Below are 57,671 nucleotides of genomic sequence, written 5' to 3'. Positions count from 1 at the left end.
TCGCGATGGTCTGCATATCTTCGGGCACTCGCCCCAAGGCGTGCAGCGGCGCGACACCTTGCAGGCGCTGGCGCGTTTTCCGGTGGGCAACGGGCGGGAGGCGAACGCGGGGCTGATCGATGCGCTTGCACGGGATCTCGACATTGCCCGCCTGTTCGATCCGCTGGCGCCCGACTGGTCGGCGCCATGGGACGGCCCTCGCCCGGCACTGTTGCAGCAGGTGAGCGATGCGCCCTGGCGGCATAAGGGCGATACACGCGAGCGGCTCGAACTGCTCGCAGCGGAATTGCTTGCTGACCTGTGCGGTTTGTCCGGCGCCAATGCTGAATCTGGGCCTGCACACGGCCTGCCGGCGCCGGGCAGTCTGCCGCATGCCGAGCAGGTTCTCGAGCGTTTGCGCAATGACGTGCTGCCGCGCCTCGACGCATGCGGTGGCGAAGAATTGCGGCAGTTGCGGCGAGGCCTGGCCGGCTGTTTCGTGCCGCCGGGGCCGAGCGGCTCGCCCTCACGGGGGCGCCCCGATGTGCTGCCGACGGGGCGCAACTTCTATTCGGTCGACACGCGCGCACTGCCCACCCAGGCCGCCTGGGCGCTCGGACTCAAATCGGCACAGCAACTGATCGAGCGGCATTTGCAGGAGCAGGGCGATTACCCGCGCGCGGTCGGACTGTCGGTGTGGGGCACGGCGACCATGCGCACGGGCGGCGATGATATCGCGCAGGCACTTGCGCTGCTCGGCGTACGGCCAAAATGGGCAGCCGGCAGTCATCGCGTGACCGATTTCGAGATTCTGCCGATCGCAACGTTCGACCGGCCGCGCATCGACGTCACGCTGCGCGTATCGGGATTTTTCCGCGATGCGTTTCCGAACCTCATGCACCTGTTCGACGCGGCGGTGCAGGCGGTGGCCGAGCTCGACGACGAGCCTGTCGAGCTGAATCCGATCCGCGCGCGCGTGCTGCGCGAGCGCGATCAGTTGATCGCCGGCGGTCTGGAGGCTGGCGAGGCTCGCCGCCGCGCGGGCTGGCGTATCTTCGGCGCACGCCCTGGTTCCTATGGCACAGGCTTGCAGGAACTGATCGACACCAGCCAGTGGCAAAGCGACGCCGATCTTGCGCACGCGTATCAGCAGTGGGGCGGTTACGCCTACACCCAGCAACGTTCGGGCGAAGCCGCCCACGATGCTTTCGGCATGCGCCTCGCTGCGATCGACGTGGTGCTGCAGAACCAGGACAGCCGCGAACACGATCTGCTCGATTCGAACGACTACTACCAGTTCCAGGGCGGCATGGCCGCAGCCGTGCGGCACCTGAGCGGCGCGCAACCGCAGCTTTACCATGCCGACCACAGCAACCCGGAGACGCCGCGCATCCGGCCGTTACGCGAGGAGATCGCACGGGTGATCCGCTCGCGCGTGGTGAATCCGAAATGGCTCGAAGGCATCAAGCGGCACGGCTATAAAGGCGCTGCCGAAATCGCTGCGACGGTCGATTATCTCTATGGCTACGACGCCACCGCACGCGTGGTTGCCGATCATCAATACGCGCTGGTCACGGACGCGTACCTGAACGACGCGGATACGCGGGCGTTTTTGCAGCGCTATAACCCGCATGCGTTGCACGGCATCTGCGAGCGGCTGCTAGAGGCCATGCAGCGCGGCTTGTGGCAGCATCCCGGCACGTACCGAAGCCAGGTCGAACAGCAACTGCTGGCGGTGGAACAGCATCTCGAAGGACGTTCATGACAAACATCGACTCGCCCAGGACGCTCATCTCCGGTACACCCGTCGCCACGCGTACGGTTTTCCCGTTTGCGGCGCTGCTTGGGCAGGCGCCCTTGCAACAGGCGCTGCTGCTCGCTGCGATCGATCCGGGCATTGGCGGCGTACTCATCAGTGGCCCGCGCGGCACAGCCAAATCGACGGCTGCGCGCGCGCTTGCCGACCTGCTGCCAGATGGTCAACTGGTGACGTTGCCGCTCGGCGCAAGCGAAGAGCACCTCGTCGGCACGCTCGATCTCGAAACGGTGTTGCGCGACAACTCCGTGCGCTTTTCTCCCGGACTGCTGGCAAAGGCGCACGGCGGCGTACTGTATGTGGATGAGATCAACCTGCTGCCCGATTCACTGGTCGATCTGCTGCTCGACGTGGCAGCGAGCAGCGTCAATACGGTCGAGCGCGATGGTATTTCGCACAGCCATGAGGCGCGTTTCGTCCTGCTGGGCACGATGAATCCCGAAGAAGGGGAGTTGCGGCCGCAATTGCTCGACCGGTTTGGTTTGATGGTTGAGCTAGAAAACTGCTTTGAGCCGGCGCTGCGCGAACGGATCGTAAAGGCCCGCCTCGCATTCGAACTCGATCCACAGGGTTTCCGGCGTGGTTTCGACGTGCAGCAGGACGACTACGCACGGCGGATTCGCGCTGCGCGCATGCGTCTGCCGTCGCTCGAATTCGGCGAAGCGGTGCATGCGCGTGTGAGCGAGCTCTGTATCGCCGCGGCCGTCGACGGGATGCGCGCCGATCTGGTGATGCTGCGCGCGGCTCGCGCACTCGCGGCGCTCGAGCAGGCTGAAGCGATTGCGGTCGAGCACGTCGATCGTGTGGCCGAAGCGACGCTACGTCATCGGCGGCACGCAGAAGCTGGGACGCAACCGGATGGCGCAGACCCGGCACAAGCTGCACCGCCGCCAGCCGAATCCGATACGCGGCAGACCGATACGTCAAACGCTGCATCGCCTCCTGCCTCGGCCACCGCAACACCCGCAGGTCGGACCACCGATACAGACTGGGGTTACCTGCCGCCGGTGGCTGCGGGAATCGAACCGGTCAAGGCGGTCCGGCCGCTAGACGCAAAAAAACACTGAGCCATCGGGAGCGCGCCCCCGCGGGTTTGCCCGCCGGGTTTCGATGGCTGGAAGGCGCGGGCACTGCAAGCCGCAGCGGGATGCGGGGCGTGCGGCGCATCGCGTGGCCGGCGACATTCGCCAGCAAGGGGGCGGCGCGCCTGCAAACGCAACATCTGCGTTTCCGGCCGGAGAGGAGCGGTCAGAAGGCGTTGCATTGCTTCCTGCTCGACTGCTCGGGTTCAATGCTGGGCGGACGGCGTCTCGCGCTTGCGAAGGGCGTGCTCGCCAGCCTGTTCGATCGTATCGGACAGGCACGCGATGAAGCAGCGCTGATCTGTTTTTCCGGCTCACGCGCTGAGCGTCGCTTCGGGCCGGCGGTGCCGCGCTGGTGGAACGAGCGCTGGCTGCGCCCGCTTGGCGGGGGTGGCGGCACGCCCTTGAGTAGCGGAGTACGCAGCGCGCGCCAGTTGCTGGCGAGCGCTGCAACCGGTCAGGTAACGCGACAGCGTTACCTATGGATTCTGACGGATGGCCGTAGCTTGGATCAGCCGCCTTTTCCGGCCGAGGCCGACCGGATCGTGCTGGTCGACTTCGAAACCGGCCCGCTCAGGCTTGCACGTTGCAAAGCGCTGGCGGAGAGTTGGGGCGCCCTGCATCTCAGACCCGAGGATCTGCTAGGCCAGGATTGATCTGAGTTTAATGCACGACGGGAAACAGTTTCAGGCGTCTTTAACAGCTTCAATCCCGGTCTGGGACACTGCGTCCTTCGCATCCGGATACCAGCGCGGCGTATAGATCCACTCACCATGCGGGCCACCCGGAATACGGCGCGTCGTCGACGAGCCGACGATCACCATCGTGCGCATATCGACCTGTTCCGAGCGCAGCATACCGAGCGTGGTTGAATTGAGGGTCGCGCCTGGCCGGCCGATATCGCGGCCCAGCACCACCACGGTATCGGGTGTGCGCAAGGCGCGCAGAATCTCCAGGGCGCGGTCGAGCTGCCAGGGCCGTGCACGCGAGATGGGGTTATAAAAGGCCATCACGAGATCAGCCTCGGCCGCATGTCGCAGCCGCGTTTCGATCACACTCCACGGCTTCAGGTTATCGGACAGCGAGAGCAGGCAGAAATCGTGGCCGAGCGGCGCACCCGCCTGAGCTGCGGTAGCAAACGCGGCCGAGACGCCGGGCACGATATTCAGTTCGACGCCGGCCCAGGCGGCATCGTCGGAATTATCGAGCGCTTCCAGTACGGCCGCGGCCATCGCGAACACGCCCGGGTCGCCAGAGGAGACGATGGCGACCGAGCGCCCCAGGCTTGCGAGCTCGAACGCATGACGCGCGCGCTGCAACTCCTCGCGGTTATCGCTGGTATGCAGTTGCTGGCCGACGCGGAACGGGCCGGCCATGTTCACATAGGTGGCGTAGCCGAGGATATCGGTGGCCGCGTCGAGTGCGCGGCGCGCGGCTGGAACCATCAGGTCCGCGCTGCCGGGGCCGAGGCCGACCACGCTAAGCGAGCCGCGGCCATGGCCGATCTGCGCGGGATCGACAGGCGCCGCGCAGGACGCCAAAGCGAGCCCGGGTTCGCTGCCGTCGAGCCTCCGCCAGGGTAATCGAAGCGCTGCGTTCAGGAGAGCATGCGAGTCGCTCGCCTCGACGCCTGTTTCGACAAATCGCAACGGGACGCCGAGCGTGTCCGCTGCCAGTCTGAGTGCCGCATCGTTCATGGTCCGATGCGGTGCGACCAGGGCCGCGAGCGAGAGCGGCGCGATGCGCGCGTCCTGCAAGGCCTGTTGGACCCGTGCGGCTGTCTGTTCGTCGCCTTCTAGCACCGCCGCTATCACACAGCGCGGATGGATCAGAAGTTCATCCGCCGCCCCGGTGCCCAGCTGTTCGCTGATGCGTATCGACAGCCTCGCTCCGGGTGCCTGCGGCAGGTTCGCCTGCTCGAGCCAGGGGGCATGGCCTTCGACGCGAGTGCTCTCGCCGGCGAGCAGGTCCGAGACAAAGTGTTTGCCGTGCTCCAGGCTGGCGAGCACATAACCGTCAGGCGGATCGAGCAGGCAGGTGCCGAAACGCAATTCGCCACTGGTGGTAATTGCGGCGGATACTTCGAGTGCTGCGGCGATCTCGCGTGCCATGTCGTTGACACCAGCCAGGCCGCCAAGCAGCGGCACGACCGCGCTGCCGTCCTCGGCGACGGCGAGCACGGGCGGCTCGGCCCCCTTGCTGGCGAGTGCCGGGGCGAGGCAGCGGATCACGATGCCCGCGGCGCACAGCACAATCAGCGGTGTGCCTTGCGCATAGAGTGCGCGTAAATGTTCGCCGAGCGAGGCATAAGCTTCGTCGGCGGCGACTCGCGCCTGCAGACCGTGCACCCGTGAGCCGGCGTAACAGGCCTGGATCCTGCGCGCCGTTGCCAGCGCGGACGGCCCCAGAATTACGATGGCGGGTGGGATCAGGCTTGCCAATTTTTACCCGGCACGATCAGTAGTGAAAAATATGGCGAGGCCATGGGATCGACCTCGTCGAGCGCCACGATGCGTTGATTGGCCATGGTCGCGCGTTCGACATAGAGCGCGCGCTGCGCCAGCCCAAGCTCGGTCAGCACGCGCCTGACCTTTTCGAAGTTGCGCCCGAGTTTCATGATGACGGCTGCGTCCGCCGTGGCGAGCCGCTCGCGTAGTTCTGTTTCGGGCAACACGCCGGACAGTACCGACAGGCTCTGATTCCGGTACACGAGTGGCGACCCGAGCACGGCCGCACCGCCGAGCATCGAGCAGACACCAGGCACGACCTCGGTCTCGAAGCGCGCGGCGAGCCGGTCGTGCAGATACATGTACGAGCCGTAGAAGAACGGATCGCCTTCGCAGATGACGGCGACGTCGCGTCCGGCATTGAGATGCTCTGCGACCGTTTCGGCCGCTTCGTCGTAGAACCCGGCGATGATCGTTTCGTAACACAGCGGCGGTTCAAGTGCTTCGGTCGTGACCGGATAGACGAGTGGCAACTGCGTCTGGGCTGGTTGCAGATGTGCCTCGATGATGCTGTAGGCGTTGCCTTTCTTGCCCTTGGCCACGAAATAGGCCACCACGTCGGCGCTTGTGAGGCGGCGCAGTGCTTTCAGCGTCAGCAGTTCGGGGTCGCCGGGGCCGACGCCAAGACCGTATAAACGTCCAGCTGGTTTCACTTATTCGATCTCCGAGGCGAGCGCATTGACCGCTGCTGCGGCCATCGCGCTGCCGCCGCGGCGGCCCGCGACGCAGACATAGGGGAGGCTGAGCGTATTGGCGGCCAGCAGGGCTTTCGATTCGGCCGCGCCGATAAATCCCACCGGAAAACCGAGGATGAGCGCGGGTCTGGGCGCGCCGGCCGCGATCATGTCCAGCAAATGGAACAGTGCGGTGGGTGCGTTGCCGATGACCACCACGCTGCCGGCCAGATTCGGCCGCCACAATTCCACGGCGGCAGCCGAGCGGGTGTTGCCAAGCGATTCGGCCAGTGCGGGTACACGAGGCTCGCCGAGCGTGCAGATGACCTGGTTTGCCGCGGGCAGGCGCGCGCGCGTAATGCCTTCGGCAACCATGCGCGCATCGCAGAGAATCGGCGCACCGCCCATCAGTGCTTCACGGCCAGAGTGCCCGGCGTCTGCGGAGAATTCCAGCGCTTCGACGATTTCGACCATGCCGCAGGCGTGAATCACGCGAACGGCGAGTTTTTCCAGATCGGGCGGGATGCGTGACAGATCCGCTTCGGCGCGAATCGTGGCGAAGGACTGGCGATAGATTTCCTGTCCGTCACGGATGTACTCAGACATCGATAGGGCTCCGGGCGGTTGTTGTAAGTGCAGTCTTGATCTGTTCAAGGCTCAGATCGTGCGCAACGAGGCGGCCGAAGCCGGGGCCGCCATCGCGTTCGTAAAGGTCGTAGTGTCCGGGGGCCACGGCGAGCAGCGTGTGAGCCGCGCAATGAGCCGCCGCGCATGAGCGCTCGCAGCCGCTCAGGTGCAACTCGAGCGCTGCGGGGCGAAGTTGGGGCAGATGTTCTGCGAGGTATTGCGCGTCGGCCTTGGTATCGGCTCGCGCTTTCGCACAGCCGCGTGAACCCGCGCAGGCAATCAGGCCGGCATACGCTGCCTGGGGATCGCAGATAAAACCGAGCCGCTCCATGGCGGCGACGGTTGGTGCCACTGCCGTTTTGGCGAGATCCGGAATCAGGATGCTTTGCCAGGGCGTTACTATCACCGTGGCCTGTGTGTTTGCCGCGTGCGCGAGTTCGGCCAGTGCATGCAGGGTGCGCGTGTCGAGCCGGCCTAGCGGCGGCTGGCCGCCGACCCACCACAAACCGGCTGTAGCTTGCGGGTGGGGTCCAAAGCGCAGGGCCGGATCGGCGATATGGCGAGTCCATGCGCGTGCTGTCCGAGGCTGGAAGTCGAGATACGTTTGCGCACGCTGCAGGATTGAACTGGCCGCGTGTGTCCGTAACAGATCGCGCATGCGCGGCTGCTGCGGCGTGGCGAGATCGAGGAACGCCTGCAGCAGGGCATTGAGCAACGCTGGGACCTGTTCCGGACCGACGATGCCGAGCGCCGGTATATCGGCGCTCGCCTCCGGCGCTGGGTTCAGCATGTTGCCGCCGGCCTTGTAGACGCCGGACGATGGGCAGCCTGCGAGGCCAAATGCGAAACCCACATCGGTCCCGTCCGGTTGTGCCGCAAACCAGATATCGTGCGGATGTTCGAGCATGGCGAGCCGCTCGCCGCCATCAAGCTGCACGGAGAATTTGGGCGAGAGCGCAGCGAAGCGCGGTTCGTTCTGCAAAGTGTCGAGCAGGCTTGCGGCGAGCGCTCGCGTATCGATTAGCGCGTCAGGATCGCGACCGGCTACGGGGCTGAGCATCAGGTTGCGACGGGCGTCAGCCGCTCGTGCATCGGCACGGCTAGTTTCGCGGTGCCCACCGGGGCCGAACCCTGCCTCAAGCAGCGCCTGGCTCAGCGCCGTTTCGTGACCGGCGCGAATGCCCCGCAATTGCAGATTCGCGCGGTTCGTCAGTTCGACAGGGCCGCCCGCATGGCGTTCTGCCGCGCTAGCCAGGGCGTGCAGTTGAGCGGCCTCGATCGCGCCGCCAGGCAGGCGGATACGGCACAGCCCGCCATCTCGCGCAGCGACGATATGCAGCAACCCGGGACAGGCCGATGAGTACGGAGCAACGTTGCTGCTGGCGGGGAGTGGAGGGCGGTTCACGTAGGGCCGGAAATGCATGGATCACTTCACGCGTGCGCGAGCGGCGCTGCCCGCGTGTTGTGCGGGCGGGCCTCAGCGTTCGCTCAGTGTCAGGGCAAAGAAGGCCGCAAGGAAGGCTGCCTAAGCGCTGTATTATGCCTGTTTTCGATATCTGAAACGACGCTGCGGCCGTGCGGCTCAGGCGTTCACAGAACCTCTCGATGCATGCAAAAGAATTTGGGCCAAGGCCAGCCTGGTTGACCGTGGTCGGGATTGGCGAAGACGGTTTCGCCGGACTCGGCCGGCCGGCACGCCGTGCGCTGCTCGACGCACACATTGTCTACGGCGGTGCGCGTCATCTGGCGATGCTGCCGCCACGTCTGCGGGCGCAGCGCGAAGCGTGGCCTCAACCGTTCGATCTTTCGGCGGTGCTCGCGCGGCGTGGCACGCCGGTTTGCGTGCTGGCGAGCGGAGACCCGATGCTGTTTGGTGTCGGCGCGGTGCTGGCGCGCCAGTTACCAGCGGAGGAATTGCATGTTCTGCCGGCGCCTTCATCTGTGTCTCTGGCCGCAGCGCGTATGGGCTGGGCCTTGCAACAGGTCAAGACGGTTTCGCTGGTCGGCCGTCCGCTGGCCGCGCTGAGCACGGTGATGTATGACGGCGCATGTCTGCTCGTGCTGAGCGCAGATGGCAACACCCCGGCAGCCTTGACCACTCTGTTGATGGCGCGCGGTTACGGCGCGAGCAGGATGACCGTCTTCGAACATCTGGGCGGCGGCGTGCACGAGCGGCGTATCGACGGACGTGCCGATGCCTGGTCCGCCGGTACGGTCGCTGCACTTAACCTGATCGCCGTCGAATGCCGTGCGGATGGGCAGGTCCTGCGTTTGCCGCTGACCCCCGGCTTGCCCGACGAGGCATATCGCAACGATGGCCAGTTGACGAAGCGCGACATACGCGCGATCACGCTCGCACGTCTGGCGCCGGCGCCCGGCGAACTACTCTGGGATGTCGGCGCGGGCAGCGGTTCGATCGGTATCGAATGGATGCGTACGCATCCGGATTGCCGCGCGATCGCGATCGAAAGCCACCCTGAGCGGCAGGCTTTTATCGAGTACAACCGTGAAGCGCTCGGTGTGCCGACGCTGCAACTGGTTGCCGGGCGGGCGCCCGCAGCACTCGAGGGTCTGGATACTCCCGACGCGGTTTTTATCGGCGGTGGTGTGACCGGGCCGGGTGTGCTGGATACCTGCTGGGCGCGTTTGCGCGAGGGCGGACGTCTGGTCGCGAATGCGGTCACGGTGCAAGGCGAGGCGGCGCTGTCGGCCTGGCACGCGCAACATGGGGGCACGCTAACGCGCATTGCCCTGTCGGAAATCGAGCCTCTTGGGCGCTTCGATACCTGGCGTCCGGCTCTGCCGGTCACGCTGCTTGAGGTATGCAAGCGGGAAGACCGGCATGCGTGACGAAACCCCCGAGCAGTCTGCGCCCCTGCGCTCTGGATATACCACTGGCAGCTGCGCGACCGCGACTTCGCTGGCGGCGGCGCGGCTGCTGTTGACAGGGGAAACGAGTGACGCGGCGGAAATCGTGCTGCCCAAAGGGCAGCGCGTCTCCTTGCGGCTGACCTTTTGCCGGCTCGCTGGGGTCGAGTCGGGCACGCAAGCTGAAGCTGGCACGATCAAGGACGCGGGCGACGATCCCGACGTGACGCACGGCGCGCTGGTGTTCGCCCGCGTGCGTCTGAGGGCCGAACCTGGGGTGGGTTTTCATGCCGGCCCTGGTGTGGGCACGGTCACGCGAGCGGGGTTGACGCTGCCGGTCGGTGAGCCGGCAATCAACCCGGTGCCGCGCCGCATGATGACCGAACATCTGACGGAACTTGCTGTTGCCAGCGGCTATAGCGGTGGCTTCGAAGTGACGATCGGCGTGGAAGGGGGCGAGGCGCTCGCGCTCAAGACGATGAATCCGCGGCTCGGCATCGTGGGCGGCCTGTCGATTCTCGGCACCACGGGAATCGTGCGGCCGTTTTCCTGCTCGGCCTATATCGCCTCGATTCATCAAGGTATCGACGTAGCTCGTGCGAACGGGTATCGGCATCTGGCGGCCTGCACGGGTAACGCAAGCGAGGAGGCGATGCGGCAGCGTTACGGCCTGCCCGAGATCGCGTTGATCGAGATGGGGGACTTTGTCGGAGCAGTGCTCAAGCATCTGCGGCGCGCTCCGGTCGAGCGCCTGAGCGTGTGCGGCGGTTTCGGCAAGATCAGCAAGCTCGCTGCCGGCCATCTGGATCTGCACAGCCGCGTATCCACTATCGATCTCGCGCAGCTGGCCGAATGGGCCGGCGAGTGGGGCGCCGATTCGAGTCTGCAGGCGTCGATGCGGGCCGCCAATACGAGTCAGGAGGCGCTAGCGCTGGCGCACGCTCGGGCGGTGCCGCTCGGCGATGCGGTATGCCGGCGTGCGCGCGATGTGGCAGTTGGGATTGCGCCGGCCGGCGTGGCGCTCGAAATGTTCGCGATCGATCGGGTCGGGAATCTGGTCGGGTCTGCCTTATGATGCGCATCCTTGTCCTCGGCGGTACAGGCGACGCGTTGCAATTGGCGCGCCGGCTCGCGGGCGAGCATATCTACAGTCTGGCAGGCCTCGGCCGGGTGCCGGAGGATTTGCACTGCCGGGTCCGCGTTGGAGGTTTCGGAGGCAGTGAAGGGCTGGCGCGCTATCTGGTTGACGAGCATGTTTCGCTTTTGATCGACGCCACCCATCCATACGCTGCGCGAATCAGCGCGAACGCCGCGGCGGCAAGCCGGGAGGCCGGCGTACCGTGCTGGGCGCTGCGTCGCCCAGGCTGGATTGCGCAGCCCGGCGACGATTGGCGCGAGGCCGACGACTGGGCGGGGTTGGTCAAGTTACTCGCTGCCTTTCGCCGTCCTCTTTTCACGCTCGGGCGTGAGCCGCTCGCGCATCTCGACGAGATTCCGCCGCAACAATTCTGGACGGTGCGCTGTCTCGATGCGCATGCGGGCAACGCGCGTGCGCGCGTGATCGATGCACGCGGCCCCTTCACGCATGAAGGCGAACGCGCGCTGTTTGCAGAGGCGGCGATTGACGTGGTGATCAGCAAGAATAGCGGCGGACGCGCGACCGAGGCCAAACTCGACGTAGCTCGCGAGCGTGGCTTGCCGGTTCTGATGCTAAGGCGCCCGGAGCTGCCCGCGGCGGCACGCGTATTCGATAGTGGCGCCGCATTGCTCGGTGCTTTGGAAGATTGGCCTGACGCCCTGGCGCCCTGACCGACGGTGCGAGCGGGCAAGGAAATTTTTGGAGCGGTTTATGACGGTGTTTTTTATCGGTGCGGGTCCCGGCGACCCTGAACTCATCACGGTCAAGGGGCAGCGTCTGGTGCGCACTTGCCCGGTGATTCTCTATGCGGGATCACTGGTGCCCGAGGCGGTTATCGCAGGCCATCGCGCCGGGCAGGTCGTGAATACCGCCGAGCTCGACCTTGATGCCATCGTGGCTTTGCTCGAGCGGGCACATCGCCGCGGGCTCGACGTTGCACGTGTGCATTCCGGCGATCCGTCCTTGTACGGTGCGATTGGCGAGCAGATCCGCCGGCTCCGCGCACTCGATATTCCCTATGAAATCGTCCCCGGTGTCACGGCGACGGCAGCCTGCAGCGCAGCGCTCGGTTGTGAACTGACGCTGCCCGGCGTTTCGCAGACGCTGATCCTGACGCGCTACGCCAGCAGGACCGCAATGCCCGATGGCGAACAGCTTGCCGATCTGGCACGGCACCGCGCGACGCTCGCGATTCATCTTGGAGTTCGGCATCTCGCGCGTATCGTTGAGGAACTGCTGCCGTTCTACGGTCCGGCCGGTGCGATCGCCGTGGTGTACAGGGCGAGCTGGCCAGATCAGGAAATCATTCGCGGAACGTTGGGCGACATAGTGGGCAAGGTGCAACCTACCGATGCGTCGCGCACGGCCCTGATTCTCGTGGGTCAGGTGCTCGAATCGCAGGATTTTCTGGACTCGACGCTGTATGGCGCGGCCTCCGGCCAACCGTTTTCGTAGACGCACTCGGCGAGAGGTTTCCGTTGGGCCCAGCGTTCAGTTTCCAGCATGGGTTCGGCATAGAACTGCCGCACGTGGCCCAGGCAAAGTATCGCGACCGGCTTCGCGCCCGCCGGAATGCCGAGTACGCGGCGCACTTCGTCCGTGTCGAACAGCGAGACCCATCCCATGCCCAATCCTTCGGCGCGTGCGGCCAGCCACATGTTCTGAATCGCACAGGCCACCGAGGCGAGGTCCATTTCGGGCAGCGTGCGACGCCCGAACACATGCTTTTCCCGGCCATCCATCAGGGCGACGACCAGCAGTTCGCCGCATTCGCGCATGCCCTCCACCTTGAGTTGCATGAATTCGTCGCGGCGCTGGTCGAGCGCGTCGGCGGTGCGCAGGCGCTCATGTTCGACAATTGCGTGCAGTTCGGATCGTAGCCCGGTATCGCTAATGCGGATGATGCGCCAAGGCTGCATATAGCCGACGCTCGGCGCGTGGTGGGCCGCTTCGATCAGGCGTTGCAGCACCTCCGGGTCGACAGGCGTGGACACGAAGTGGCGCATGTCACGTCGCTCGTAGATTGCCCGATAGACGGCGGCACGCTCGGCGTCGCTGAATGCGTGGCCATCACGCTGCACGTTTTCCGAGGGGGGTGGAGGAGGGGACTGATGCATAACCTGGGCGCCTGGAGCAATACGCCATTTTAGCGCCCGGTTGGGCATGGTGACCCTCCAGGCATCGTCGAAACCACAAACTTCCGGGGTATCAAACACCTGGCGTGGTAATCTTTCCGCGGGAATCAACTGTCTCGTCGGCCCCGGGGGCAGCAGAACGTCCACAGTCACTGAAGCGATGAATTTCTGTCTCAGTGCGTCCGCTAGAAGAAAGAAAAAGAAATAACGAACAGAACCTTATCTATTACGAACGTCTATGATGTCGTCACTCGCCTTACCTGTGGTCGAACCGCTCGACCAGACGCTGCTCGGCACGCTGCAACACCTGATCGACACGAAGACCAAGCCGCCCGGCAGCCTGGGGCGGCTCGAAACGCTGGCTCGGCAGATGGGCCTGATCCAGAAAACGACGCATCCCACGGTACAGCGCCCGGCCATGATCGTGTTTGCCGGCGACCATGGCATCGCACAGGAAGGGGTGAGCCCTTATCCGCAAGCCGTGACCGCGCAGATGGTGGCGAACTTCCTGGCAGGCGGCGCTGCGATTAACGCGCTCAGCCGCGTGGCCGGCATTGCGCTCGAAGTGGTCAATGCAGGTGTCGCGACGCCGTTGCCGACTACCGAGGGTCTTGTCGATATTCCGGTTGGCGCGGGCACGCGCAACTTCGCCCATGAACCTGCGATGACGCGCGATCAGGCGCTCGCAGCGATGCGTGCCGGAGCAGAACGCGTCCGTCACCACGCGTCGCTCGGCACCAACGTGATCGGTTTCGGCGAGATGGGGATTGCCAATACCTCGGCGGCAGCCTGTCTGATGAGCCGCCTGTGCGGCGTGCCGATCGACGAGTGCGTCGGTCGCGGTACCGGGCTCGACAACGCGGGCCTCGCGAAAAAGCGCAATGTGCTGACCTCGGCGCTGGCGCATCATGCGCCGAGTGAAGATCCGCTGGTTGTGCTTGCAACCTTCGGCGGCTTCGAAATCGCGATGATGGCCGGCGCCTGTCTCGCCGCGGCCGAAGCGCGTATGACGATTCTCGTCGACGGCTTCATCGCGACCTCCGCGCTGCTGGTGGCCGACGCGTTGGAGCCCAACGTACGCGACTACTGCGTGTTTGCGCATGCTTCGAACGAAGCCGGGCATCGGCGCATGCTCGACCACTTTGGCGGCATCCCGTTGCTTGCGCTGGACATGCGGCTCGGCGAAGGCACCGGCGCGGCACTCGCCGTGCCCTTGCTGCGCGCCGCAGTGGCGTTTCTCAATGAAATGGCGAGTTTCGAGTCGGCCGGTGTCGCGGACCGCGATGCCTGAGTGGTTAGCCGGCTCCGCACGCTGATGAAGCCGCTCATGGAGTTGCGCTACTTCTTTACGGCGCTAGGCTACTTCACGCGCGTGCCGGTGCCGCGCTGGGTCGGCTATGAGCCGCACTATCTAAATGCAGCTGCGCGTTATTTCCCGCTTGTTGGCGTGCTGGTGGGCGGGCTCGGTGCGCTTGTCTATCTAGTGGCGTTGCATGTGTTTCCGCCCGGTGTGGCCGTGCTGCTGTCGATGGCATCGACCTTGCTCGTCACAGGCGCTTTCCACGAGGACGGCTTGGCGGACTGCTGCGATGCGTTCGGCGGCGGCTATACTCGAGAGGATGTGCTGCGCATCATGCATGATTCGAGGATAGGCGCGTTCGGCGCGATTGCGCTGATGATTGCACTCGCCTTGAAGTGGCAAACGCTCGCGGCGGTGCCGCCGCTGCGTGTCGCAGGTCTGATGGTTGCAGCGCACGCCGCGAGCCGTACCTGTGCGATCAGCTATCTGGCGACACTCGATTACGTGCGCGCGGAAGGCAAGGCGAAGCCGGTTGCGCAGCGCTTGAGCGGCGTAGCGCTCGCCGTAGCGGCGCTGTTTGGCTTGCCGGCGCTGTTCTGGCCGGATTGGCGCTTCGGTTGTATGGCGCTTGTGATGCTGGCGGTGCTGCGTGTGGCCATGGGTCGTTATTTCGTCAGACGCATTGGCGGCTATACCGGGGATTGCCTCGGCTTTGCGCAGCAGATTTTCGAACTGGCTATCTATCTGGCGGCAATCGCCTGGACATCGGCATGGATATCGTCCTGATTCGTCACCCGGCCGTCGCCGTCGATGCAGGCGTGTGTTACGGCCATAGCGACGTCGCGCTTGCCGACGATCCGACGGCATCTGCCGCTGCGCTGGCGGTGCATCTTGCCACCTTGCAGGTGCCCCCGCCGCGGGTACTGCTGTCCAGTCCGCTGCTACGGTGTGCGTCGGTTGCCGCAGCGTTGGCGGGGGATTTCGGTTGCGCGCACAGTGTCGACGAACGCCTGAAGGAAATGAATTTCGGTGCGTGGGAGCAACAACGCTGGGATGCAATCGACAGGGCAGCGCTCGATGACTGGGCGGCTAACTTCGAGCACGCCCGTGCTCACGGGGGCGAGAGCGTCGCGCAGTTTGTCGCGCGGGTGCAGGCGTGGCTCGATGCGTTCGGACAGACCCGCGAATGTTCGCCGGCCTATGTCGTCACGCATGCCGGCGTGATACGGGCGATCGCCTCGCTGGTGCTCGGTGTGCCGGTGGAGCGTTCCACTCAATGGTCACTCGCTACGTCCGGGGTAGTCTGGCTGCGGCGTGACGACGAGCGGCTGCTTTGGTCGCTGGTGCGGTGGAATGCTTGAGTGGTTAGCGTTGTCGCCTTGTCGGGCCGCTCCTGAGGCTATTGCGCCGCACCCATCTCACTGTTTGCCCGCTGCTGGCCTGCGTGAGCGCGCTACCTCCAGATCCTCGCAAAGCTGCTCGGCGCCTTGTGCAATGCGAGGCGCAGGACGATCGATCAGATCGCCGTCGATCGCGAACAGGTTGTTGCGCGCCACCGCTGTGAGGCTCGGCCAGGTGTGCCATGAGTCCAGTTTTGCCAACGGGGCGTCAGGCTTCGTTGCGCCTGCCGAGGCAGTCACAATCGCTTCCGGGCTGGCCGCGATCACCGCCTCGGTCGATACCGTCGGCACCAGCGGCGCGAGTTGCGCAAACACATTGCGGCCACCGCATAGCGTAATCACGTCGCTGATCATATGCGTACCGTTGAGCGTCATTAGCGGTTGATCCCAGACCTCATAGAACACGCTGACGGGCGGACGGTTCGCATAGCGGGCGCGTAGGCGTTCGATGTGCGCGCGGTACGCGCTTGCTGCTGCATCTGCAGTGCCCGATGTGCCCAGCAAGCTGCCGAGCCGGGTGAGGGTCACCGCGACGTCATCGAGTTGATGCGGTTCGCTGAAGAAGAGCGGTATATGTAGTTCGCGCAGGCGCTCGAGCTGAGCCTGCGCGTTGCCGTGCCGCCAGACGACGATCAGATCGGGTTTCAGCGCGACGATGCGTTCGAGGTCGAGCGCCTTGTTGTCGCCGACACGCGGAACCGTTTGCGCTGCGGGCGGGTAGTCGCTGTACGACACCGTGCCCACCAGTTTCGAACCGCCGCCCGCTGCGTAAATCAGTTCGGTCACATGCGGCGCGAGGCTGATCACGCGTTGGGCAGGGGCGGGGAGCGAGACGGTGGCGCCGGTGTCGTCGGTTGCGCTGACGGTTGCGTGCGCGCGTGATGCGAAAGCGCAGGCGACAAGAACTGCGCAGGCAAGCGAGGCAGAGCGTGAATTAGCCATGAAACGGCACGCTCATCAAGGCGAGTACGATCAGCAGCGCGAGCCACAGTATCACCGTGCGTTCGACCAGTCGCAGCGCAGCGCCGATATGCGCAGTGCCGGCGGCTTGCCCCGCGCCGAGCGTCGGGCGTGCTTCGATGGTGCCGTGATACACGGCGGCTCCGCCGAGCAGCACGTTGAGGCTGCCTGCCCCCGACGCCATGACCGGTCCCGCATTGGGACTGTCCCAGCGCGGCGCCTGCTCGCGCCAGCAGCGCCACGCGGTGCGCGTGTCGCCGAGCAGCGCATAGCTTGCGGCAGTCAGGCGCGCAGGAATCCAGTTCAGCACGTCGTCGATGCGCGCGGCGGCCCAGCCGAAACGCAGATAACGCGGCGTGCGGTAACCCCACATGGCGTCGAGCGTATTGGCCAGGCGAAATGCGAGCGCGCCCGGACCGCCGCCGACGGCGAACCAGAACAGTGCGCCGAAGATTGCGTCGTTGCCGTTTTCGAGGGCTGATTCGACGGCGGCACGCGCAAGTGCCGACTCGTCCGCATGCGCGGTTTCGCGTGAGACGATGCGCGCGGTCAGTCGTCGCGCTTCGACTAGGTCGTGCTGAGCGAGCGCGCGGGCGATCGGAGCAATGTGATCGTTGAGGCTTCGGGCGCCGAGCGCGAACCACAGCAGCAGGACGTGCACCGCGCAAGTCAGCATGAACGGCAGCACGGTGACCAGCCATACGGCGATCAGCACCGGAGGCAGCACTGCAAGCGTCCAGCCGAGAATGCCGAAGAGCCGCCCGTGCCGCCCGGTGTTCAGGCGCGCTTCGATACGCATGGCGAGCTTGCCAAAGCCTACCAGCGGATGCGCGGTGCCGGGTTCGCCGAGCCAGCGATCTACGCAGACGCCGGCGGTGGCCAGCGTGGCGGTCAGGGGGAGCGACAGCATCGTTAGCGGGCCGCGGTCTTGAGTGCGAGCGGCAGGCCCGCGACCATCATCGTGACCTGGGTGCTCAAGGCAGCGACGCGCTGGTTGAGACGTCCGAGTTCATCGACGTAGAGACGCGTCGCCGCGCCGAGCGGCACGACGCCCAGGCCGATCTCGTTGCTGACGACGATGATCGTGCCTTTGGCCGAGCCGAGCACGGCCTCGAACGCGGCGATACGTGCGAGGTAATCGTCGCGGGGTTCGGTGCCATCCGGCGGGCACAGCAGATTGACGAGCCACAGGGTCAGGCAGTCGATCAGGATGCAGTGGCCGGGCGCATCGGTTTGCGCGACGGCGCCGGCGAGGTCTACCGAGGCCTCGAGCAACTGCCAGTGCGCCGGACGCCGCGCGCGATGATGGGCGATGCGGGCGGCGAATTCCTCGTCGCCTACGCGCTGCGCGGTTGCGATGTACGTGACGGGCCGCAAGCTGTTGATTGCGAGTTGCTCGGCGTGCACGCTCTTGCCCGAGCGGGCGCCGCCGAGAACGAATGTTAGATCGTGAGGAATCATTGCCCGATTGTAGCGTTTCGACGGGACAAAGGTCACTTTGAACAACCGGCCTGGTCTGCTATTGCGATGACGATCGTTATCTTGGCGAGACGGGCGGGCCACCTTTCGTCGGGCCAACGGACAGAACAGACAGTGCAGTCTGCCGTAAGCCATGGACGCCTGACGAAACGCCAACGTGCTATTGCCAGTCGTTTTCCTACGAAAATTTCAGTCAATCCCTACCCATCAAATGCTTCAGTTGCATTCTGATGCGGCCGTATACGTTAGTCATGCCCCAGGAAGGTAGCGCTTCGATCGTCCCGGGAATAGCCGATGCAACCTCGAATCAGGTCGAACCCGATGATTAGGAAAGCGCCAGGCCGCGATCTTGATTTTTTGAACATCATTGAGCGGATCGACCGCAGACCGTATTTCGTCGCTCTTCGCCGTGGGCTCGCACTTCCCCTGCCGTTAGTGATGGTCGGAGCGCTAGCGCTGCTTCTGCGTTTCCCGTCAACCAGCGGCATGCGCCGATTCCTGGTGGAGGCGTTCGGCCCGCATCTGAACTCCTTCTGCGACAGCCTGCTCGCGGGTACTTTCGGGATTGGCTCCCTCGTCACGCTGTATGGTTTTACAGACGCCCTGACGAACCTTCATAACCAGCGAATCGGTCATCGCCTTGTCAATCCCACGGTCGCCGCGATCGTCGTGGTGTCCTGCTTCTTTACACTGATCGCACCATACGGCAACACGACCCTGATGGCCGCCCTCTCTCTTGACCAGGGACTCTTCGGGGCTATCCTGGTCGCTTCGCTGGGCGGCAGTTTCTTCCTGAAACTCTGCGACATCCGCTTTCTGCGCATCCCTCCGAATCATCTCAGTAGCGATCCGCTCGTCGGCGATGTGTTCTCGGTAATGCCGGCCGGTATGGTAGCGATCCTGTTGTGCGCTATTCTCAAAGCGAGCCTGATCGGGGCGGGCTGGTCGAGTTTCGTTGGACAACTAAGTGCGTTGCCTGCTGCATCGTTTTCGACATTCTCCAACAGCCTGCTGTTCGGCGTCGGCTACGAGACAGTCTCACAGGTGCTATGGCTTCTTGGCATTCATGGTCCCAACGCGTTAAACACCGTCCAGCAAAACGTGCTGACGCCGGCTTCGATTGCAAATGTGACTGCGCTTGCAAGCGGTGGTCATCCACAGTTCGTATTCACCCACGAATTCTTCTCGGTATTTGCACGGATGGGAGGCTCCGGCGGGACGCTCAGCCTTATCCTCGGGCTGCTTCTCGCGAGCCGCACGGTCCGCGGACGGAAGCTGGCGCTCTTCATGATCTTGCCGGCGCTGTTCAACGTCAACGAACCCTTGCTCTTCGGACTGCCGCTGGTTCTCAATCCCGTTTATGCGATTCCATTCGTACTGGTCCCGATCGTACAGATTCTTATCGCCTATGCGGCCATTGTCGCCCACCTGCTGCCGAAGACTGGCTACAGCATCGCGTGGACGACGCCGGCGCTTTACAGCGGCTATGCGGTCACAGGCTCGCTTTCCGGTACGTTGGTCCAATTGTTGTCGCTCGCGGCCGGGACGGCAATCTACGTCCCCTTTGTCCGTATAGCTGACCATCTCGCGGCGAGGAGAGGCCAGGACGTGCTCACGTCACTTCTTCACATCGCCGAATCACCTGAAATGAATGTGAAGGCAAAACGTTGTCTCGACCTGCCGGGCGACGAGGGCAGAATGGTGGCGGCACTTGCGAGCGATCTCGACGATGCACTCAAGAAGGACATGCAGATCTTTATCGAATTCCAGCCCCAGGTGGACTTTGAAACCGGGCGTGTGTTCGGTGCCGAAGCATTGCTGCGCTGGGAGCATCCTTTTCTGGGGCGCATCGCCCCGCCGATTGCCGTCACGGTCGCGGAGGATGTCGATCTGATCGATCGTCTCGGCCTCCGTATTTTGTCGCTCGCATGTCGCCAAAGAGGCGCATGGCGCGATGTGCTGCCGGACGACTTCGTCATCGCCGTTAATCTGTCTCCCCGGCAGTTGCTGGATCGGAACTTCCATCGGAAGGTGATCGATATCCTGAATCTGGAGCACTTGTCACCTTCCGTGCTTGAGCTCGAGATCACCGAGTCCACGATGCTGCTCCCGGACTTCACTGCGATCGAAAACCTGAAACGGCTTCGCGAAGCGGGGGTCAAGGTTGCACTGGACGACTTCGGCATGGGGCATACATCGCTGCACTATCTGCGCATGCTGCCGCTGGACACGGTGAAGATAGATCGCTCTCTGGCGGATGTGTATCCCGGCAGCGTAAACGAACACATAGTCAGAAGCATCGCCGATCTTAGCCGGACGCTCGGTCTCTCGCTGGTAGTCGAAGGTGTCGAGAACGAATCGCAACTCAGGCGTCTCTCGGCCCTGGGCTGCGGTCGATTTCAGGGTTACTTCTTCAGCCGTCCTCTTGCTGCAAATGTCTGCCGTGACTTTGTGCTCGGCGCCAACCGGGAACGTTTGTTTGCCGCGTAAGACAATCAATCCGATTCCACAGGAAAATATTCATACGCCTTCCTGATTAATTCAAAAAAACCATTGTGTAATTTTTATGAGGAAACCTGAAGTGGTCGCGCTGGTCGCCGATATCCGTTTCGATATATCGGGGCGCGAATGCGGCGCGCCCGGATCTCGCGGCGAACGACCTGCCACGGACCAGAGTTCCATTTCGAAATGGAAACGCTATTGGCCGCGGGTCCTGCGTTGCCTTCTCGTCCCTCTGGTGATGGTCGTGGCCATGCCGTCCGCCGATGCAGCTGACACCTGGTACGACGGCGCGACGCCGATCTTTCGCCATATCGAGGTACCCGGCGACATTGTGCCGACAGTCATGCTGCAGGATCGAGAAGGGTTGATCTGGGTCGGATCGCAAACCGGTCTGGCCAGTTGGGACGGCTACCGCTTTCATACCTATGTCGCGAGCCCTGGTGTGTCCGATGGCTTGCCATCATCCTGGGTCACCGCACTGTACGAGGACCGCGAAGATCGCCTCTGGGCGGCCACGGACGGCGGCGGGTTGACGCGGCTCGACAAGGCAACTGGCCGCTTCCGGACACTGGGCGCGGGCCCTGCTGGCCTGAGCAGTGCAAACGTATTCGCGCTCGCGGCGGACGGCACGCACGGCCTGTGGGTAGGCACGGCCGCGGGGCTGGACCGGCTGGACTTCGCCACCGGTAAGGTGCAGCGTCACACCGACGGCGCGAGCGCGCCTGGCCTGCCGGCTCACCGCGTCAACGCGCTCCTCGTTGACCGCCATGGCAATCTCTGGGTCGGCACGGTTGACGGAATCTACGTGCTACGCACCGGCACCCGGATTTTTCACCCGGTGACGACAGGCATTGCTCAGAGCGCCATCGAGGTGTGGGCACTGTCCGAGGATGCGGCGGGACGTATCTGGGTCGGCACGCAGGCGAGCGGCGCTTTCGTCATTGAACCCGGCAGTGCGACGGTCCAACAGGTGCGTGACAGCGAGCGCAGCGACGGAAAGGGCGTCGAGACAGACTGGGTCTCTTCGATCATCGATGCTGGCGACGCTCAGGTGTGGCTCGGCACGTGGTCTCACGGCATCGTGCTGGTCGATACCCGGACCTGGACGACGCGGCGTCTGCGCCATGACCCGGGGTTGCTCGGCAGCCTGGGCAAGGACGATGTGCCGACACTGCTGCGCGAACGCAGTGGTCTTGTCTGGGCGGGCGGACCCAATCTGTTCGATTCGATCAATCCGACGCAGCGCGCGATATCCACCTGGTACGGCAGTCATCTGCTTGGCGGCACGCGAACAGGGGTTACCGCGGTGCTTGTGCGGCCCGACGGCTGCGTCTGGCTTGGTGGCGATACCGGCGGAGTCGAGATCGTTCCGCCAGATTCCGGGCGCGGCCGCCTGCTGGCGGCCCAGGATGGCGCGCCGCGCAGCGCGCTTCCCAAGGCCGCTGTGTTCTCGTTGACAGGAGGGCCGGACGGCAGGGTCTACATCGGTACTGGAAAGGGGGTGTATCAGACGCGTGACGGCGGCCGCAGTGCCGAGCGGATGGAGGTCCCTGGCCGCCCGCTGACCGCGTTGGCCAGGGCATTGCGCGTGGTCGGCGGCCGGCTCTGGGTCGGCGGGACAAACGGACTGAGCTACGTCGACCTGTCCGCACAAGCCACCGCGGTGCAAATCATCCCAGCCGCTCTGCAAGGCGCGGACATCATGACCCTTAACGGCCTCGAAGACGGATCACTTTGGGTGGGTACATCGACCGGGCTAGTGCGATACTGGCCGACCACCGGCCGCCTCGAACGGGTGTGGCCGGATGGACCGGAGCGGGCCGGCTTGCCCGGCAGCCGGGTTACCTCTGTAGTCCAGGACAGACGTGGCCGGGTATGGGTCGCGTTCTACGGCGGTGGGGTGGGCATGGTCGAGCCGGGCGCGCAGGGAGCGGTCATGCGAGTGCACCGCATCGGGAACGAGCAGAGTCTGCAGAACAACGCCGCGAACGCCCTGCTGCTCGATGCGCAAGGTAACGCATGGGTGAGCACCGATAACGGCATCCTGCGAATCGACGCCGACACGCTGGCCACAACGCTGCTGCAGCAGGCCGACGGGGTGGGGCTATTCCCGTACTGGACCTCCTCGGCGGATGCGACACCGGAAGGCGACCTGCTGTTTGGCGGCAGTGGGTTGACGGTTGTGCATCCCGGGGAATTCAAGCCCTCGCGCTTCCGGGCTCCCATCGTACTTACGGATCAGGAAGAGCGGCCGATACCGCCGTCCGGAATTACGCTCGACCCTCCGAAACGCGCGATACAGATTACTTTTGCCCTGCTCGACTACTCGTCTCCCGACCGCACGCGCTACGCCTACCGCCTGGCCGGCCTGGAGGACGCGTGGACTGACTCACCCGCCCATCTGCGCATCGCCCACTACACGAACGTGCCGCCTGGCAACTACACGCTGCAGGTGCGGGCATCGAACCGTCCGGGCGAGTGGACCGCGTCGGCGAGCTTGCCGATCCGCGTGGTGCCGGCGTGGTATGAGACGATTTACTTCCGGATGGTCATGGCCGCGTTGCTGCTGGTGCTCTTCGGTATGCTGACCCAACTGCGCACACGGCTACTGCGTCGCCGCGCAATGTCGCTGGAGGCGCTGGTCGTACAGCGGACGCGGGAACTCCAGCAGCGATCCGACGAGCTTGTGCGCCGCACGGCGGAATTGCAGGCTAGCGAACAGCGGCTCGAGCAGTTGGCCTACTTCGATGGTTTGACAGGTCTCGCGAACCGGCGGCATTTCAACGACGATCTGCAGGTGCTGGTGGGGCAAGCGCGCCGGGGCGCCGAATTCGCACTCGTGCTGGTCGACCTCGACCGATTCAAGCCGATCAACGACCTTTATGGTCATGACACCGGCGACGTGGTACTAAAGACGGTCGGCTCGCGCCTGCGTCTGGCGACGCGCGAGGTCGATCTCGTCGCCCGTCTTGGCGGCGACGAGTTCGCGGTGCTGCTCAGACAACCTGGGGCGCGCGAAGACGTAGCCGCAGTGTGCGAACGAATCATTGCCACGTTCACCCGCCCAATTCCGTATCGCAGCCTGTCGCTAGAGGTCAGGGCAAGCGTCGGTGTAGCACGGTGCCCGCAGGACGCAGGAGATGCCGAGTCGCTGTACAAGTCTGCGGACGTCGCGCTCTACGCGGCAAAAGAGGCTGGCCGCGGTTCCTGGCGCTGGGCTGGTGCGGCCGTCGAAGTGGATCGCCCACATGATTGTTGATTTGCACGGAATCCTGAACGCCGTGGCTCCGGCTATGCGGGCGCCGACATAAGACTCACATAGCTCTTGCCCTCGAACGTCTCCCATCGGGAAAACTGAAGAACCGTAATCCCTCGGCGACGTGCCGACGTTCCTCATTGCGAGCGAACGGATCGAGAGGTGTCTCACGAATCCATGGCAGGCGAGCGAGAACCGGCATCGGCCATCGGATCCACGGACCGTACATGCGCTTGCTACGTCCTTACCGTGGCGCTCCAGGCCGGACGATCCTGTCCTCAGGGAACACTTTTTTGTCCGAAACTGACCTCGCTTCACTCCCGTCCTGTGACTAACATCAAATCGGTAGATCGAGGACGTCATCTGCGATTGGTGATCGTGGATCTGCTCGCGCGACATAGAACATCAAATCTGACGGAGACATCACCGTGCACATTCATTCTCGTAGCTCGAGCGTCGCGCGCATGATCACGCTCGTCGTCGCCTCGGCGGCCTCGACCTGCGGCATTGGCGCGACCTTGCCTGCAGCCCGCTCAGGTACGTGCGAACGCCTTCAGGGTTTTGTTGTGCCTGCCTCCGAGATCGGCTTGCCAACGTCTGGCGCGAGCGTAACTGCGGTCAAAGAGGTCGCCGCCAGTGGCAGCGGTGCAGCGGCGTTGCCCGACTACTGTGAGGTGACGGGCAAGATCTCGCCTGTCGACAGATCGGCGCCCGATATCGACTTCGAGGTTGCATTGCCTGCGCAATGGAACGACAAGGTCGTCATGTTCGGCGGTGGAGGCTTTGACGGGACCATCCCTGATGTCACAGGCAATGTGCCCAACGGCCCTGTCGACAAACTCGTGCCGCTCGGTCGTGGCTACGCGACGTTCGCGAGCGACTCCGGCCATCAGGCGAATGCGCTGGCTTCCCAGGACGGGAGTTTCGGCTTGAGCGACGAGGCAGTGAGGAATTTCGGCGGCGACGCGATCAAGAAGACGCGCGATGCGGCGCTTGCGATTATCAAGGCTCGCTACGCGCATGCTCCTCGCGAAGCCTATTTCGCAGGCGATTCGACTGGCGGAAGGGAAGCCGTGACGGCAATCCAGCGCTGGCCGTCGGACTGGGACGGCGCGATCGCATGGTACCCGGCATGGAACGACGCAGCAGCACTGCTAGCAGGTCAGCGTATGAATCGCGCGCTGGCGAAACCTGATGCCTACCTTTCCACGGGGAAAAGGGAGGCCGTGTACGACGCTGCGATGGAGGCCTGCGATGCGCTTGATGGCGTTGTCGATGGCCTGATCAGCAATCAGCAGGAATGCAACGCGCGCTTCGATCCGTCAACCGCTACCCTTCACGGTGCTCCGTTGCGCTGCCCGAAAGGGGCGGACACCGGCGACAATTGCCTGTCGGACGCGCAGATCGAGGCCTTGAAGACAATCAATACGCCAACCTACTTGCGTTTCCAGCTCGCCGATGGTGAGACAGAGTACCCCGGCTACAACGTCTGGGGCGCCGATCTTGGCATAACGACCCGTACTTCACCCATAGAGCCCGAGGTCACGTTCCTCGCATTCGGAACCTCCCAGCCGGCGAATCCGATGCCCCTGACAGCACCGTACGTCAGCGTCCTGACCGACCAGTGGTTCAAATACTCCGTTACGCGCGACCCCAGCTTCGACTCGCTGGCACTCGATCCGGAGCAGCCGGGTGTGTGGGCCAACCGTATCAATCAGCTGAGTGAAGAGCTCGATGCGAGCACCGATATTTCCGCTTTCCGGGCACTTGGCGGGAAACTTCTGCTCGTGCATGGCATAGCTGACGTCCTGGTCAGTACGCGCGCCACTGAGGAATACTATCGGCGGCTTCAGGCGCAGTACGGCATCGATCAGGTCGATTCGTTCGTGCGTTTCTATGAGATTCCTGGCCTGGGCCACGCGGTAAGCAGTACTTTCAATGCAACGTGGGATTCGTTGTCGGCACTTGAGCAATGGGTGGAAAAAGGCAGGGCGCCGGTGGACCAGGTAACGACCGATACTGCGGGCGTTCCCGGGCGCACGCGACCGCTGTGTGATTTCCCCAAATGGCCGCGGTACCAGAGCGGCGACGTCAATCTCGCTGCTTCGTTCAAGTGCGTTGAATGAAAGGGCGTGAGGGCGGCGCCGGGCGAACTGCGAATGGCAAGACATGGCGTGTATCGTGCCGTGATCCTTCACACTGCCGCATTGCGACCTATGCATGCGAAGCGGGCACTCCTGCCATGAGCAGAGCCAAACCCGTTTGGGTAGGATGATGGGTAGACCGTGTTAAGGCAACGCAGAGCGGGAGTCAAACCTTGCGGCGCTTCGCGGGCAACCGTTGAAATCGGCTGCCTTCCGCCGATCAAGGCTTCCGGGCATTCCGATATCTTTCATCGTCGCCCCGTGCGCCCCCGATCTTAAAGCGGTCTATGTGTAACGACCGCAGCCAGCCTAGAATGCCGTCCCAATCTGGAACTGGAATTTCTGGTACTGGTCGCCGGCGTGCTTGACGAGCGGGAAGCCAAGGCTGAGCTTGAGCGGCCCGATCGGCGAGATCCACGCGAGACCCGCACCGTACGCATAACGCAGACCGTTCGCGCCGGTACTGTTGCCTTCGTTGCCCCAGACGTTGCCGCCATCGAAGAATGAGAATACGCGCAGCGTGCGATCGTAGCCGGTACCTGGCAGCGGGAAGGTCAGTTCGATGTTGCCGACCAGCAGCTTCGAGCCGCCGATCGGATCGCCGGTGGTCGCATCGCGCGGACCCAGCGAGCTCGGCTCGTAGCCGCGCACCGAACCGATACCGCCAGCGTAGTAGTTCTTGAAAATCGGGAACGGCTTGCCGTCGAGACCGTTACCGTAACCACCCTGGAAGTTCAGGCCCAGCACGAAGCCTTTCGAAAACGAGTAGTAGTACTGTGCCTGCAGGTCGGCCTTATAGTAAGGTGTACTGCCCAGAGGCGAGCCGTATTCTGCGTTGGCCTGCGTGAAGTAACCGCGGCTCGGCACCAGTGCACTGTCGCGATTGTCACGCGACCACCCGATCGTCAGCGGCACGTTGTTCGACACGCGCCCGAAGGAGTTGACGTAGTCAATGTAGCTTTGCGGTGTGGTCGAGTCGACGTCGAGACGGTTCTGCTCGATGCCGAGACCGAAGTACACCATGTCGGCTTCGGAGAACGGGATGCCGAACTTCAGGTCCGCGCCGACCGTAATGATGCGAAAGCTTGTGTCGTTAACGCTGGAGAAAACGAGTGGTTCGCTGGTGCGATAGTAGACGTCGGTAATGCGCTTGATGCCGTCCACCGTGAAGTATGGGTCGACCTGTGTGACCGTCAGCGTACGGAACGTCGTCGCGGTATTCACGTTCACCGCGAGGCTCGTACCCGAACCGAACACGTTGTCCTGCGACACGCCTGCCGAAATGATCGGGCCTTCGCCGGAACCGTAGCCAAGACCTAGAGTAACGGAGCCGGTCGGCTTTTCCGTCACCTTCACGGCGATGTCGACTTCGTCGGCGGTGCCTTCGACTGGCACGGTGGTGACGTCGACATCCGTGAAGTAGCCGAGACGGTTGATCCGGTCTTTCGACAGCGCAAGGCGACTCGAATCGAACCACGAGCTTTCGAGTTGACGCATTTCGCGGCGGATCACTTCGTCGCGCGTGCGGGTGTTGCCCACGATGTTGATGTTCCGCACGTATACGCGGCGGCTCGGATCCACCTGCAGCGTCAGGTCGACTGTATGGTGTTGCTGGTCGATCTGCGGCTCCGCGTTCACGGTTGCGAACGCATAACCGTATTCACCGAGCTTGTCGACCACGGCCTTCGTGGCAGCCTTCAGCTTGGCAGCGGAAAATCGGTCGCCCGGTTTGATCTTGACGAGTTTCGTCAGCTCTGCCTGGCGATCGAGCAGGTTGCCGGACAGACGGATGCCCGAAATCGTGTACGGCTCGCCCTCATGCAGCGTGAGCGTCAGGTACATGTCTTTCCTGTCTGGCGACAGCGAGACCTGGGTCGAATCGATATTGAATTCGAGGTAGCCGCGGTCGAGGTAATACGAGCGCAGGTTCTCGAGGTCGGTGGTCAGCTTGTCTTTCGAGTACAGGTCGTTCTTGGAGTACCACGAGAACCAGTTTGGCGTGGACTGCTGCATTTCGTCGTGCAGCGTGCCGTCGCTGAACACCTTGTTGCCGATGAAGTTGACCTGGCGGATCTTCGCGCTCGGACCTTCGATCACCGAGAACAGCAGGCCGACGCGATCGCGGTCGATCGGCGTAACCGTGGTCGTGACTTCGGCGGCATAGAAGCCGCGGGTCAGGTACTGGCGTTTGAGCTCCTGCTCGGCGCGGTCGACCAGCGACTTGTCGTAATAGCGGCCCAGCGACAAGCCGACCGAGTTCAGCGCCTTGTTCAGGTTGTCCTTGTCGAATTCGTGGAGGCCCGAGAAATCGATCGTGCCGATGGCAGGGCGTTCCTCGACCTGCACGACGATGACATCGCCTTCGGCCGAAATCCTGACATCGTTGAAGAAGCCCGTTGCGTACAGCGCGCGGATCGCAGCGGACGCCTTGTCGCCAGTGAAGATGTCGCCCCGTTTGATGGGCAGATAGGAGAAGACTGTGTTTGGCTCGACGCGTTGCAAGCCTTCGAGCCGGATGTCGCGAACCACGAATGAGTCAGCGGCATTCGCCGACATTGTTGACGCGCTTAAACCAACGAGGGTCAATGCCCTCACGCAGCGGGACAACAAGATTTTTACTTTCATACAGAGTGAGCGAAAAGAAATCCACGCAGACACGAAAACCGCTGCCACGTGAAGTCCAATGGACGACTCGCGAGGTGCGGAGGGAAGAGCGACCCGTTGTTCTATTTCAATCTGAAGTCCGAGATGTCGTTGCCCTGGACGAGATCTTTGACTTGTGCAAGCACCTCCTGTCCGTTCACGAATGTCCATGTCTATCGTCCACGAAACATCACAAGAGCCGAACACGGCACGAGCATGACGATCGCAATGTGCTCGACGAAGAACGTCACCAGTCGCTTGCCCTCATCAAAAGGACGGCAAGAGCATTGATCCAATGAGTGACGCGAACCGGGGCGGCGTCATGGCTGGAGAAACGGAACCAGGATCGCGAATATTCCAGCGCGTGAAAAATAAAGTCATACCTTACAAACGCTCCACCTCTAAAGCGAACGGGTCAATGACAGGAAGCACCGGAGGTGCGAAATTTTCATGGAATATTCGAGGGTCGCCGTTCGTTATACAGAGATCGTTGTGCCGAAAAGGAATGGAGACATGATGTCCAAATCAATCGTGATGTTGACGCTTTGGGCCGGTCTGGCTGCGCCTCTCGTTTCCCCAGGTGTCGTGTTTGCCCAGAATTGCACCCCCACTCTCGCAGATGGTTCTCTTAACCAATGTCCTCCGATGGGCGGCGGCGGTCACGTAGACCACCGACCCGACCGGTTGCCTCACGGCGACAACGATTCCCACGGGAACAATGGCATTCACGGTACCCCGAGCGTCCACAGTACTGGCGGAGCCGCCACTTTCAATGGCGACGGAGCTCACAGCGCAGGCATGGGGCACGGCGGAGGCGCCGGAAGTGGCGCGGGTGGCGGCCACGGAAAATAGAGGTTGGTGCGACCAGCTGTGCCGCACGTTTTCGATGCAATGCATTGGCAGGAGAGGGGAAGGAGCGTCAATTGAAACTGGCACGTGGGGTGGATGTTGTCCGCAAGCGCATGAGCAAGCTCTTTCACCTGAATGCACTGAAACGTTCATCCGGAGCCGGAGCGCAGTCCATGCCGGAAGTGGAATGCGAGTGGGTGATTGCGTACCGGACGGCGCATGGCTTCTGTTGCATTTACCGCGGAGTGCCCATTGATTTTCGCACTATGTTCGACCTCCAGATCTGGGTCGAAGAGCACAATGTGCGGACCTACTTCATAGGTTCTTGAAGCGCGCCTTGTACAACGTCGCCGGCTACTCTTGAGAGTTTGAACACGGCAGCCGTGATCGTTGACGATCATGGCTGCCGTCACGTTGCCACATATCGCCTCATTCCCAAAGCAATTGCCACATCTCGGTCATGTTCGAAGCTCATTCTTGCGGGTGCCTTCCCCGGTTGTGAGTTAACAGTTGTCTCCCTGTAGCGCGTGCCGTGAATCCAGGAGTCCTTATCTTCTGGTTGCACTGGACGTCGTCTCCCTCAATAAACGGCAGATAAACAGCGAACATGACATCAAACAGTCGACGTGATTTCCTGCGAGCCGCCGCGCAAGCGGCCGGTGCGGCCACCGCACTGGGTGCAGTACCTATGGGTATCCGCAGTGCACTGGCGATACCTGCGCACAATGCGACCGGCACGATCGAAGACGTACAGCACATTGTTGTCTTCATGCAAGAGAATCGTTCTTTCGATAACTACTTCGGGTCACTGCGTGGCGTGCGCGGCTTCGGCGACACACGTCCGATTCCACTGACTACCGGCAAGTCTGTATTCTTCCAGCCCGCCAACAATGCGGATGGTTATGTCTTGCCTTTCCGCCCCAATCTTCCGAACCTCGGTCTGCAGTTCGTGCAGGATCTGGACCACAGCTGGCCTGGCACGCATGCGGCATGGAACAGCGGCCGCTACGACCAGTGGGTGCCGGTCAAGGGCACGACGACGATGTTCCATCTGACGCGCGAGGACATCCCGTTTCACTATCAGCTGGCTGACTCATTTACGATTTGCGACGCCTATCATTGCGCAGCCATGACGCCGACCGATCCGAACCGCTACTACATGTGGACGGGCTGGGTAGGCAACGACGGAACCGGCGGCGGCCCCGTGATCGATAACGCCGAGGCCGGTTACTCATGGAGCACGTTCCCGGAAAAGCTTGAGGCTGCCGGCATATCGTGGAAGGTCTACCAGGACATGGGTTCCGGTCTGAATCCGTCGACCGGCTGGGGCGACGACGAGAACCCCTTCATCGGCAACTTCGGAGATACCTCGCTTCTGTTCTTCAAGCAGTATCAGAACGCACAACCCGGCAGTCCGTTGTTCGAAAAGGCACGCACTGGTACGCAGGTCGAAGTGAGCGGAACCTACTTCGACATACTCAGAAAGGACGTGCAAAACAATACGTTGCCGCAGGTTTCGTACATCGTGGCCCCGGAAGCGTTTTCGGAACACGGCAACTGGCCGCCGAACTACGGCGCATGGTATGTCGACCAGGTCCTTCAGGCACTCACGTCCAATCCGGAAGTATGGAGCAAGACGGTACTGCTTTTGACCTACGACGAGAACGATGGCCTGTTCGATCACATGCCGCCGCCGTATGCGTCGTCCACGCCTGCAACAGGCCTTTCTACCGTCTCCACAGCGAACGAGTTTTTCGCGGGTTCGAGCGGCAATCAACCTGGTCCCTACGGTCTTGGGCCACGCGTACCGATGATTGCCATCTCGCCATGGTCAAAGGGTGGTTACGTGTGCTCGGAAGTCTTCGATCACACATCGATCATCCGGTTTATCCAGAAGCGTTTTGGGCACGGTAACAGCCTGGAGGAGCCGAACATCACGGCATGGCGCCGCACGGTCTGCGGAGACCTGACATCGATTTTCAACTTCAGGAACCCTAACGACGGCTTCCCGCAACTGCCACCCACCTCGTTTCCAGCGGACAAGAACCGTCATCCGGATGTGGTACCTGTCGTGCCGAGCAGTCAGTCGCTGCCGAAACAGGAATCTGGTGTACGGCCGGCACGCGCACTGCCGTACGAGTTTTTCGTTCGCGGCGGCGTGAGCGGGCAAGGCAACGCGTTCCGTTTGCACATGACGAACACGGGGCGCGCGGGTGTCAACTTCCAGGTCTATTCGGGTAATGCGACGGATCTGCCGCGCAGCTATACGGTTGAAGCAGGTAAGGATCTTTCGGACGAGTTGATGCTCGCTCCGGGAGGGGGCTACGACTTTTCCGTGTTTGGACCCAACGGCTATCTGCGCCGCTTTGTGGGCAAAGCAAACTCTACAGGGGAGCAACAAACAGCGTTTCAGATTGCCGACGGCTACGATGTCGCAAACGGCAATCTGCAACTGCGTCTGACAAACCCGGGTAAAGAGCGGTCCGTTTTCAAGGTCGAGAGTGCCTACAACTCGCCGATGAGCGGCGATCTCAGCGTGCGTGGCGGTGATGTCAGCGTTCTGATGATTGATCTGCGAAATTCATTCGGCTGGTACGACCTGACAGTGACGGTCAACGCGGATGCAAATGCCCTGTGGCGCATTGCCGGTCACGTAGAAACCGGGCGTGACAGCGTATCGGATCCAGCGCTTGGAGGGTGATGTTGAGTCGCTGACGGCAGCGGTCTATGACTCTGCCACATGAACCATGAGCGGGCCGGTACGGCCGCTCATGGTTTTATTTTTCCGCTCTACATCGGCAAGATTGCAGGGCATGTTTAATGACAATGCTTCTGGGAAGCGACTTCGAAACCGCCAGTCAATGCCTCTCGGGCATTCCGATGTCTTCTGCAGGTTATAGGGCTACGGTTCCAGTAGACCGTCTTGGCAGAAAGTGAGTTTTGGCGATTCGCTGCTGGCGAGGGCCTGGAGTGGACGTGCCGAGACCGGACGTTATATCGAGGACGTGGCGAGCGATGTCAGTGTACGGTTGCACAATGGTCGCAAGCGGAGGGGCGAGGAATCTCGCAATGCTGTCGTCGAAGCCAATGAGCGACAGCCGTTGCGGCACTGCAATGTTCAACTCCTGCGCTGCCTGAAGAATGCCGGCGGCAAGAACATCGGCGCCGACGATTAGCGCCGTGGGATAGTGTGGGCGCGACAGTAGTTCGATGCCAAGCGTGTATCCATGAAGCGGTGCGTTCGGAATCACAAGGTCATAAGGCACAGTTCTGATTGTGCAGTGCTTATGGTCTACATCATGTTGCAGCAGTGCCTTGGTAAACGAAGCAATGCGGCATTCTTCGACGCTTGAGTTTCTGTGGGGACCCGCCTCTCTCGTGCTGGTGCCGCTTACATACCCGATGGACCGGTGACCGAACCAGACCAGATGCCTGACCGCCTCTTCAATTCCAGGTGTGGGGTCAATGCCGACCCGATGCACATCGCCAAGGTTGTCGCGCTCAATCTGGATGAGTGGAATCCCTGCGTCGCGGACGATATCGTAGTTCTCCAAAATGAATGGGTGGCACACGACAATTGCTTCGACATTGTGGTCGAGCAGATGTTTGAGCCCGTCCCGTTCGAGGTCGACGTTATATTCATGATCGACAGTCAACAGCGAATAACCTGCGGCGGCGGCCTCCATGCGCATCGCGTGTGAGATGTGTGCGAAGTGCGCGTTGTTGGTCGCGGAGTCGATCACAAGGCCGAGGGTGTAACTACGCTGGTTCCGAAGGCTTCTAGCCTGAATGTTGGGTCTGTAGCCGACCTTTTCGACGGCTGCCAGCACCCGCGCCCGGTTCTCTTCGGAAACATACCCGTTGTTGTAAACGACTCGTGACGCGGTCGAAGCGGAAACGCCGGCCTCCCGGGCGACGTCCGTCATCGTTGCGCGACTGGCTCGTGCGTTCATGATTTTGCCTTTACAAACAAATTGGATCTCACTACTCGTGTTTGCGCGCGGTCGTGCTGCGCTGCTGTGCAGCATAGTCTATCGAACCCGCCGGACGGCCTTCCGGCGGACTTTGCAACCCGACCGAATTTTGCCATGAACAGAAATGGGGTGGTGACGTCACCATCGCCGTCAAAAAAGGCCTTGCAGCTTTTCTTCGATCCCGATATGGTGACGTCACCACAGCGTCCTCGCTCGGAAATGAACCCAGGTTCTAAAGTCGGGAGATAGCAATGAAAAAATCCTATCCACTGTCTTTTCAGATGTTTTCAGCGCGCGATACCGTTCCGCTAAAGACACAGCTTGCTGAGCTTGCGAAGCTGGGCTACGAGAACGTAGAGCCATTTGGCGCCCTATACGCCGACCCCATTGAGTTTCGCAAGGAACTGGACGCCAACGGCTTGTCGGCGCTCAGTGGTCACTTTGATCTGTCGATGCTCGAAGCCGATACGGAGAAAGCGATTCACATTGCCAATACTCTTGGTATCGAGATTGTGATTGCGCCATGGCTCGACCCGTCATTGCGCCCAACGGATGCGAACGGATGGAAGGCTTTGGGAGCACGGCTGGCCGTCCTTCAAAAGAAGTTCGCCAAGGCCGGTCTGACGTTTGCCTGGCACACCCATGACTTCGAGTTCATCCGGCTGCCGGATGGTTCGTTTCCGGTTGAGCACATCTTTGAAGGCAACAGCGTCGGCCTGGAGCTTGATGTGGCGTGGGTTATCCGGGCAGGTGCCGACCCGCTGGTATGGATCGAGAGATACTCGGACCGTCTGGTGGCGGTGCATGTGAAAGACATCGCGCCGCAGGGCCAGAACCTTGAACAGGATGGATGGGCTGACCTCGGAGTGGGTGTGGTGGACTGGAAGCGTATCTGGCCCGTGGTCAACCGCGCGGAGCCGCGCGTGGCTGTTCTCGAACACGACCGTCCTGGCGACTGGATCAGGTTTGCAAAGAACAGCGCGGCAGCTTTCCGGGCTCTTGTCAGCGAGTGAACGACATGAAAATCAACATTGGCGTGATTGGTTGCGGAAACATCTTTGATGCGTATATCAGGAATGCGGTGCACTTTCGCGACCTGAGTTATGTCGCATGCGCGGACCTCAATACGGAGCTTGCGCAGCGTAAGGCTGCGCTCTACGGCCTCGAGGCGATGTCGATTGACGCGATGCTGGGCCGCGACGATATCGACGTGGTCCTGAACCTCACGGTGCCCAACGCGCACGCCGAGGTCTCCCTCATGGCGATTGCCGCAGGCAAGCACATCTATACCGAGAAGCCGCTGGCGGTAACGTTGGCAGAAGGGGCTGCGATTCTGGATGCTGCGCGGCAGCGTGGTGTCAGGGTGGGCTCCGCGCCCGATACGATTCTTGGGCCGGCGGTCCAGTCGGGGCGCGCGATCGTCGACTCTCAGGAAATTGGCAAGGTTGTGTCAGGCCTCGCCACGGTGCAGAGCCACGGTATGGAGCATTGGCATCCGAATCCCAGCTTCTTCTACAAGAAGGGTGGCGGACCGGTGCTCGATGTGGGGCCGTACTATGTGAGCACGCTGGTCAACCTGTTAGGGCCGGTCACGAGCGTGAAGGCATCGGGCACGATCGGCTACCCGGAGCGAGTCGTGACGACGGAAGGGCCAACGAAGGGTGACGTGATCAAAGTGGAGACGTACACCACCCTGCATGCCTTGCTCTCCTTCGCCAGCGGCGCTCACGTCACACTGCTCGCTAGCTGGGACGTCTGGAATAGCGATCTTCGTCCGATTGAGCTTCACGGAACGGAGGGTACGCTGCGGCTGGCTGATCCGAATTCGTTCAGCGGTGAGGTCGCCGTGTCAGTGGGCGCCAAAAGCTTCCGTAGCATCCACACGAACACGATGCCCTTCGGCGCTTTCAACCGTGACTGGGTTGGCGATGGCGTGTGCCGTTCCAGCTGTTATCGGGGACTCGGGCTGGCTGACATGGCTTCGGCGATCCAGGCCGGTGTGGTTCACCGGTGCAACGGCGAATTCGCATTCCACGTCCTTGAAACGATGCTGGCCATCGAAGATGCCGCGGCTAGCAACGGCACCGTCAATCTGAGGAGCTCTTGCAGCCGCTCGCCTCGGCTCACCGGGGAGGATGCGATGCGGCTGATGGCCTGAAGAAGTCAACGGCACCAATGACAATCGGTTCGGTTTGTATCGTGAAGGGAGCGACAGAGGTTAGCGAATGGACTACTAAACTTTAGCCGCCTGCCTGTCGAACGACGCACAAAGCGATTCCGTCAATGCGTCTATAGCAGGTTTCAGGTTACCCGTCTGACGTGGATAAACCAGCCAGACGCCCAGGCTCAGCTTGAAATCGCTGACGTCCAGGATCTCCAGCTGGTCGCGATACGGACTCGTGCGCAACACGTCGAGCGGCACGAGGCCGAGCCCCAGGCCAGCACCGACCAGCCGCAACTGCGTGTTCGTTGCTTGAGTGTCGACGCTAATCTTGAGCCGCTGGCCAGCGGCTTCCATCGAGCGTTCAAGGGCCGCCCTATATCCGCAGCCGTCCGGGTTGAGAATCCAGCCTTGCCCGACTAACGACCGTATCGAACTCTTACGCTTGACCAGCGGCTTATCCGCGCTCTGGATGACTTTCACCTCGAACGTAACGATCTGGCGGCCCGTCAGTCCGTGGGGTAGCCCCGTGCCCTCGGGAAGCATCAATACCGCAGCATCCAGTTGACCCTGTTCCGTCGCCTGCTGTAAGGCGGGGCTCCATTCCGTGTGCAATCTGATCTCCAGCGCGGGGAACAGTTCGTTCATCTTTAACACCGCGTCAAATAGCGTTGCATCGGCCACCGCGTGCGGCAGGCCGAAGCGGAAGGTGCCAGACGGCGCAGCGCCCTCGTGAGCAACATCGAGCAGATGCGACCAGGCGCCAAGCAACGTCACGGCCTGTTCGTACACGCGATTTGCGAGCGCAGTGGGCCGGGGTGGCTTCGAGTCGCGGTCGAACAGTTCGACCCCAAGCAATTGTTCGAGCCGCTGGACGCGTTTCGAAATGGCCGACTGCGACACGCAGAGGATGTCTGCCGCACGCGTCAAAGACGCCTCATTGATCACCGTCACGAACGTTTTCAGGTCGTCGATCATAATTCCAATATGTCATGTTTAATATGATATTTATTCTCTTGAGGAAAGTTGTGAGCAAGCTTAACCTGATCTCACTTCGCGCGCCAGTTCAATGACTGGTGAGCACTGACCAACGACGCCATGCCGTCATTTGCAGGAGCAATCGAATGCCTCTCGTACGCATCAACCTCTCAAGAAATGCCACGCCACAAGTTGTGCAGGCAGTGAGCGAGACGGTCTATCAGGCGATGGTGGAGATCGCGAACGTGCCGCGAAACGACAAGTTTCAGATTGTCACGCGCCACGCTGAAGACGAACTGATCTATCCGGCCGAAGGCTATCTGGGAATGACTTACTCGGCTTCCATCATATTCATTCAGGTGACGTGGAATGCGGGCCGCACGACAGAGATCAAGAAGGCGTTCTACAAGGCGATCGCGGACGGTATTCACGCGAAAACGGGCGTTCGAAAGGAGGATATCGTGATAAACCTCGTAGACGTCGCCCGGGAAGACTGGTCCTTCGGCAACGGCGAAATGCAATACGCGCCGAAGGAGTGATTGGGGGATCGACACGACCTTGACCCCGACCAAAGCAATGCCCACAACACCGGATCGGTCATTTCCTGGCGGCGGGTCGACAGTATTCGCACGCCCGTTTCATACCAGAGGCTTCAAGGAGGGCAAACAAGCCGACGAACAGGCCGACGAACAGGGGCGCAAACCTGATTTCAAAGGGTACTAAATTGCCTGAACTGAATCGATAAGATTGTTCCGCAGCGCCACGATCGCCTTCTGCACTTTGGCGAATTCATCTGGCGCGAGGCCAGTCGCCCCATTGAGACTCATAGTCAGGGCTCTTTCGCGCAGCCGCCGACCGTTTTTCGTGAGCCTGACTCGCACCTGACGCTCGTCTTCAGGATCGCGCTGCCTTTCCAGATAGCCCATCACCTCGAGCTTCTTCAGCATCGGCGTGAGCGTGTTGGATTCGAGAAACAGCTTCTCGCCCAGACCGCTGACGGTTGGGTTGTCTTCCTCCCAAAGCGCAACGATCGCGATGTATTGCGTATAGGTGAGCCCAAGCTCCTCGAGCATCGGCTTGTATGCCTTGCCGAACGCCAGGTTCGCGGAGTAGATCGCAAAGCAGAGGTAGTCTGACAGCGGTGCAGCCGCAGCGAGCGCCGGATTGGTAGTTTTCATCTGCATCCTCTTTGGCTGGAGCCTGATGTTTCACAAGACATACGAACAAATATACATCGCATGCGATTATATCGCAATATGGTGAATACCCCAAAATGAAGGCACGTGCCTCAGCGAGATGCACGTGCCTCAGCGAGATGCACGTGCCTTGGCGGATTACACCGTGACGATGGTTGTGCCGACCTCGATGTTGCCGCGCACAGATTTCGAGTACGGGCAGATCTGATGGGCCAGATGCGCGATTTCCTCGACGACTTCCGGTGCCAGACCCGGCACGCGGACGGTGAACTCGGCGCCGAGGAACCACGCTGCACCGGTCTGTCCGATGTTTACCTGGATGTCCACGGAATAGTCGGACGGCAGCGTGACCTTCTTCATCGAGGCTGCAATTCCGAACACGGTCGTGTAACAGGCCGACCACGCGCCCGCAAACAGCTGCTCGGCTTGCGGGTGCGGCTCGGTGGCGATGAAATCGAGGCTTTCAACGCCGGGCGCAGACAGCTTGAGGTCGAAGACACCAAATTCGCCGCGCTGGACACTGGGGTCGCGATTGACCGTGGCGTGAGTGTTACCTGAGGCGAGGACTTTTTCGATCTTTTCCATGATGGATTCCTTGGTGAATAAGGGTGTTACGTTAATTTAAGGCGTAGGCGATTTGATCGCGTGCGATATATTAGGGGAGATACCTGGCGAGATCCGCAAGCCTTATCCGGTCACTGCGTGACGACGTTCAGGCCGACCTCGATGTTGCCATGCACAGCCTTAGAGTACGGGCAGATCTGATGAGCCAGGTGCGCGATTGACTCGACAACGTCGGCTGCCAGATCCGGCGCGCGGATGGTGAACTGGGCGCCGAGGCAATGCCCGGTACCGACCGACCCAATGCTGACCTGAATGTCCACGGAATAGTCGGACGGCAGCGTGACCTTCTTCATTTTGGCCGCAATCTCGAACGCGCTGATGTAACAGGCCGACCACGCGCCTGAAAACAGCTGCTCGGCTCTCGGGTGCAGTCCGGTAGCGATGAATTCGCGGTTTTCAGCGCCGGGAGCTGAAAGTTTGAGATCCAGCGCGCCGTGCTCACCGCGCCGGGCATTAGGGGCGCGATTGATCGTAGCGTGGCTGTTGCCGGAGTGGAGGACTTGTTCGATCTTGCTCATGACGGATTCCTTCGTGAATACGGGGGTTAGATAGTTTAGATCGCATGCGATGTAATCGCATGAGCTGCATGATGGGCGAGAGCGTTTTCTTTGTCAAGCGCATAAGATTTAATCGCATGCGATTTGTGATAGGCAGCGATGAGAACCTGCGTCCCGGAAGCAGTCAGACCTGCCGCTCGGCGTGAGCGGCAGGTCTGAGGGCTGGTCATGCAAAAACACGGCCGCGCAAGCGAGTGCTTATGCCGGCAAACGGACGTCGGACAGATCTTCACAGAGTGCAATGAGCCGCTTCTGGAGAACGGGATCATCCGCCTGCGGGTTGGGAGCGAGTGGGTGCAGGTGGTAAAAGTACTGCCCGGTCACCTTGGCTTGCGGATCGTCGCTGGCGGCGAGCCAGGCCTGGGTGCGATGTGCCTGATCCATGTCGTCGGGCGCACCGGGGCCACCCATCCGGGTAGGCACCCAGCCAGGTTCCAGCGCGGTGGAAAAAACATCGGGCCAGCGACGGGCGATCGCAAATGCCAACATGGCATCATGCAGCTTGCTCTCGGCATAGGCCGCGGATCCGTTCCAGCGACGCTTGCGCCAGAGGATGTCGTCGAGATTGGCGTCAGCGTGGTGGTGCATCCCCGAACTCAGATAGACGAGCCGCTCCGGCTTTTCGATCAGGGCCGTCAGGATATACGCGGATAGTGTGTTGATCGCGAAGACGTGCGGCAGACCATCAGTGGTGAGACGCGAGCCTTCGCGATAGCCGACCGCGGCATTGTGGATCACCGCATCGAAGCGGCCGAGTTCGTTGACGCGCGCAGCAAGCGCCTTGGCGCCGGCAATCGTTTCAAGGTCGCCTACGACTACGGCCTCGGCCTCAGGTAGCGCGCGCCGGGCAACTTCTGCGCGGGCGGCGTTTCTGGCATGCAGGACAACCTGGTGTCCTTGCGCCACAAGCAGTTGGGCCGCCATGAAGCCGAGGCCCGTGGACGAACCGGAAATGAATATGCGTGTCATGTGAATTCTCCTGTACTGGATGGCGAACCGGCGACATGGTCGTCGCCGGTTCCGGGGATGGGATGCTCAACGTGCGGAGCGGCGGCTGATCAGAACGAGGACCGCTCCAAGAATCGCGCTTGCCGCGCCGAGCAGATAGACCGCGGCATATCCGAAGTGACCGGCGACGAGACCCGCCGCTGGCCCGGCAATGCCGTAGGCAATGTCGAGGAAGGCGACGAAAGCGCCCATCGCACTGCCGCGATTCGCGGGCAACACGCGCTTGAGCGCCTCGACACCAAGGGCCGGAAACACCAGCGCGCAGCCAAGACCGGTGACAAACGCACCTGCGAGCGCGACGATCTCGTACGGCGCTGCCCACAGTACCGCCTGGCCGATGGCTTCGATGCCAAGTGACCAGAGAGCCACACGGTAGCCGCCGATGCGATCGGGCAGATGGCCGAACACCATCCGCATCAGGATAAAGCCGACGCCGAACGCAGTCATGACGAGTCCGGCATGGCCCCAGCCACGCATCGCGAAGTAGAGCGAAGCAAATGCCGTCAGCCCGGACAGCCCGACGCCTTGCAGCATCAAGCCCAAGCCTTCTCGCCAGATCTGGCTGATCACGCGATAGAATGGCAGTCGCTGGCCGGCCGGCGAAACGTACGAGGTTGCACCGAAGGCGATACCGGCAGCGAGCAGCGGTGCGGCGATGCAGGCCGCCATCGCGGCCTGAAGGCCTAATTGCTGATAGAGGCTCATGCCGACGGGCGCACCGATCGCCAGTGCTGCGAACATCGCGATGCCAGTCCAGGACATCGACATTCCCGCGCGTTGCGGACCTACCGAGGCGATCGACCAGGACACGCAGCCGGTGACGAACTGGCTTTCTCCGAGCCCGGCCACCAGACGCCCTGCAATCACGATGGCAAGACTGACCGCCGGCGAGAGCCCTTTGGTGGCCGAGACCAGATAGAGCAGGCCACCCAGGGCGCAGAAGGCAGCGCCCTGCAACGCCGACCGCTTGCCGCCGTGATGGTCGGTCACGTGACCGGCGTAGCCACGGGTCAGTACGGTGGCAAGGAACTGAATCCCGATCACGAGTCCGACGACGAGGTTGCTAAAGCCCAGCTTGTCATGGACGAAGAGCGGAATGACGGGAAGCGGCAAACCGACTGCGAGGTAACCGCAGAAAAGCATTGCGATGACAGCGAGGGAGGGACGAGCCAGATGAGCCGGCGTGGCGTCGGCCTGGCCTATCGTCTTCACGGTAAGCGATGGCATGATTAACTCCAGATTGGCAATCGTGAGAGAAGGCCGCTCCGCGAAGAGCGGCCGAACACGCTCAGGCAGTAATGTCCAGAGAGGAAGCGGAGGTCCCGAAGAGTTCGCTCCGGTAGCCGCTCGCGTCGAGCAGGTAGTCACGGGACGCGGTCACCTCGGCCGACAGTTTTGCCAGATCGACGTCGATCAGCTTGCCGCCTTGCTTGCGCAACTGGCCGGCAACCATCACGGTGTCGACGTCTGACCGCTCGACAGCCTGGACGACTGTGCCGATGGCGTTGTTCACCGGGAAGACGCCCGCGCCGTTGGTGCGCACCATGATGATGTCGGCCTGCTTGCCCGGAGTCAGCGAGCCGATCGAACGTTCCAGGCCGGCGGCGCGGGCGCCATTGATCGTCGCGGCTTGCAGCACCGCCTCTACCGAGATCGGCGCGGGAGCGTCGGCCTCGCCACGGAATCGGCGATACCGCATGGCTGCGCGCTGCTGCCCGAACAGGGCGTGCATCTCACCAAACAGATCGCTGCCGAAGGCGGTGTCGAGGTCGATGCCGAGCGCCGGCGTGAGGCCGTGATCGATCGCCTGCTGATACGCGAAGCTATCGTCGTCGAAACCGAATAGCGCATCCGAACGGGGATTGACGGTGACGTTCACGCCCGCATCCGCGAACAGCTTCCACGTTTCTTGCGGGACACGTGTGCAGTGATTGAAGATGTTGTGCGCGCCCAGCACCCCAGGCTCGGCGAATTCAGGGCCGAGTTTGGCGAGATCGCCGATGAACTCGGTCAGGATCTGCATGTCGAGCCGGCGTGCGACTTTCCACCAGTCGAGATTGAGCTGACCGAAGAGGCCAACCCGCACCCGGTCCGCCCCAGCGTTCCAGTTAAGTGCGAGTCGTTCGAGATCTTGCGGCAGATGGGCATTGGACGCTTTCTTGTCCATTGCCGCACCGACCATATGCAGCGCCCGGATGCCGGCCGAGTCGAGTGCTTCGAGCGCTGCATCGGTGTGCTCGGGGCTGCGCGAGCTGTGGCAGGCGTCGATGATGGTCGTAATGCCGGCGTCGAGCGAAGCGACCGCCGTGAGGCGCGTACTCAGATACATGTCGAGCGGACGATATTGCGAGCCCAGCGTCTCGGCGACGACATCGATGTAGGCGAATAGATCGTCGACGTCGGGCATCATCCGGCGCATGACGCCGAGCCATGCATGGTGGTGCGCATCGATCAGGCCGGGCAGGACGATGCTGCCGGCGGCATCGATGACTTCGGCGTCATCGGCCTTCAGGCTGGCGCCGACGGCCACGATGCGGTCGCCCTCGACCAGGACGTCGCCGGTTGCGAGATTGGGAACGTTGCGGTCCATCGTGACGATGGTGCCGCCCTTAAAAAGGATGGTGCGTGCAGTGCCAGACATGGTGAACTCCTCCGGGTGGGTTATCGACGACGGCGGAAGGCCGGTGCGGAGCCGCACTTCCGGGTGGCGGCGGCCACTGTGACGCGTCGTTGATGGGAAGATAGGCGTCCCGCGACTTTTGATTAAGATAGGGTTGTTCAAATGATTTATGCTAAAAGTCAAAGATGAATCAAAGGCGAGACTCAGATGAGCTTTGACGGAAGATTGCTTGCAGGGATGAGCGTGCTGGCGGCCGTCGTCGAGACCGGTAGCTTTACGCGGGCGGGCGAGGTGCTTGGGCTGTCGGCTTCAGGCGTGAGCCGGTCGATTTCGCGGCTCGAAGCGCGCATGGGGGTACGGTTGCTGGACCGTACGACGCGGGCGCTGCACCTGACCGGCGAGGGCGCCCGGCTCTACGAACTGGCGGCGCCCCATCTTTCCGGCATCGAGGACGCCGCGAATGTGGTGTCAGGCGCGGCGGTGACGGTTCGCGGGACACTGAGGGTCAGCCTGAATCCCGTGTTCGCCCGCAACGTTCTGGCGCCGAGATTGCCGGAATTCACCGAGCGCTATCCTGACCTCGCCCTGACGGTGGTGCAGCTACCGGATGCGGGCGACCTGGTGACGGAAGGCATCGACGCCGCGGTGCGGTTCGGGCCGCAGCCGGCGTCGAGCATGTCCTCCCGGCTGTTGCTCGAAACCCGTGTGCTGACGGTGGCGTCGCCGTCGTATATCAAGAAATATGGGCGCCCCGCGACGCCCGGGAAACTCGTCGGGCACGACTGTATCCAGTACATCGATCCACAGCACGGCAAACCGTTTCACTGGGAATTTCACCGTGGCAAGGAGATCCTGCCTGTCGAGACGACAGGCAGGCTGACGCTAACGGACGTCGATACGATGGTCGGAGCGTGTGTGGCCGGCGCAGGGGTGGCGCAGGTCCTGGCCCTTGGCGTTCAGCATTTGCTTGCAAGCGGCGCCTTGGTTGAACTGTTCCCGGATTGGCCGGGCGAGACCTTTCCGCTTTATGCTATCCGGCCATCGCGGCGTTTACCTCCCGCTGCGGTCGAGGCATTTCTCGAGTTTTGCTGGGAGCTCTGCCATGGGCAGCGCACGGCGCCGGTGTCCTCCCGAGTATGATCGACGGCTGCCCAGCGGAGCGCGTTGCGCGGGGGAATGTGCGAAACATAAATATTGCACTCCTAAAAGAAATGCTGAATACCAACCGAGATGGCGGTCACTGACCGGCCGGATGCCACGCCAGCTCCCGTGAGCGAAGCGATGCCGTTGGTGCCCGAGGCATGCTGATAGGTCACTTGCTGATAGACCGTCGTTCGCTTCGAGAACAGGTACGAGTTTGAAAGGGTAATGGTCTTCCAGTCACCGCCGTCGAGATTTTCCACCCATCCGCCAATCGCGATGACATCGTCGGGTACTATCGTCCAGTTCACACCAGCGTCCACGGTGTTGGCGTTACCCTGGCCCGTTGCCAAGGTGATGCGCGACTGCGTAAACGTGGTGTGCAGAAGCACATTCTTAAACTGATACGACGCGCCGAGTCCCCAATTGACAAGCGTGTTGGCAACAACGCCCTCGGCCTGAGGAAGCGAGGTGCCAAACAGCGAAGGAAGCCCAATAGCGCTGGAGAGCTCCAGAAAACGATTGTTCTCGTTCGCGTACGTGGCGGCCAGACTCAGAGGTCCGCCCTTGTACTGGACAAAGAACGAGTAGTCCCTGCTCTCGCTGAAATTGCCGGCCACATTTCCGAATGCAAATTCGGCGCCCGAGGAGAACCCGCCGATGGTCGGACTCACATACTTCACCGCATTGTTGAACTGGAAGAAGTTGGCAATCTCATCGAGGTTGCCTTGGTGAAGCGAGAGAATGTTCCCCAGGATAAAGGGCGTTTGATAACTGGACAGAACGTCATACATGAAGCTGGGTTGGTGACCGAGCGTCAACGTGCCATAGGTGTCCGACTGGAGTCCGACGTATGCCTTTCTGTTGAATAGCGTGCCGGGAACCAGCGCCTCGCCATTGTTCAGCGTGTACTCGTTCTGCAGATCGAAGACGGTGCGTAGCCCGCCGCCTAGGTCTTCAACTCCCTTGATGCCGAAAATGTCGGGGGAGTGCGTGTTTTCCTCCTGGAACAGGGCATGTCCTCCGACATTGCTGATGTACTGGACTGCGGTGTCCGCAATGCCATATAAGGTCACGCTGGATTGCGCGTTGGCGGAACTGGTCACGGAAAGTGCCACGATCGCGCCTGCCACAGTACGTCCAAAGATTGCCATGCCCTGTCTCCAATCCGGTTGTTGCTCTTCCGAACAAGTTATTGATTTAAAGGAAATCCAAAAAAATATTTGTACTACTAATGAAATGGGCGGATAAAGATTCAATCGTTTGTCCCGGCTGCTTGCTCGTGCGTAATCGCCTCAGCTCGCCGGTGTTGCATTCAACAGTAATGAATGACACAATGTATGTTGAACAATATAGGGGCCGCCCCGGAACGTGTCAACACGATGAACGTCCGTGGAAACCCGGGCGGCGTTTTCTTATGACTTCTACTACGGCTGAAAAATGACCAATGTGACTGCGAGACGCGGCATTCAGTCTGTCGAGATTGCGTTCCGGATCCTGTCGGCGTTGCAGACGAGTGTGCGAGCACTCCCTCTCAGGGAAATTGCTTCGTTGTCCGAACTGTCGCCGAGCGCGACAAGCAACTACATGATCAGTCTGGTGCGAACCGGGCTTGTATCGGCGGACGAAAAACCGGGCTGCTACAAGCTCGGGCCAGCGTCGCTCGCACTGGGTATGAGCGCGATCAACCAGCTGGACGGATTCGATATCGTGCGCCGCGAGGTGATCGCCTTGCGGGAAGCCACCCTGAGTGGTGCGGCCGTGACCGCATGGACCGAAGATGGACCAGTTAGTCTCTTCAAGCAGGAGGGGCAGACCCGCAGCATTCTTGAGCTGAGAACGGGCCTGATTCCGCTCGTCACGACTGCCGCGGGAAAGCTGTTCGTAGCCTGTCTCCAACCCGAGCGCACCGACGATCTCATCAGCCGCGAACTGTCCGCGGGACAGGAATGGAGCCCCGCTTCCTTCCGTGACGAAGCGATCACTGAATTGCGCACTTGCGGTTTCACAGCGGTTCATCGCGGGGACATGGGTTACGTGTCTGTCGCGGCCCCTATCTGGGACAGGGACGGTGATCTCCGATTCGCCATCAGTCTCATCGGATCCCCTGCAACACTGAACACGGAAATTGAAGGTAAAGAGATCAAGGCGCTGCTCGATAGCGCGGTTCGAGCTACGGTTGCGCTCGGCGGAAAGGTCCCCCGCAAGATCGGGTAGAAGCTGGGCGCTCAAAGCCGATGCGCGCCATCTGTCCCAGCGCCCGCCGCTGCCAGCACGATGGCATTGAACGCTTCTGGCGCTTCGAGTTTCGGCATGTGGCCGATCGCATCGAGCACATGGAGTGTCGAATGGCGAGCGGCCTCATGAATCGGCCGGGCATGCGCTTCAACCGGAGCGAGGCGGTCCAGGTTGCCGACCACGACGGAGATCGGCGCCTGGATCGAACGGACTACGGATGGCGTATACGTCGAGAAGAGCATATCCACGGCTTGCGCCCAACCTGTAGGGGTCACCGCGTCTCGCAGCCGGGATACGACCGCGCGAACCAGGGGGCCGGCGTTTGGAGCGAGCAGAGCGTCGACTACAGCGGCGCGCGCTTCGGGCGATTGTGCCGTTGCACTTCGCATCAGAGCTTCTCGCGCCGCGTCGCGCTCGGCACCGGACAGGTGTCCTCGTGCGACATTGGGAGCGCTCAAGACGACAGCATGCGTAGCCGCCGGGTAACGCGCCGCAAACGTCGCGGCGATGACGCTCCCCCATGAACTGCCTACGACGGTTGCACGCCTGACGCCTAGCGCGGACATCAGGCCCGCGAGCGCATCCGCATAGTCTGTTGTGGCCGGCGTGCTGATCGCGAAGGGACTGCTTTGCCCATAGCCGGGGGCATCCCAGGCAATCACCCGATAGTTCTTGCTCAGTGCCGCGAGCTGCGCGCGATATCCCGCCGAGCTCGAACCAATGCCATGCAGCAGCAGGATGGCGGGCGCGTTCGCGTCGCCGGTAGCCCGATATGTGATCACTCGTTTGTCCCCGAGTGTTGGGAGGTTCATTGTTGCTTCCTCGATGGCGGGCAGCGGGGATTCAAGAAGATGGGTGTCTGTTTCAGTCATGATTAGGAATCCAACCGATATATCAGTCGCTTTAATCAGGGCAAAAGCCGGTTCACGCCTCTTTCAACGCAGCGGAGATCTCGCGCGCGGCGGCCCTGAGGGCTTCTGCACAAGGACTGTCGGCCGCAGCATCGAACTGCTCGGCTGGGCCGATCGCCGTCAGTGCCAGCACGGCCAGTCCGCCTGGAGAAAGAATCGGCACGCTGATGGCGTTGGCGAGTGTCCGGTCGTCATAAAACGGCCCGGGGCGCCTCGTCGCGACATGTGAGGCCCTTACGGATTCCAGTTCACGTGCAAGTGACTCCGCGGTGAGGGGCGGTTCGCCAGATGCTTGTCGCGCGTTATCACGCAGTTCTGCGGTCACGAATCGATCGACCGCCTCGGGCGGAAGGAAGGCCGCGAGAGCCAACCCCGAAGCGGAGGATGTCACCGGTAGCACAAGTCCCAGCGGCAGATCGGCGGCCACGGGCGTGGTGGCGGCCTGCCACGCGATCACCGTGGGACCGTGATTGCCCCACGCTACCAGCGCAAGGGTCTTGTCGAGTGTCTGCGCGAGCCGCAACATGGCGCGGCTCGCCAGCCGGACAGCATGGGGCTGCGATTTCATCGCGCCTTTCGTGCCGACTGGCGCCACGCCAAGGTCGTGCGGGTCGGCGACCAGATACTGCCCGCCACCGAATACCAGCGGCCGTCTCGTACTCTGGCGGATGCTATCCACCGAGCCCACATAAATCACATGATCTCCGCCGGGATAGCGGGAGACCACCTTGCACTCGAGCCATGCGCTGCAATCACGCAGCAGCGGCAGCCCGTCGACGCCAAGGTCATGGTCGATGCCGGAGAATTTGTCCGGTGACCGGGTCGCAAAGTGATTGGCAAGGTCGTATTGGTGCTCAGCCAGGATGTTGATGGTGAATCTCTGGGCATCTTTGAACGCCGAATGGCTTCCCGCAGATGTCGCCTGACTCCATAAAACGAGAGGCGGATCCAGCGATACCGAGGAAAACGAATTGGCAGTGAGGCCGTGCATACGTCCCTCGGCGTCGACGGTGGTGACCACCGTGACACCGGTTACGAAAGAGCCCAGTACGTCTCTCAACTGACGTTTGTCGAATGTCCTGACTGCAGGACGTTCCTTGTCTGACGAAGTACCTCCAGTCATGACAGAACCTTTTGCGACTCGCCGAACGCCGGCATGACGGACTCGTGGAACAGGCCGATAGACGTCTTTGCTTCGGATACCGACATGTCCCCGAACATGAATGTGCCGATGAGGTAGTTGAACCCCCCGTCGTGCGCCTGCGCCAGCAGTTTTTCACGGACGGCTTCCGGCCGGCCTACGACGGCGAGGCCCGATTCCACGAGCGGCCCTATCGTCGGCGGAAGCTTCTGGTTGACCGGTTCCGTCCCGTGCTTCTTCCAGAGTTTGAAAAAGTTCGGATAGAACACCGACCATGCCCGCGAGGCAATTTCCATAGCCTCCTGATCCGTTTCCGCGACGACGATATAGCGATTCACGCCGATGAGCGGCTCAGCGACAGACGGGTGCCGTTTTGAAAATTCTTCGTGATATCGGTCGGTGATGGCTCGGACCCGCTGGATCGGACCGCCGCATACGATGTTCATCTTCTCCTGGGCCGGCCATACCGTCGATTCCGGCGATGCCAGCGCGTACCAGGTCGGAGGGGGCGTCTGCAGCGGTTTGAGTTCGACCGGCATGTCGTTGAATTGCCAGAACGTCCCTTCGTAGTTGAGGGTGTCCGAGCTGAGATAGCGCTTGATGATTTCATACGACTCGACGTATCTGGCTTGCGCTGTGGCTGGATCGATCCCGAGCGCCTCGATCTCGTGGGGCGAGGCGCCTCGGCCTACGCCATACTCCAGGCGGCCGCCGCTCAGATTGTCGAGCATGCAGATTTCTTCCGCGAGACGCACGGGGTGATGGATCGGAAGAATGTAGACCAGCGGAGACAGGCGCAGTCTTTCCGTGCGCTGCGCGGCAGCGGCGAGAAACACGCTTTGCGACGGGCAGGCACTCAGCGTGGTCGCATGGTGTTCCGACATGTGATAGCAATGGAAGCCGAGCCTGTCGTAAAGCTCGATAATCTGCATTCTATCTTCGTACTGCTTATGAATTGGCAGACCGTTGCGATCATTTTGATCAAAGATGCCGAATTTCATCGATTTTCCAGTAAGGTGAGAAATGAGTGATCTTCTGACTTAGCGGGTCGAAGACTTGCTGAATACCTGGAAGATGTTCTCTTCCGGATCCTTGTAAGTGGTAACGACGCCGTGCGTGCCCATGTCGCGCTGTGCGAGTAGCTGGCCACCCGCAGACACGATTTTCTGCCTGACTTCGTCCTGGGCCGCGCTGGCGATCTGAAAGACGGGGACGGCTCCGACGGTTCCTTCAGCCGCTTCCTCTGGCGAACTCAGGGCAAATGCACCGCGTTGCAGGCGGAATTGAGTCCATTTGTTCTCGTCGCGGAACTGGACAGGCATCCCCAGCGCCGATACGTAGAAATCTTCCAGCTGGCCCATATCCTTCGCGATGAAATAGACGGTTTGTATATCAACTTCTGCCATGGCAGCACTCCGGCAAATGGTGGTAACGGAATTGATGTGGGCTCCTGACCGGGGAGCGTCACGCGGTGCGTTGCTCTTGCAGGCCAAGCTCTTCGCTCATGATTTGCCGGATCAGGTACTTCTGAATTTTTCCCGTCACGGTGGTCGGAAACGAGTCGACAAAGCGGATGTATTTGGGAACCTTGTAGTGCGCTATCCGGCCCTTACAAAAGGCGCGGACAGCGTCGTCGTCGAGAGCCGCGCCCGGTCGGACGACGATCCACGCGCATAGTTCTTCGCCGAATTGTTTGTCCGGTACGCCGACCACCTGCACGTCGAGAACGTTTGGGCAGGTGTACAGGAACTCTTCAATTTCCCGGGGATAAAGGTTTTCGCCGCCGCGAATGACCATGTCCTTGATGCGCCCGACGATATTTACGTAGCCGTGCGCATCTATCGTGGCGAGATCGCCCGTGTGCATAAAGCCGTCCGCGTCGATGGCCTCGCGCGTGCGCTCGGGCTGGTTCCAGTAACCGAGCATGACGGAGTAACCACGTGTGCAGAGCTCACCGGGCTGACCGCGCTCCACGGTCTGGCCGGTCAGCGGATCGACAATCTTTACTTCAAGGTGAGGCAACACCTGGCCGACCGTGGACACCCGTTTCTCCACCGGGGTATCCGTCGTGCTTTGGCAACTCACCGGACTCGTTTCCGTCATGCCGTAAGCGATGGTGATCTCAGACAGATGCATGTCGCCGACAACCCGCCTCATGATTTCGATCGGGCAAGGCGAACCGGCCATGATGCCGGTACGCAAGCTGCTCATATCGAACTGCGCAAAGCGCGGATGATTGAGCGCAGCGATGAACATGGTCGGCACCCCGTACAGAGCAGTGCATTTTTCTGCCTGGACGGTCTCCAGAACGGCTTCTGCGTCGAAGCGCTCGGCGGGGTAGACGATCGTCGAGCCATGGGTCAGGCACGCGAGGTTGCCCATGACCATACCGAAGCAGTGGTACATCGGAACCGGAACGCATACGCGATCCTCGTGGCTGAGCTTCATGCACTCGCCTACGAAGAAACCGTTGTTCAGGATGTTGCGATGACTCAGCGTGGCGGCTTTGGGGAGCCCCGTCGTTCCGCTCGTGAACTGGATGTTGACGGCATCGTCCGGGCGTACTTCACGGCGTGCGTCGCGAAGCGATGCGCTGTCTGCAGGGGCGCAGCGGAGCAGCTCGGAGAAGCGTTGTGCGCCGGCTTCGTCGGGGCAGTCGGCGTCGTCTATCCACCATATCGTCTCGAGGGTCGGCAGCCGCGTTTTTCCCAGTTCCCGCAGCATGTTCAGATACTCGCTCGACCGGTAGCGGACCATCGTCACGATGGCCTTGCATCCCACCAGGTTGAGTGCATGCTCCAGCTCCGAAGTCCGATAGGCCGGGTTGATGTTGACGAGTATCAGTCCGGCCTTGGCGGTGGCTAACTGCAACAGCAGCCACGCGACATTCGTGTGAGACCAGATTCCGATCCGGTCGCCGGGCACGAGCCCTGAATCGAGAAGTGCGGCCGCAAGCCGGTCCGATCTTTCACGAAGCTCGCCGTAGGTGAGTCGGGCTCCTTCATGCCGGCTGACTACCGCAATGCGGTCGCCCAAATTGCCGGCGATCTCGTCGAATGCATCGCCAATGGTCTTGTCGATCAGTTCAGGGAAACGTGTTCCGCGCTCATGTGAAAGCGTGTTCATCGGTATCTTCCGTGCAATGGGCTTGCCTGATGGCTCATTTGCCGAGAAACACGACCGGAGCCGGTTCCTCGCCACGAGCGACGGCTTCCGCACGGGCGGTACGCCCTTTCCTGGCGTCTTCCGTTGTGTGCAGCCCCATGGTGAGGTCGAGGGTCAGCACGTCGGCACCAGGCACGCCGCCGCCCGACCATGCCTTGAGGAGGGCGCGAATGGCGCCGTACGACCGCGTGGGCCCGTTGGCAAGCCGGGTGGCGAGATCCCCGGCAACACGCTCGACCTGATCTTCGTCGACCACGAAAGCGGCAACACCGAGCTGACCGGCGGTCGTACCGGACATGGATTCGCTCAGCATCGCGTAGCGCGCTGCATACGCGCGGCCCACTCTTTCCGCCAGACGCTGTACGCCGCCCGCGACAGGGGCCGAGCCCACCGATGCCTCAATGCAGCGGAAGGTGGCGTTCCCCGCGGCGACGATGAAGTCGCAAGCAAGCGCCAGTTCGAATGCGCCACCGAATGCCGCGCCGCGCACGGCGGCAATCGTCGGAATCTGGAGGCCTTCGATGGATCGATACGTATGGTGAATCTGCGCTATGAAGGTCCGCCAGTCATCGAAACCTTTGTCGATGAAATCGAGGACGTCGCCACCCTTGCTGAAATCTGGGCCCTCTGCACGGATCAGGAGCGCACGGATATCGGCCTTGCTGGCTTCGCGCACGGAGGTTTCGAGGGAGTCTGCGAAATCAGCCGCGATGAGATTCGAGGGCGGGTTGGCCAATACGATATGGCCTACGTTCTGACGACGTTCAAAGTAGATGCTTTTCATTGAAAGGAATCCTTAATAAATGATGGCGATCGTGAAAGCCTTGATGTCTCCTGCCAGATCAGGTGCATGTATTCAACAATAGTGAACGCATGCATCATTGTTGTATAGTAGGTCGATGGCGGAGGCGTGTCAACCCATTTGCCGAGGATGGTTTACGTGGGGGTGGAGTACCGCTGAGGCGTGCAGAAGCCAGTCATGCAGCGATATTTGCTTGAGCGCTGCAAACTGGACGAAATGGAGAACAGGAGATGAGGCTGGCGGGAAAGACGTTGAGAGCTTTCGTCAGACCTCGATTGAGCACCTGGCCGTGGTACCGCTCAGGTGCGACGCGCGATGTTCAATCAGTCGGGCCTTCGACAACGAACGCATCGACGGCAATACCCGCGGCTTCCGGGGCCTGGTGTTCAAGCCCCAGCCCACCTTTCTTTCTACGCTTGGCGTCGTACATCGCGTTATCCGCCAGACGGAGTACTGCGTCGATATCGGTGTCCTCTGTCGTTACAGTCGCCATGCCAACGCTTGCCCCTACGGTAATCGCGAGACCCGGCGCGATCTCGAACGGCTGCTCGATTGCGCGTGCAACAGCTGCTGCCATTTCTTGCGATGCATGGCCGTCCACGATCCTGTCAACGATGACAAATTCGTCGCCGCCCATACGCGCAACCAGCGCATGCGGACTTCCGAGTGCGCGCAGGCGCGTCGCAACCTGAATCAGCAGCATGTCGCCAGCCTCGTGGCCGTAGGCATCGTTGACCGGCTTGAAGCCATCGAGGTCGAGATAAAGGAGCGTCATGCCGGCCGTGACGGGCGGTGTGCCACGCGGCCCGACAGCCTTGAAGAGACCTTCGCGGTTCAGTAGTCCGGTGAGTCCATCGTGACGCGCACGGTGACTGTTCTCGCGTTCGGCTTTCATCGTCGAAATGAGCATGCCGTTCAGCCGCTGCGCGGCAACACTCATCGCAAACATGTAGAAGGGGATCTGCAGCAGCGTCAGAAGAAGGACCGGTTCGCGAGCGAGTAGCGCGCCGATGCAGCACGGTCCGAGCGAACAGAAGATCATCACCGCAACGAGCCGCGGTGCGGCGAAATTACGGAAACAGATCCCGCCGACCATCGCAGCTGCGGAAAGGAATGACAGCGTCGCGGCAACCCAGTCGCCGCTGATCGCGCTGACAAACGCGCCATAGCCGACCGTGGCGCCCCACAGCGGCGCCAGCAGGATGTAGAGGTCGGTGGGCGTTTCCTTGGCCTGCGCGGCCCGCCGCCGCGAAAAGAAAAGTACACACAGGCGGGTTGCGCAGACCAGTATTTCCGCCGCGAGCCACAACTGGAAGGGCAACGTTGGGTGTCGATAGGCAAGAGCCCATGCGACCGCGATCGTGTTGGAAACGCCGCCGAAGAAGATGGGGAGTGTTCCGAACAGCGTGCCGACCAGTGCGACGCGTATCTCGTGTGGTGTGTCCTGACCGGGCGCTACGAGCCACTTTGCCAGCCGACCGCGCGGCAATGAATAGATTTGTTGAGTGTTTTTCATTGGCAGCACCTTTATGCGGGCCAATGCCCGCCCCCGTTTGCGGATGACGATCTCAAGGGGCTATAGGTGCCGGTAACCAGACGCATTGGTTAAAGACGATGTTTCCCCGAACGCGCTGGCTCATCTTTATCCGGGCGCCTGGTCATGTGCTGACAGGAAAGGCCTTGGGTCGTGTCGTTCCACAAGGCAGTCTATCAGAGCGTCCTAAGACCGCTGACGAAGCCGGCCGTAAACTTCCCTGAATCCCGCAGTTCTCCACATACCGCGAACACTTGCGGGTGCCGACCCGCTGACATCCACAGACCGATCGCACGCGGCAAGGCATATACAAGCGGGAGGAATTTTGCGTTATTGCATTTATACGAGAAAAAGTGCAAAAATGCTGTCATGGAAACCCCCCACGCCCCCACCACAGCCAGGTTGCTCACCTCGCAGTCCTCCTTTCGTTTCGTCGATCTTCACGGACTATTCGGCGATACCCTCTGGCGCCTGCCAGTCGTGCTGCGCGTACTCCTCGAAAATGTGGTGCGCAACGCCGTCGGCGAGGAGCGTCGCGCGGCGGTCGAAGGCATTCTTGCGTGGCTCGCGCGCGGCACGAGTGAGGTGGAAATCGCTTTTCAGCCGAACCGGGTACTGATGCACGACACCACCAGCACGCCGGCGCTCGTGGACATTGCCGCCATGCGCGATGCCGTGGCAGAAGCTGGAGCGGACCCGACGGCATTGAACCCGGTCCTGCCGGTCGATTCATCGGTCGACCACTCGCTCGCGGTCGAATTTTTCGCCGTTCCCGATGCGGCCGGACAGAACCTGAAGCTTGAACTTCGCCGTAACCGGGAGCGGTACGGATTCCTCCGCTGGGCCTCAAGGGCGCTGCGCGGCGTAACGATTCACCCGCCCGGCACGGGCATCATGCACACGATCAACCTGGAACAACTGGCGACAGTGGTAACGGTGCAGGAGCGCGATGGCGAGCAATGGGCGGTGCCCGACACGCTCATCGGAACCGACAGCCATACGCCGATGATCAACGGCATCGGCGTGCTTGGGTGGGGAGTGGGAGGACTCGAGGCACAGACCGTGATGTTCGGCATGCCGGTTATGCAGCGCATTCCAGATGTGATTGGCGTTCGGCTCACGGGCGCGTTAAGGCCGGGCATATTTGCGACGGATCTGGCGCTGACCGTGACGCAGCGGCTGCGGCAGATTGGCGTATCGGGCGAGTTCGTCGAGTTTTTCGGCGCGGGCGTCGCGACGCTCAGCGCGGGCGAACGCTCGCTCGTCGCCAACATGGCGCCGGAGTATGGCGCATCGACAGGCTTTTTCCCGGTCGACGCAGCGACCCTCGATTACCTGCGCACCACACATCGTTCGCCGGCAGCGGTCGAACTTGTCGAAGCATTCACGAAACGTGTGGGGCTGTGGTTCGACCCGTCGGCCGAACCAAAGTACACACGCACCATCGAAATCGATCTCGGTTCGATCGGCATGCACATTGCCGGTCCGCGTCGCCCGCAAGACCTGCTCGATTATTCGCAAATGCCCGCCGTACTCGCGAAGCTGGGCTTCGAGCCCGCTACGGCGAATCCGCCGTTGCCGAAGCATCCAGTCGCGATTGCCGCGATCACGAGTTGTACCAACACCTCTGATCCGGCGTTGCTGATCGCGGCAGGCCTCGTTGCACGCAAGGCGCGCGCGTTCGGGCTGACGGTTCCAGCCTGGGTCAAGACATCGTTGGGGCCGGGCTCGCCTGCTGCGGCTTCCTATCTGCAGCGGGCCGGCGTGCTGGACGATCTTTCCGCGCTGGGGTTCGATATCGTCGGCTATGGCTGTACCACGTGCATCGGAAACTCTGGACCGCTAACCAAGCCCATTCGCGACGGCATGGCGAGCAAGGCCATCTACCCGGTCGCGATGCTTTCGGGTAACCGCAATTTTCCGGGCCGGATTCACGCCGAACTTGACCTCGCGTTCATCATGTCGCCGCTGCTCGTGATCGGCTTCGCGCTGGCTGGCGATGCCGAGCGGGACCTGAGCCGTGAACCGTTGCACGTGACGGCGCAGGGTGCGCCGATCTTTCTCGCGGATCTATGGCCAACGCGCGAGGAAATCGCGGCGCACGTAGCCGCCGCATCTGAATCCACGGACTATCCGGAGGCGTTTTCTGCGGCAAGCGCCAATCCGCAATGGCATGCGTTGCAATCGCCGGCCTCGGCCCGTTATCCATGGGACCCGAAATCGACGGCGCTGCGCCGGCCGCCGTTCGCCTCGACCAGCGAAGGCAGCCAGCTCGGACGCTACCAGGCGTATCCGCTGCTCGTGCTCGGCGACGATGTGACGACGGACCATATCTCTCCGGCGAGTGCCATCCCGCCGGATAGCTTCGTGGCGGACTACCTGGTCGAACGTGGCGACGACCGCAACGATCTGAACGTCTTCGCGTCCCGGCGCGGCAACTGGGAAGTCATGGTGCGTGCGGCGTTTTTTAACCGGACGCTTGTCAACCTGCTGAAGCCGGGTGCCCCTGTCGCCCACACGCTGCACGTGCCGACACAAGAGGTCGTGCCGATCTTCGAAGCCGCTCAACGATATCGCGACGCTGGCGACTCAGTAGTCCTGATTGCTGGAGAGCGATACGGAACGGGGTCTTCGCGTGACTGGGCCGCCAAAGGTCAACGGCTGCTGGGAATCCGCGCGGTACTGGCGGTAAGCTTCGAGCGGATCCATCGTTCCAATCTCATTGGCATGGGCATTCTGCCGCTACGCCTGCCGGCCGGAACGAATCCGGTGACGCTGGAGATACAGCCCGGCGATAGAATCGAGGTCGACGCTGCCGCCGAACTGCTGGCTCCGCGAGGTCCCGTGACGGTCCGTATCGTTCGTTTCGACGACAGCAGCGAGACCATCTTTGCGACCGCCGCCGTCGAAACAAAGCTGGAAATTGAGTTGTTGCGTTCCGGTGGCGTGATTCCCTTAATCCTGAAGAAGGTCATTTCGTCGCAAAGCGCCTGACACATACGCGGGATGTTGGCGGCAACGGAAATCAGAACGCTCATGAACACCGACAGGTCCATTGCAAGTCAGATAGTCGAGCTGATCCAGACGGAAGGCCTCGAAACAGGCAGCCATTTGCCTGCGCAGATGCTCGCCGACCGCCTGCGTGTGTCACGTTCGCCAGTGAACGAGGCCTTGGCGCTGCTGCATGAGAAAGGGATCGTCAGACGCGAGCGCAATCGCGGGTTTTTCGTCGCGCAAGCGGTTACCGGGTCGCTCGCGGACGTTGTTGGCCAGTTGGGATTGTCCGAGTCCGATGTGGTGACGAGCACGTACTTCCGTATCGCCGATGACCGCCTCAAAGGTTTGCTACCCGATGACTTCACGGAACTGTTGATCAAGAACCGTTACGAGCTGACCAACGCACGACTCAACGCGGTGCTGGGCCGGATCGCACGGGAAGGGTGGGCCGAACGCAAACCCGGCTACGGCTGGCAATTTTCGAGCATGCTGACCACGCCGGACAGCCTGCTGCAATCTTATCGCTTGCGCATCGCACTGGAGCCTGCCGCGTTGCTCGAACCAGGCTACTGGCTGGATCCGAAAATCATCGAACGCTGCCGCGTTGCGGAACACCATTTGTTGGCTGGCGGAATCGAGACCGACACCGCCGACCAGATTCACGATCGTGGCGTGCGCTTCCACGAGTCGCTCGTGGAAGCGTCAGGCAACTCGTTCTTCATCGACACGATCAGGCGCGTCAATCGTGTGCGCCGTCTTCTCTCTTACCGCTCGACGCAGAACCGCGCCCGATATGTCGAGCATTGCAAGCAGCATCTTCACATCCTCGCGTTGCTGGAGCAGGAGCGAAACGACGAGGCGTCGGAGGCATTGCGGGAGCATCTTCGTCATACGCTCGAGGCGTTGTCCAGAATCAGCAGCGTTCTTGAGCCATAAGCGAGACGTTCGGTGTACACATCTATCAATTGATCGTGCCTTTCCTGGTCCCCACCTTGTAAAGCCGCCCCGGACATCGCGGACCGGCCTTAGCTAGACCTCACCCGCGCGCGATCAGCGGTACGCCGGCTTCGGCCGCCACCTTGTCGAGTCCCGCGACGGTATCCGCAGGCAACACGATGCCTTCCTTGCTCTGCTGTTCGTGAGCGCGTGCCTCCTTCTCGCCGGGATAGAACACCTCATCGACACCTTCGGCAAGCGGCACCGATTTCAGCATTTCAATGTAGCGCTCCATGCGCGCATTGAATTCCTCGAGCGGCTGGAACGCAG

At 61.7% G+C, this 57,671-nt stretch carries 48 protein-coding genes (2 of these 48 cut by a window edge); 22 read left to right on the top strand and 26 right to left on the bottom strand.

What is annotated here, in order from left to right; genetic code table 11:
* The 3 genes from cobN to P3T20_RS22925 form a co-directional block, all read left to right on the top strand.
* Window positions 1-1,744, top strand: partial view of a cobaltochelatase subunit CobN gene (cobN, locus tag P3T20_RS22935; protein WP_429287923.1) — the 3' end only. It extends 2,078 nt beyond the left edge of the window; the window shows 1,744 of its 3,822 coding nt (coding positions 2,079-3,822); its start codon lies beyond the left edge, outside the window; the stop codon is at window positions 1,742-1,744.
* The gene (locus P3T20_RS22930) at window positions 1,741-2,862 is read left to right on the top strand and encodes an ATP-binding protein (protein WP_429287922.1); all 1,122 of its coding nucleotides are present in this window, start codon (window positions 1,741-1,743) and stop codon (window positions 2,860-2,862) included. Before cobN ends, P3T20_RS22930 begins: the two co-directional genes overlap by 4 nt.
* 80 nt (window positions 2,863-2,942) lie before the next feature.
* Window positions 2,943-3,533 (top strand): vWA domain-containing protein, encoded by a 591-nt coding sequence (locus tag P3T20_RS22925; RefSeq protein ID WP_429287921.1) that lies wholly within the window; start codon window positions 2,943-2,945, stop codon window positions 3,531-3,533.
* A gap of 30 nt (window positions 3,534-3,563) precedes the next feature.
* Here the strand turns inward: P3T20_RS22925 and cobJ are convergent, their stop codons facing one another.
* The 4 genes from cobJ to cobG are packed head-to-tail and all read right to left on the bottom strand — an operon-like array spanning window position 3,564 to window position 8,090.
* A complete protein-coding gene (gene cobJ / locus P3T20_RS22920) occupies window positions 3,564-5,309 on the bottom strand; it encodes a precorrin-3B C(17)-methyltransferase (protein ID WP_429288123.1) in 1,746 nt (581 codons plus the stop codon).
* Entirely contained in the window at window positions 5,306-6,037 is a 732-nt protein-coding gene (locus P3T20_RS22915; protein WP_429287920.1) for a precorrin-2 C(20)-methyltransferase, read from the bottom strand. The genes cobJ and P3T20_RS22915 overlap by 4 nt, the downstream gene beginning before the upstream one ends.
* Complete coding sequence (locus P3T20_RS22910; protein WP_429287919.1) at window positions 6,038-6,664, bottom strand: precorrin-8X methylmutase; 627 nt, start codon at window positions 6,662-6,664, stop codon at window positions 6,038-6,040. It lies immediately after the preceding gene.
* Entirely contained in the window at window positions 6,657-8,090 is a 1,434-nt protein-coding gene (cobG, locus tag P3T20_RS22905; RefSeq protein ID WP_429288122.1) for a precorrin-3B synthase, read from the bottom strand. The genes P3T20_RS22910 and cobG overlap by 8 nt, the downstream gene beginning before the upstream one ends.
* Before the next feature lie 200 nt (window positions 8,091-8,290).
* Between cobG and cbiE the strand changes: the two genes are divergently transcribed.
* The 4 genes from cbiE to cobM are packed head-to-tail and all read left to right on the top strand — an operon-like array spanning window position 8,291 to window position 12,146.
* On the top strand, window positions 8,291-9,535 hold the full coding sequence (gene cbiE / locus P3T20_RS22900) for a precorrin-6y C5,15-methyltransferase (decarboxylating) subunit CbiE (RefSeq protein ID WP_429287918.1): 1,245 nt from the start codon (window positions 8,291-8,293) through the stop codon (window positions 9,533-9,535).
* Window positions 9,528-10,628 (top strand): cobalt-precorrin-5B (C(1))-methyltransferase, encoded by a 1,101-nt coding sequence (locus P3T20_RS22895; RefSeq protein ID WP_429287917.1) that lies wholly within the window; start codon window positions 9,528-9,530, stop codon window positions 10,626-10,628. Before cbiE ends, P3T20_RS22895 begins: the two co-directional genes overlap by 8 nt.
* On the top strand, window positions 10,625-11,362 hold the full coding sequence (locus P3T20_RS22890) for a cobalt-precorrin-6A reductase (protein WP_429287916.1): 738 nt from the start codon (window positions 10,625-10,627) through the stop codon (window positions 11,360-11,362). Before P3T20_RS22895 ends, P3T20_RS22890 begins: the two co-directional genes overlap by 4 nt.
* 40 nt (window positions 11,363-11,402) lie before the next feature.
* Window positions 11,403-12,146 (top strand): precorrin-4 C(11)-methyltransferase, encoded by a 744-nt coding sequence (cobM, locus tag P3T20_RS22885; RefSeq protein WP_429287915.1) that lies wholly within the window; start codon window positions 11,403-11,405, stop codon window positions 12,144-12,146.
* Here the strand turns inward: cobM and bluB are convergent.
* Window positions 12,074-12,808, bottom strand: a complete 735-nt coding sequence (gene bluB / locus P3T20_RS22880; RefSeq protein ID WP_074267812.1) for a 5,6-dimethylbenzimidazole synthase — start codon at window positions 12,806-12,808, stop codon at window positions 12,074-12,076. The two genes, cobM and bluB, sit on opposite strands and share 73 nt — an antisense overlap.
* A gap of 256 nt (window positions 12,809-13,064) precedes the next feature.
* Between bluB and cobT the strand changes: the two genes are divergently transcribed.
* From cobT to cobC, 3 genes are read left to right on the top strand one after another with little or no spacing between them, the layout of a single operon-like run.
* A complete protein-coding gene (gene cobT / locus P3T20_RS22875; RefSeq protein WP_429287914.1) occupies window positions 13,065-14,117 on the top strand; it encodes a nicotinate-nucleotide--dimethylbenzimidazole phosphoribosyltransferase in 1,053 nt (350 codons plus the stop codon).
* A 24-nt stretch (window positions 14,118-14,141) separates the two neighbouring features.
* Window positions 14,142-14,912: an adenosylcobinamide-GDP ribazoletransferase gene (locus P3T20_RS22870; protein WP_074267814.1), complete on the top strand. Its 771-nt coding sequence runs from the start codon at window positions 14,142-14,144 to the stop codon at window positions 14,910-14,912.
* Window positions 14,897-15,487 carry an alpha-ribazole phosphatase gene (cobC, locus tag P3T20_RS22865; RefSeq protein ID WP_074267815.1) on the top strand — a complete coding sequence of 197 codons (591 nt, stop codon included), beginning with the start codon at window positions 14,897-14,899 and terminating at the stop codon, window positions 15,485-15,487. The genes P3T20_RS22870 and cobC overlap by 16 nt, the downstream gene beginning before the upstream one ends.
* Before the next feature lie 57 nt (window positions 15,488-15,544).
* On the opposite strand, the gene P3T20_RS22860 is transcribed toward cobC, so the two are convergent.
* The 3 genes from P3T20_RS22860 to cobU are packed head-to-tail and all read right to left on the bottom strand — an operon-like array spanning window position 15,545 to window position 17,947.
* Window positions 15,545-16,468, bottom strand: a complete 924-nt coding sequence (locus P3T20_RS22860) for a cobalamin-binding protein (RefSeq protein WP_429287913.1) — start codon at window positions 16,466-16,468, stop codon at window positions 15,545-15,547.
* Window positions 16,461-17,396, bottom strand: a complete 936-nt coding sequence (gene cbiB, locus P3T20_RS22855) for an adenosylcobinamide-phosphate synthase CbiB (protein WP_429287912.1) — start codon at window positions 17,394-17,396, stop codon at window positions 16,461-16,463. The genes P3T20_RS22860 and cbiB overlap by 8 nt, the downstream gene beginning before the upstream one ends.
* Window positions 17,397-17,398: 2 nt before the next feature.
* Entirely contained in the window at window positions 17,399-17,947 is a 549-nt protein-coding gene (cobU, locus tag P3T20_RS22850; protein WP_429287911.1) for a bifunctional adenosylcobinamide kinase/adenosylcobinamide-phosphate guanylyltransferase, read from the bottom strand.
* A gap of 339 nt (window positions 17,948-18,286) precedes the next feature.
* On the opposite strand from cobU, the gene P3T20_RS22845 reads away from it, so the two are divergent.
* The 3 genes from P3T20_RS22845 (at window position 18,287) to P3T20_RS22835 (ending at window position 25,849) form a co-directional block, all read left to right on the top strand.
* The gene (locus P3T20_RS22845; RefSeq protein WP_429288121.1) at window positions 18,287-20,455 is read left to right on the top strand and encodes an EAL domain-containing protein; all 2,169 of its coding nucleotides are present in this window, start codon (window positions 18,287-18,289) and stop codon (window positions 20,453-20,455) included.
* Window positions 20,456-20,531: 76 nt separating this feature from the next.
* Window positions 20,532-23,726: a diguanylate cyclase domain-containing protein gene (locus P3T20_RS22840; RefSeq protein WP_429287910.1), complete on the top strand. Its 3,195-nt coding sequence runs from the start codon at window positions 20,532-20,534 to the stop codon at window positions 23,724-23,726.
* 461 nt (window positions 23,727-24,187) lie between these two features.
* Window positions 24,188-25,849 (top strand): tannase/feruloyl esterase family alpha/beta hydrolase, encoded by a 1,662-nt coding sequence (locus tag P3T20_RS22835; RefSeq protein ID WP_429288120.1) that lies wholly within the window; start codon window positions 24,188-24,190, stop codon window positions 25,847-25,849.
* A gap of 327 nt (window positions 25,850-26,176) precedes the next feature.
* Here the strand turns inward: P3T20_RS22835 and bamA are convergent, their stop codons facing one another.
* Window positions 26,177-28,492 carry an outer membrane protein assembly factor BamA gene (gene bamA, locus P3T20_RS22830; protein ID WP_429287909.1) on the bottom strand — a complete coding sequence of 772 codons (2,316 nt, stop codon included), beginning with the start codon at window positions 28,490-28,492 and terminating at the stop codon, window positions 26,177-26,179.
* 941 nt (window positions 28,493-29,433) lie between these two features.
* Here bamA and P3T20_RS22825 point away from each other — a divergent pair.
* Together P3T20_RS22825 and P3T20_RS22820 are read left to right on the top strand one after the other, a co-directional pair.
* The gene (locus P3T20_RS22825) at window positions 29,434-29,688 is read left to right on the top strand and encodes a hypothetical protein (protein WP_429287908.1); all 255 of its coding nucleotides are present in this window, start codon (window positions 29,434-29,436) and stop codon (window positions 29,686-29,688) included.
* 278 nt (window positions 29,689-29,966) lie between these two features.
* Entirely contained in the window at window positions 29,967-32,060 is a 2,094-nt protein-coding gene (locus P3T20_RS22820) for a phosphocholine-specific phospholipase C (RefSeq protein WP_429287907.1), read from the top strand.
* Between the two features lie 193 nt (window positions 32,061-32,253).
* Here the strand turns inward: P3T20_RS22820 and P3T20_RS22815 are convergent, their stop codons facing one another.
* Window positions 32,254-33,312 (bottom strand): LacI family DNA-binding transcriptional regulator, encoded by a 1,059-nt coding sequence (locus P3T20_RS22815; protein ID WP_429287906.1) that lies wholly within the window; start codon window positions 33,310-33,312, stop codon window positions 32,254-32,256.
* 272 nt (window positions 33,313-33,584) lie between these two features.
* Between P3T20_RS22815 and P3T20_RS22810 the strand changes: the two genes are divergently transcribed.
* The gene (locus P3T20_RS22810; RefSeq protein ID WP_429287905.1) at window positions 33,585-34,346 is read left to right on the top strand and encodes a sugar phosphate isomerase/epimerase family protein; all 762 of its coding nucleotides are present in this window, start codon (window positions 33,585-33,587) and stop codon (window positions 34,344-34,346) included.
* Between the two features lie 5 nt (window positions 34,347-34,351).
* The gene (locus P3T20_RS22805; RefSeq protein ID WP_429287904.1) at window positions 34,352-35,491 is read left to right on the top strand and encodes a Gfo/Idh/MocA family protein; all 1,140 of its coding nucleotides are present in this window, start codon (window positions 34,352-34,354) and stop codon (window positions 35,489-35,491) included.
* Window positions 35,492-35,566: 75 nt separating this feature from the next.
* Here the strand turns inward: P3T20_RS22805 and P3T20_RS22800 are convergent, their stop codons facing one another.
* A complete protein-coding gene (locus P3T20_RS22800; RefSeq protein WP_429287903.1) occupies window positions 35,567-36,472 on the bottom strand; it encodes a LysR family transcriptional regulator in 906 nt (301 codons plus the stop codon).
* A 146-nt stretch (window positions 36,473-36,618) separates the two neighbouring features.
* Between P3T20_RS22800 and P3T20_RS22795 the strand changes: the two genes are divergently transcribed.
* Window positions 36,619-37,011: a tautomerase family protein gene (locus P3T20_RS22795; RefSeq protein ID WP_429287902.1), complete on the top strand. Its 393-nt coding sequence runs from the start codon at window positions 36,619-36,621 to the stop codon at window positions 37,009-37,011.
* 180 nt (window positions 37,012-37,191) lie between these two features.
* Here P3T20_RS22795 and P3T20_RS22790 read toward each other — a convergent pair whose 3' ends face one another.
* The 6 genes from P3T20_RS22790 to P3T20_RS22765 form a co-directional block, all read right to left on the bottom strand.
* Entirely contained in the window at window positions 37,192-37,650 is a 459-nt protein-coding gene (locus P3T20_RS22790; protein ID WP_074267826.1) for a MarR family winged helix-turn-helix transcriptional regulator, read from the bottom strand.
* 156 nt (window positions 37,651-37,806) lie between these two features.
* Window positions 37,807-38,253 carry an OsmC family protein gene (locus P3T20_RS22785; protein ID WP_429287901.1) on the bottom strand — a complete coding sequence of 149 codons (447 nt, stop codon included), beginning with the start codon at window positions 38,251-38,253 and terminating at the stop codon, window positions 37,807-37,809.
* A gap of 110 nt (window positions 38,254-38,363) precedes the next feature.
* Window positions 38,364-38,810 (bottom strand): Ohr family peroxiredoxin, encoded by a 447-nt coding sequence (locus tag P3T20_RS22780; RefSeq protein WP_429287900.1) that lies wholly within the window; start codon window positions 38,808-38,810, stop codon window positions 38,364-38,366.
* Window positions 38,811-39,047: 237 nt separating this feature from the next.
* Window positions 39,048-39,818 carry an SDR family NAD(P)-dependent oxidoreductase gene (locus P3T20_RS22775; RefSeq protein ID WP_429287899.1) on the bottom strand — a complete coding sequence of 257 codons (771 nt, stop codon included), beginning with the start codon at window positions 39,816-39,818 and terminating at the stop codon, window positions 39,048-39,050.
* Between the two features lie 66 nt (window positions 39,819-39,884).
* Window positions 39,885-41,084 carry an arabinose transporter gene (locus P3T20_RS22770; RefSeq protein ID WP_429287898.1) on the bottom strand — a complete coding sequence of 400 codons (1,200 nt, stop codon included), beginning with the start codon at window positions 41,082-41,084 and terminating at the stop codon, window positions 39,885-39,887.
* 61 nt (window positions 41,085-41,145) lie between these two features.
* Window positions 41,146-42,498 carry an amidohydrolase family protein gene (locus P3T20_RS22765; protein ID WP_429287897.1) on the bottom strand — a complete coding sequence of 451 codons (1,353 nt, stop codon included), beginning with the start codon at window positions 42,496-42,498 and terminating at the stop codon, window positions 41,146-41,148.
* A gap of 186 nt (window positions 42,499-42,684) precedes the next feature.
* Between P3T20_RS22765 and P3T20_RS22760 the strand changes: the two genes are divergently transcribed.
* Window positions 42,685-43,617 carry a LysR family transcriptional regulator gene (locus tag P3T20_RS22760; protein WP_429287896.1) on the top strand — a complete coding sequence of 311 codons (933 nt, stop codon included), beginning with the start codon at window positions 42,685-42,687 and terminating at the stop codon, window positions 43,615-43,617.
* Between the two features lie 62 nt (window positions 43,618-43,679).
* Here P3T20_RS22760 and P3T20_RS22755 read toward each other — a convergent pair whose 3' ends face one another.
* Window positions 43,680-44,771, bottom strand: coding sequence for a porin (locus P3T20_RS22755; RefSeq protein WP_429287895.1), 1,092 nt, complete (start codon window positions 44,769-44,771; stop codon window positions 43,680-43,682).
* A gap of 286 nt (window positions 44,772-45,057) precedes the next feature.
* On the opposite strand from P3T20_RS22755, the gene P3T20_RS22750 reads away from it, so the two are divergent.
* Window positions 45,058-45,834: an IclR family transcriptional regulator gene (locus P3T20_RS22750; RefSeq protein ID WP_429287894.1), complete on the top strand. Its 777-nt coding sequence runs from the start codon at window positions 45,058-45,060 to the stop codon at window positions 45,832-45,834.
* 11 nt (window positions 45,835-45,845) lie between these two features.
* Here the strand turns inward: P3T20_RS22750 and P3T20_RS22745 are convergent, their stop codons facing one another.
* The 7 genes from P3T20_RS22745 to P3T20_RS22715 all read right to left on the bottom strand — a co-directional run bounded on the left by P3T20_RS22745 (window position 45,846) and on the right by P3T20_RS22715 (window position 53,390).
* Window positions 45,846-46,667 carry an alpha/beta fold hydrolase gene (locus tag P3T20_RS22745; protein WP_429287893.1) on the bottom strand — a complete coding sequence of 274 codons (822 nt, stop codon included), beginning with the start codon at window positions 46,665-46,667 and terminating at the stop codon, window positions 45,846-45,848.
* 112 nt (window positions 46,668-46,779) lie between these two features.
* On the bottom strand, window positions 46,780-47,889 hold the full coding sequence (locus P3T20_RS22740) for a flavin reductase (RefSeq protein ID WP_429287892.1): 1,110 nt from the start codon (window positions 47,887-47,889) through the stop codon (window positions 46,780-46,782).
* On the bottom strand, window positions 47,886-48,908 hold the full coding sequence (locus P3T20_RS22735; RefSeq protein ID WP_429287891.1) for an LLM class flavin-dependent oxidoreductase: 1,023 nt from the start codon (window positions 48,906-48,908) through the stop codon (window positions 47,886-47,888). The genes P3T20_RS22740 and P3T20_RS22735 overlap by 4 nt, the downstream gene beginning before the upstream one ends.
* Window positions 48,909-48,947: 39 nt before the next feature.
* Window positions 48,948-49,313 (bottom strand): VOC family protein, encoded by a 366-nt coding sequence (locus tag P3T20_RS22730; protein WP_429287890.1) that lies wholly within the window; start codon window positions 49,311-49,313, stop codon window positions 48,948-48,950.
* Between the two features lie 58 nt (window positions 49,314-49,371).
* Window positions 49,372-51,033, bottom strand: a complete 1,662-nt coding sequence (locus P3T20_RS22725) for an AMP-binding protein (protein WP_429287889.1) — start codon at window positions 51,031-51,033, stop codon at window positions 49,372-49,374.
* 34 nt (window positions 51,034-51,067) lie between these two features.
* Window positions 51,068-51,856 (bottom strand): enoyl-CoA hydratase/isomerase family protein, encoded by a 789-nt coding sequence (locus P3T20_RS22720; RefSeq protein ID WP_429287888.1) that lies wholly within the window; start codon window positions 51,854-51,856, stop codon window positions 51,068-51,070.
* Between the two features lie 337 nt (window positions 51,857-52,193).
* Window positions 52,194-53,390, bottom strand: coding sequence for a diguanylate cyclase domain-containing protein (locus P3T20_RS22715; RefSeq protein WP_429287887.1), 1,197 nt, complete (start codon window positions 53,388-53,390; stop codon window positions 52,194-52,196).
* A gap of 387 nt (window positions 53,391-53,777) precedes the next feature.
* Between P3T20_RS22715 and acnA the strand changes: the two genes are divergently transcribed.
* Together acnA and P3T20_RS22705 are read left to right on the top strand one after the other, a co-directional pair.
* Window positions 53,778-56,402 (top strand): aconitate hydratase AcnA, encoded by a 2,625-nt coding sequence (gene acnA / locus P3T20_RS22710; RefSeq protein WP_074267842.1) that lies wholly within the window; start codon window positions 53,778-53,780, stop codon window positions 56,400-56,402.
* Window positions 56,403-56,444: 42 nt separating this feature from the next.
* Complete coding sequence (locus P3T20_RS22705) at window positions 56,445-57,341, top strand: GntR family transcriptional regulator (protein WP_074267843.1); 897 nt, start codon at window positions 56,445-56,447, stop codon at window positions 57,339-57,341.
* 100 nt (window positions 57,342-57,441) lie between these two features.
* On the opposite strand, the gene P3T20_RS22700 is transcribed toward P3T20_RS22705, so the two are convergent.
* A protein-coding gene (locus tag P3T20_RS22700; protein ID WP_254368989.1) for an Ldh family oxidoreductase crosses the window boundary here: on the bottom strand, window positions 57,442-57,671 show its end. 841 nt of this gene lie beyond the right edge of the window; 230 of the gene's 1,071 nt are visible here — the last part of the coding sequence; its start codon lies beyond the right edge, outside the window; its stop codon occupies window positions 57,442-57,444.

This window comes from Paraburkholderia sp. GAS206C, from assembly GCF_050435645.1.
Lineage (GTDB): Bacteria > Pseudomonadota > Gammaproteobacteria > Burkholderiales > Burkholderiaceae > Paraburkholderia > Paraburkholderia phenazinium_B.
The sequence above is the reverse complement of the archived record's forward strand: the minus strand, read 5'-3'. Positions and strand labels throughout refer to the sequence as shown.

Coding starts and splice junctions, on each gene's coding strand:
- P3T20_RS22810 (WP_429287905.1), top strand. CDS start 33,585: ATGAAAAAATCCTATCCACTGTCTTTTCAGATGTTTTCAGCGCGCGAT.
- P3T20_RS22770 (WP_429287898.1), bottom strand. CDS start 41,084: ATGCCATCGCTTACCGTGAAGACGATAGGCCAGGCCGACGCCACGCCG.
- cbiB (WP_429287912.1), bottom strand. CDS start 17,396: ATGCTGTCGCTCCCCCTGACCGCCACGCTGGCCACCGCCGGCGTCTGC.
- P3T20_RS22890 (WP_429287916.1), top strand. CDS start 10,625: ATGATGCGCATCCTTGTCCTCGGCGGTACAGGCGACGCGTTGCAATTG.
- P3T20_RS22795 (WP_429287902.1), top strand. CDS start 36,619: ATGCCTCTCGTACGCATCAACCTCTCAAGAAATGCCACGCCACAAGTT.
- P3T20_RS22735 (WP_429287891.1), bottom strand. CDS start 48,908: ATGAAATTCGGCATCTTTGATCAAAATGATCGCAACGGTCTGCCAATT.
- cobT (WP_429287914.1), top strand. CDS start 13,065: ATGATGTCGTCACTCGCCTTACCTGTGGTCGAACCGCTCGACCAGACG.
- P3T20_RS22805 (WP_429287904.1), top strand. CDS start 34,352: ATGAAAATCAACATTGGCGTGATTGGTTGCGGAAACATCTTTGATGCG.
- acnA (WP_074267842.1), top strand. CDS start 53,778: ATGGAAACCCCCCACGCCCCCACCACAGCCAGGTTGCTCACCTCGCAG.
- P3T20_RS22745 (WP_429287893.1), bottom strand. CDS start 46,667: ATGAACCTCCCAACACTCGGGGACAAACGAGTGATCACATATCGGGCT.
- P3T20_RS22820 (WP_429287907.1), top strand. CDS start 29,967: ATGACATCAAACAGTCGACGTGATTTCCTGCGAGCCGCCGCGCAAGCG.
- P3T20_RS22750 (WP_429287894.1), top strand. CDS start 45,058: ATGACCAATGTGACTGCGAGACGCGGCATTCAGTCTGTCGAGATTGCG.
- P3T20_RS22715 (WP_429287887.1), bottom strand. CDS start 53,390: ATGAAAAACACTCAACAAATCTATTCATTGCCGCGCGGTCGGCTGGCA.
- P3T20_RS22925 (WP_429287921.1), top strand. CDS start 2,943: ATGCGGGGCGTGCGGCGCATCGCGTGGCCGGCGACATTCGCCAGCAAG.
- P3T20_RS22840 (WP_429287910.1), top strand. CDS start 20,532: ATGAGGAAACCTGAAGTGGTCGCGCTGGTCGCCGATATCCGTTTCGAT.
- P3T20_RS22775 (WP_429287899.1), bottom strand. CDS start 39,818: ATGACACGCATATTCATTTCCGGTTCGTCCACGGGCCTCGGCTTCATG.
- P3T20_RS22790 (WP_074267826.1), bottom strand. CDS start 37,650: ATGAAAACTACCAATCCGGCGCTCGCTGCGGCTGCACCGCTGTCAGAC.
- P3T20_RS22720 (WP_429287888.1), bottom strand. CDS start 51,856: ATGAAAAGCATCTACTTTGAACGTCGTCAGAACGTAGGCCATATCGTA.
- P3T20_RS22910 (WP_429287919.1), bottom strand. CDS start 6,664: ATGTCTGAGTACATCCGTGACGGACAGGAAATCTATCGCCAGTCCTTC.
- cbiE (WP_429287918.1), top strand. CDS start 8,291: ATGCATGCAAAAGAATTTGGGCCAAGGCCAGCCTGGTTGACCGTGGTC.
- P3T20_RS22860 (WP_429287913.1), bottom strand. CDS start 16,468: ATGGCTAATTCACGCTCTGCCTCGCTTGCCTGCGCAGTTCTTGTCGCC.
- P3T20_RS22705 (WP_074267843.1), top strand. CDS start 56,445: ATGAACACCGACAGGTCCATTGCAAGTCAGATAGTCGAGCTGATCCAG.
- P3T20_RS22870 (WP_074267814.1), top strand. CDS start 14,142: ATGAAGCCGCTCATGGAGTTGCGCTACTTCTTTACGGCGCTAGGCTAC.
- P3T20_RS22895 (WP_429287917.1), top strand. CDS start 9,528: ATGCGTGACGAAACCCCCGAGCAGTCTGCGCCCCTGCGCTCTGGATAT.
- cobM (WP_429287915.1), top strand. CDS start 11,403: ATGACGGTGTTTTTTATCGGTGCGGGTCCCGGCGACCCTGAACTCATC.
- P3T20_RS22785 (WP_429287901.1), bottom strand. CDS start 38,253: ATGGAAAAGATCGAAAAAGTCCTCGCCTCAGGTAACACTCACGCCACG.
- bamA (WP_429287909.1), bottom strand. CDS start 28,492: ATGAAAGTAAAAATCTTGTTGTCCCGCTGCGTGAGGGCATTGACCCTC.
- P3T20_RS22755 (WP_429287895.1), bottom strand. CDS start 44,771: ATGGCAATCTTTGGACGTACTGTGGCAGGCGCGATCGTGGCACTTTCC.
- bluB (WP_074267812.1), bottom strand. CDS start 12,808: ATGCATCAGTCCCCTCCTCCACCCCCCTCGGAAAACGTGCAGCGTGAT.
- P3T20_RS22780 (WP_429287900.1), bottom strand. CDS start 38,810: ATGAGCAAGATCGAACAAGTCCTCCACTCCGGCAACAGCCACGCTACG.
- P3T20_RS22725 (WP_429287889.1), bottom strand. CDS start 51,033: ATGAACACGCTTTCACATGAGCGCGGAACACGTTTCCCTGAACTGATC.
- P3T20_RS22740 (WP_429287892.1), bottom strand. CDS start 47,889: ATGACTGGAGGTACTTCGTCAGACAAGGAACGTCCTGCAGTCAGGACA.
- P3T20_RS22765 (WP_429287897.1), bottom strand. CDS start 42,498: ATGTCTGGCACTGCACGCACCATCCTTTTTAAGGGCGGCACCATCGTC.
- P3T20_RS22815 (WP_429287906.1), bottom strand. CDS start 33,312: ATGAACGCACGAGCCAGTCGCGCAACGATGACGGACGTCGCCCGGGAG.
- P3T20_RS22845 (WP_429288121.1), top strand. CDS start 18,287: ATGATTAGGAAAGCGCCAGGCCGCGATCTTGATTTTTTGAACATCATT.
- P3T20_RS22930 (WP_429287922.1), top strand. CDS start 1,741: ATGACAAACATCGACTCGCCCAGGACGCTCATCTCCGGTACACCCGTC.
- cobC (WP_074267815.1), top strand. CDS start 14,897: ATGGATATCGTCCTGATTCGTCACCCGGCCGTCGCCGTCGATGCAGGC.
- P3T20_RS22730 (WP_429287890.1), bottom strand. CDS start 49,313: ATGGCAGAAGTTGATATACAAACCGTCTATTTCATCGCGAAGGATATG.
- P3T20_RS22835 (WP_429288120.1), top strand. CDS start 24,188: ATGATCACGCTCGTCGTCGCCTCGGCGGCCTCGACCTGCGGCATTGGC.
- cobU (WP_429287911.1), bottom strand. CDS start 17,947: ATGATTCCTCACGATCTAACATTCGTTCTCGGCGGCGCCCGCTCGGGC.
- P3T20_RS22800 (WP_429287903.1), bottom strand. CDS start 36,472: ATGATCGACGACCTGAAAACGTTCGTGACGGTGATCAATGAGGCGTCT.
- P3T20_RS22760 (WP_429287896.1), top strand. CDS start 42,685: ATGAGCTTTGACGGAAGATTGCTTGCAGGGATGAGCGTGCTGGCGGCC.